The sequence below is a fragment of the uncultured Nocardioides sp. genome, from assembly GCF_947489365.1.
In the GTDB taxonomy this organism is placed as follows: Bacteria; Actinomycetota; Actinomycetes; order Propionibacteriales; family Nocardioidaceae; genus Nocardioides.
This window is the reverse complement of sequence record NZ_CANLDB010000002.1, coordinates 111473-167821: the sequence shown is the minus strand read 5'-3', so window position 1 is coordinate 167821 and position 56349 is coordinate 111473. Positions and strand designations below refer to the sequence as shown.

The 56349-nt window shown below is 73.9% G+C and carries 53 protein-coding genes and 2 riboswitches (2 of these 55 only partly in view); of the genes, 37 read left to right on the top strand and 16 right to left on the bottom strand.

Annotation, left to right across the window (positions count from 1 at the left end):
- Positions 1 to 337: the 3' portion of an ATP-binding cassette domain-containing protein gene (locus Q0858_RS06070; protein WP_299051963.1), read on the top strand. The gene continues 302 nt to the left of window position 1, outside the view; the window shows 337 of its 639 coding nt (coding positions 303-639); its start codon lies beyond the left edge, outside the window; its stop codon occupies positions 335 to 337.
- On the opposite strand, the gene Q0858_RS06065 is transcribed toward Q0858_RS06070, so the two are convergent.
- The 3 genes from Q0858_RS06065 to wrbA form a co-directional block, all read right to left on the bottom strand.
- Complete coding sequence (locus Q0858_RS06065; protein ID WP_299051962.1) at positions 325 to 1428, bottom strand: hypothetical protein; 1104 nt, start codon at positions 1426 to 1428, stop codon at positions 325 to 327. The two genes, Q0858_RS06070 and Q0858_RS06065, sit on opposite strands and share 13 nt — an antisense overlap.
- Complete coding sequence (locus Q0858_RS06060) at positions 1421 to 1945, bottom strand: SigE family RNA polymerase sigma factor (RefSeq protein ID WP_299051961.1); 525 nt, start codon at positions 1943 to 1945, stop codon at positions 1421 to 1423. Before Q0858_RS06060 ends, Q0858_RS06065 begins: the two co-directional genes overlap by 8 nt.
- Positions 1946 to 2080: 135 nt before the next feature.
- On the bottom strand, positions 2081 to 2671 hold the full coding sequence (wrbA, locus tag Q0858_RS06055; protein WP_299051960.1) for an NAD(P)H:quinone oxidoreductase: 591 nt from the start codon (positions 2669 to 2671) through the stop codon (positions 2081 to 2083).
- Between the two features lie 93 nt (positions 2672 to 2764).
- Here wrbA and gatC point away from each other — a divergent pair, with 93 nt between their 5' ends.
- The 15 genes from gatC to Q0858_RS05980 all read left to right on the top strand — a co-directional run bounded on the left by gatC (position 2765) and on the right by Q0858_RS05980 (position 18701).
- Entirely contained in the window at positions 2765 to 3064 is a 300-nt protein-coding gene (gatC, locus tag Q0858_RS06050) for an Asp-tRNA(Asn)/Glu-tRNA(Gln) amidotransferase subunit GatC (protein ID WP_299051959.1), read from the top strand.
- The gene (gatA, locus tag Q0858_RS06045) at positions 3061 to 4557 is read left to right on the top strand and encodes an Asp-tRNA(Asn)/Glu-tRNA(Gln) amidotransferase subunit GatA (protein ID WP_299051958.1); all 1497 of its coding nucleotides are present in this window, start codon (positions 3061 to 3063) and stop codon (positions 4555 to 4557) included. Before gatC ends, gatA begins: the two co-directional genes overlap by 4 nt.
- Positions 4558 to 4885: 328 nt before the next feature.
- Positions 4886 to 6379 carry an Asp-tRNA(Asn)/Glu-tRNA(Gln) amidotransferase subunit GatB gene (gatB, locus tag Q0858_RS06040; protein ID WP_299051957.1) on the top strand — a complete coding sequence of 498 codons (1494 nt, stop codon included), beginning with the start codon at positions 4886 to 4888 and terminating at the stop codon, positions 6377 to 6379.
- A 1-nt stretch (position 6380) separates the two neighbouring features.
- Positions 6381 to 7520 carry a hypothetical protein gene (locus Q0858_RS06035; protein WP_299051956.1) on the top strand — a complete coding sequence of 380 codons (1140 nt, stop codon included), beginning with the start codon at positions 6381 to 6383 and terminating at the stop codon, positions 7518 to 7520.
- A gap of 5 nt (positions 7521 to 7525) precedes the next feature.
- Positions 7526 to 8614 carry a hypothetical protein gene (locus tag Q0858_RS06030; RefSeq protein ID WP_299051955.1) on the top strand — a complete coding sequence of 363 codons (1089 nt, stop codon included), beginning with the start codon at positions 7526 to 7528 and terminating at the stop codon, positions 8612 to 8614.
- A gap of 140 nt (positions 8615 to 8754) precedes the next feature.
- Complete coding sequence (locus tag Q0858_RS06025; RefSeq protein ID WP_299051954.1) at positions 8755 to 10083, top strand: HNH endonuclease; 1329 nt, start codon at positions 8755 to 8757, stop codon at positions 10081 to 10083.
- Positions 10084 to 10156: 73 nt separating this feature from the next.
- A complete protein-coding gene (locus Q0858_RS06020) occupies positions 10157 to 10432 on the top strand; it encodes a hypothetical protein (RefSeq protein ID WP_299051953.1) in 276 nt (91 codons plus the stop codon).
- Between the two features lies 1 nt (position 10433).
- Complete coding sequence (locus Q0858_RS06015) at positions 10434 to 11435, top strand: FAD:protein FMN transferase (protein ID WP_299051952.1); 1002 nt, start codon at positions 10434 to 10436, stop codon at positions 11433 to 11435.
- A gap of 1 nt (position 11436) precedes the next feature.
- Positions 11437 to 12027: a ferric reductase-like transmembrane domain-containing protein gene (locus tag Q0858_RS06010; protein ID WP_299051951.1), complete on the top strand. Its 591-nt coding sequence runs from the start codon at positions 11437 to 11439 to the stop codon at positions 12025 to 12027.
- The gene (locus Q0858_RS06005) at positions 12024 to 13280 is read left to right on the top strand and encodes an NADH-ubiquinone oxidoreductase-F iron-sulfur binding region domain-containing protein (RefSeq protein WP_299051950.1); all 1257 of its coding nucleotides are present in this window, start codon (positions 12024 to 12026) and stop codon (positions 13278 to 13280) included. The genes Q0858_RS06010 and Q0858_RS06005 overlap by 4 nt, the downstream gene beginning before the upstream one ends.
- A complete protein-coding gene (locus Q0858_RS06000) occupies positions 13277 to 13549 on the top strand; it encodes a ferredoxin (RefSeq protein WP_299051949.1) in 273 nt (90 codons plus the stop codon). The genes Q0858_RS06005 and Q0858_RS06000 overlap by 4 nt, the downstream gene beginning before the upstream one ends.
- A 28-nt stretch (positions 13550 to 13577) precedes the next feature.
- Positions 13578 to 13783, top strand: a riboswitch (cobalamin riboswitch).
- 118 nt (positions 13784 to 13901) lie between these two features.
- Positions 13902 to 16460, top strand: coding sequence for a ribonucleoside-diphosphate reductase subunit alpha (locus Q0858_RS05995; protein ID WP_299051948.1), 2559 nt, complete (start codon positions 13902 to 13904; stop codon positions 16458 to 16460).
- 50 nt (positions 16461 to 16510) lie between these two features.
- Positions 16511 to 17527 carry a ribonucleotide-diphosphate reductase subunit beta gene (locus tag Q0858_RS05990; RefSeq protein WP_299051947.1) on the top strand — a complete coding sequence of 339 codons (1017 nt, stop codon included), beginning with the start codon at positions 16511 to 16513 and terminating at the stop codon, positions 17525 to 17527.
- A 5-nt stretch (positions 17528 to 17532) separates the two neighbouring features.
- On the top strand, positions 17533 to 17961 hold the full coding sequence (locus tag Q0858_RS05985; protein WP_299051946.1) for a hypothetical protein: 429 nt from the start codon (positions 17533 to 17535) through the stop codon (positions 17959 to 17961).
- Positions 17937 to 18701, top strand: coding sequence for a ZIP family metal transporter (locus tag Q0858_RS05980; protein ID WP_299051945.1), 765 nt, complete (start codon positions 17937 to 17939; stop codon positions 18699 to 18701). Before Q0858_RS05985 ends, Q0858_RS05980 begins: the two co-directional genes overlap by 25 nt.
- Before the next feature lie 34 nt (positions 18702 to 18735).
- On the opposite strand, the gene Q0858_RS05975 is transcribed toward Q0858_RS05980, so the two are convergent.
- The gene (locus Q0858_RS05975; RefSeq protein ID WP_299051944.1) at positions 18736 to 19743 is read right to left on the bottom strand and encodes a LysR family transcriptional regulator; all 1008 of its coding nucleotides are present in this window, start codon (positions 19741 to 19743) and stop codon (positions 18736 to 18738) included.
- Between the two features lie 71 nt (positions 19744 to 19814).
- Between Q0858_RS05975 and Q0858_RS05970 the strand changes: the two genes are divergently transcribed.
- The 3 genes from Q0858_RS05970 to Q0858_RS05960 are packed head-to-tail and all read left to right on the top strand — an operon-like array spanning position 19815 to position 23613.
- Entirely contained in the window at positions 19815 to 20915 is a 1101-nt protein-coding gene (locus Q0858_RS05970) for a maleylacetate reductase (protein WP_299051943.1), read from the top strand.
- Entirely contained in the window at positions 20915 to 21841 is a 927-nt protein-coding gene (locus Q0858_RS05965; RefSeq protein WP_299051942.1) for a dioxygenase, read from the top strand. The genes Q0858_RS05970 and Q0858_RS05965 overlap by 1 nt, the downstream gene beginning before the upstream one ends.
- Entirely contained in the window at positions 21838 to 23613 is a 1776-nt protein-coding gene (locus Q0858_RS05960; RefSeq protein ID WP_299051941.1) for an FAD-dependent monooxygenase, read from the top strand. Before Q0858_RS05965 ends, Q0858_RS05960 begins: the two co-directional genes overlap by 4 nt.
- A 27-nt stretch (positions 23614 to 23640) precedes the next feature.
- Here Q0858_RS05960 and Q0858_RS05955 read toward each other — a convergent pair whose 3' ends face one another.
- Entirely contained in the window at positions 23641 to 24783 is a 1143-nt protein-coding gene (locus tag Q0858_RS05955; RefSeq protein WP_299051940.1) for a DUF3500 domain-containing protein, read from the bottom strand.
- 102 nt (positions 24784 to 24885) lie between these two features.
- Here Q0858_RS05955 and Q0858_RS05950 point away from each other — a divergent pair, with 102 nt between their 5' ends.
- Both Q0858_RS05950 and Q0858_RS05945 read left to right on the top strand, forming a co-directional pair.
- Complete coding sequence (locus Q0858_RS05950) at positions 24886 to 25206, top strand: putative quinol monooxygenase (RefSeq protein ID WP_299051939.1); 321 nt, start codon at positions 24886 to 24888, stop codon at positions 25204 to 25206.
- 68 nt (positions 25207 to 25274) lie between these two features.
- Positions 25275 to 26288, top strand: coding sequence for an NADP-dependent oxidoreductase (locus Q0858_RS05945; RefSeq protein WP_299051938.1), 1014 nt, complete (start codon positions 25275 to 25277; stop codon positions 26286 to 26288).
- A gap of 52 nt (positions 26289 to 26340) precedes the next feature.
- On the opposite strand, the gene Q0858_RS05940 is transcribed toward Q0858_RS05945, so the two are convergent.
- The 4 genes from Q0858_RS05940 to Q0858_RS05925 form a co-directional block, all read right to left on the bottom strand.
- Positions 26341 to 27114 carry a hypothetical protein gene (locus Q0858_RS05940; RefSeq protein WP_299051937.1) on the bottom strand — a complete coding sequence of 258 codons (774 nt, stop codon included), beginning with the start codon at positions 27112 to 27114 and terminating at the stop codon, positions 26341 to 26343.
- 17 nt (positions 27115 to 27131) lie between these two features.
- Positions 27132 to 28094: a hypothetical protein gene (locus Q0858_RS05935; RefSeq protein ID WP_299051936.1), complete on the bottom strand. Its 963-nt coding sequence runs from the start codon at positions 28092 to 28094 to the stop codon at positions 27132 to 27134.
- A gap of 203 nt (positions 28095 to 28297) precedes the next feature.
- On the bottom strand, positions 28298 to 29806 hold the full coding sequence (locus tag Q0858_RS05930; protein WP_299051935.1) for an aldehyde dehydrogenase family protein: 1509 nt from the start codon (positions 29804 to 29806) through the stop codon (positions 28298 to 28300).
- A gap of 19 nt (positions 29807 to 29825) precedes the next feature.
- Positions 29826 to 30932, bottom strand: a complete 1107-nt coding sequence (locus Q0858_RS05925; RefSeq protein ID WP_299051934.1) for a saccharopine dehydrogenase C-terminal domain-containing protein — start codon at positions 30930 to 30932, stop codon at positions 29826 to 29828.
- 182 nt (positions 30933 to 31114) lie between these two features.
- Here Q0858_RS05925 and Q0858_RS05920 point away from each other — a divergent pair, with 182 nt between their 5' ends.
- From Q0858_RS05920 to Q0858_RS05895, 6 genes are all read left to right on the top strand, one after another.
- Positions 31115 to 31534, top strand: coding sequence for a BLUF domain-containing protein (locus Q0858_RS05920; protein ID WP_299051933.1), 420 nt, complete (start codon positions 31115 to 31117; stop codon positions 31532 to 31534).
- Between the two features lie 112 nt (positions 31535 to 31646).
- Positions 31647 to 31725, top strand: a riboswitch (cobalamin riboswitch).
- An 83-nt stretch (positions 31726 to 31808) separates the two neighbouring features.
- Positions 31809 to 33437: a hypothetical protein gene (locus Q0858_RS05915; protein ID WP_299051932.1), complete on the top strand. Its 1629-nt coding sequence runs from the start codon at positions 31809 to 31811 to the stop codon at positions 33435 to 33437.
- Entirely contained in the window at positions 33434 to 34435 is a 1002-nt protein-coding gene (locus Q0858_RS05910; protein WP_299051931.1) for a hypothetical protein, read from the top strand. The genes Q0858_RS05915 and Q0858_RS05910 overlap by 4 nt, the downstream gene beginning before the upstream one ends.
- Positions 34436 to 34451: 16 nt before the next feature.
- Positions 34452 to 35579, top strand: coding sequence for an energy-coupling factor transporter transmembrane component T (locus Q0858_RS05905; RefSeq protein ID WP_299051930.1), 1128 nt, complete (start codon positions 34452 to 34454; stop codon positions 35577 to 35579).
- The gene (locus Q0858_RS05900; protein WP_299051929.1) at positions 35576 to 37216 is read left to right on the top strand and encodes an ABC transporter ATP-binding protein; all 1641 of its coding nucleotides are present in this window, start codon (positions 35576 to 35578) and stop codon (positions 37214 to 37216) included. Before Q0858_RS05905 ends, Q0858_RS05900 begins: the two co-directional genes overlap by 4 nt.
- Positions 37217 to 37281: 65 nt before the next feature.
- The gene (locus Q0858_RS05895; RefSeq protein ID WP_299052953.1) at positions 37282 to 38031 is read left to right on the top strand and encodes an ECF transporter S component; all 750 of its coding nucleotides are present in this window, start codon (positions 37282 to 37284) and stop codon (positions 38029 to 38031) included.
- A gap of 320 nt (positions 38032 to 38351) precedes the next feature.
- Here the strand turns inward: Q0858_RS05895 and Q0858_RS05890 are convergent, their stop codons facing one another.
- From Q0858_RS05890 to Q0858_RS05880, 3 genes are read right to left on the bottom strand one after another with little or no spacing between them, the layout of a single operon-like run.
- Positions 38352 to 39539: a PQQ-dependent sugar dehydrogenase gene (locus Q0858_RS05890; protein ID WP_299051928.1), complete on the bottom strand. Its 1188-nt coding sequence runs from the start codon at positions 39537 to 39539 to the stop codon at positions 38352 to 38354.
- Entirely contained in the window at positions 39536 to 40477 is a 942-nt protein-coding gene (locus tag Q0858_RS05885) for an alpha/beta hydrolase (RefSeq protein ID WP_299051927.1), read from the bottom strand. The genes Q0858_RS05890 and Q0858_RS05885 overlap by 4 nt, the downstream gene beginning before the upstream one ends.
- 35 nt (positions 40478 to 40512) lie before the next feature.
- The gene (locus Q0858_RS05880; RefSeq protein ID WP_299051926.1) at positions 40513 to 40731 is read right to left on the bottom strand and encodes a hypothetical protein; all 219 of its coding nucleotides are present in this window, start codon (positions 40729 to 40731) and stop codon (positions 40513 to 40515) included.
- A gap of 124 nt (positions 40732 to 40855) precedes the next feature.
- Here Q0858_RS05880 and Q0858_RS05875 point away from each other — a divergent pair, with 124 nt between their 5' ends.
- A complete protein-coding gene (locus tag Q0858_RS05875; protein WP_299051925.1) occupies positions 40856 to 41704 on the top strand; it encodes an EamA family transporter in 849 nt (282 codons plus the stop codon).
- Between the two features lie 105 nt (positions 41705 to 41809).
- On the opposite strand, the gene Q0858_RS05870 is transcribed toward Q0858_RS05875, so the two are convergent.
- Positions 41810 to 44353: a glycosyl hydrolase family 65 protein gene (locus Q0858_RS05870; RefSeq protein WP_299052951.1), complete on the bottom strand. Its 2544-nt coding sequence runs from the start codon at positions 44351 to 44353 to the stop codon at positions 41810 to 41812.
- On the bottom strand, positions 44353 to 45129 hold the full coding sequence (locus Q0858_RS05865) for an HAD family phosphatase (protein WP_299051924.1): 777 nt from the start codon (positions 45127 to 45129) through the stop codon (positions 44353 to 44355). The genes Q0858_RS05870 and Q0858_RS05865 overlap by 1 nt, the downstream gene beginning before the upstream one ends.
- Positions 45130 to 45220: 91 nt before the next feature.
- Between Q0858_RS05865 and ilvD the strand changes: the two genes are divergently transcribed.
- Together ilvD and Q0858_RS05855 are read left to right on the top strand one after the other, a co-directional pair.
- Entirely contained in the window at positions 45221 to 46921 is a 1701-nt protein-coding gene (gene ilvD, locus Q0858_RS05860) for a dihydroxy-acid dehydratase (RefSeq protein ID WP_299051923.1), read from the top strand.
- Positions 46828 to 48198, top strand: a complete 1371-nt coding sequence (locus tag Q0858_RS05855; protein WP_299052949.1) for an MFS transporter — start codon at positions 46828 to 46830, stop codon at positions 48196 to 48198. The genes ilvD and Q0858_RS05855 overlap by 94 nt, the downstream gene beginning before the upstream one ends.
- Before the next feature lie 61 nt (positions 48199 to 48259).
- On the opposite strand, the gene Q0858_RS05850 is transcribed toward Q0858_RS05855, so the two are convergent.
- Both Q0858_RS05850 and Q0858_RS05845 read right to left on the bottom strand, forming a co-directional pair.
- Positions 48260 to 48934, bottom strand: a complete 675-nt coding sequence (locus Q0858_RS05850; RefSeq protein ID WP_299051922.1) for a hypothetical protein — start codon at positions 48932 to 48934, stop codon at positions 48260 to 48262.
- Positions 48935 to 49373: 439 nt separating this feature from the next.
- Entirely contained in the window at positions 49374 to 49937 is a 564-nt protein-coding gene (locus Q0858_RS05845; protein WP_299051921.1) for a nucleoside/nucleotide kinase family protein, read from the bottom strand.
- 85 nt (positions 49938 to 50022) lie between these two features.
- Between Q0858_RS05845 and Q0858_RS05840 the strand changes: the two genes are divergently transcribed.
- The 7 genes from Q0858_RS05840 to Q0858_RS05810 all read left to right on the top strand — a co-directional run.
- Positions 50023 to 51006 carry a hypothetical protein gene (locus Q0858_RS05840; protein ID WP_299051920.1) on the top strand — a complete coding sequence of 328 codons (984 nt, stop codon included), beginning with the start codon at positions 50023 to 50025 and terminating at the stop codon, positions 51004 to 51006.
- Between the two features lie 9 nt (positions 51007 to 51015).
- Positions 51016 to 52248 carry an aminotransferase class V-fold PLP-dependent enzyme gene (locus Q0858_RS05835; RefSeq protein ID WP_299051919.1) on the top strand — a complete coding sequence of 411 codons (1233 nt, stop codon included), beginning with the start codon at positions 51016 to 51018 and terminating at the stop codon, positions 52246 to 52248.
- Positions 52249 to 52271: 23 nt separating this feature from the next.
- Positions 52272 to 53498, top strand: coding sequence for an FAD-binding domain-containing protein (locus tag Q0858_RS05830; protein ID WP_299051918.1), 1227 nt, complete (start codon positions 52272 to 52274; stop codon positions 53496 to 53498).
- Positions 53499 to 53523: 25 nt separating this feature from the next.
- Positions 53524 to 54183 (top strand): GNAT family protein, encoded by a 660-nt coding sequence (locus Q0858_RS05825; protein ID WP_299051917.1) that lies wholly within the window; start codon positions 53524 to 53526, stop codon positions 54181 to 54183.
- Between the two features lie 282 nt (positions 54184 to 54465).
- Positions 54466 to 54897 (top strand): VOC family protein, encoded by a 432-nt coding sequence (locus tag Q0858_RS05820; protein WP_299051916.1) that lies wholly within the window; start codon positions 54466 to 54468, stop codon positions 54895 to 54897.
- Positions 54894 to 55559 (top strand): 4a-hydroxytetrahydrobiopterin dehydratase, encoded by a 666-nt coding sequence (locus Q0858_RS05815; RefSeq protein WP_299051915.1) that lies wholly within the window; start codon positions 54894 to 54896, stop codon positions 55557 to 55559. The genes Q0858_RS05820 and Q0858_RS05815 overlap by 4 nt, the downstream gene beginning before the upstream one ends.
- A 203-nt stretch (positions 55560 to 55762) precedes the next feature.
- Positions 55763 to 56349, top strand: the 5' portion of a protein-coding gene (locus Q0858_RS05810; RefSeq protein WP_299051914.1) for an acetolactate synthase large subunit. Its footprint extends 1240 nt past the window's final position; 587 of the gene's 1827 nt are visible here — the first part of the coding sequence; it begins with the start codon at positions 55763 to 55765; its stop codon lies beyond the right edge, outside the window.

Genomic DNA, 56349 nt, shown 5'->3' with positions numbered 1-56349 from the left:
TCCGCCCGGCAAGGCCGAGCCCGGCCTGGTCGAGGAGTCCTGGCTCGACCGCTTCCCCCACGAGATCAGCGGCGGCGAGCTCCAGCGGGTCAGTCTCGCGCGGGCACTGCTGGCCTCGCCGCGCTACCTCGTCGCCGACGAGATCTCCGCCAGCCTCGACCCGCTGACGCAGGCCGCGCTGTGGCGGGACCTGCTGGCGGTCACCGCCGAGCGGGGCGTCGGGATGCTGGTGGTGTCCCACGACGCCCCGCTGCTGGGCGAGGTCTGCGACCGGGTGCTGGAGGCGGAGCGGGTGGTCGCCGGCGCCTCGGTCGGGACCGTGGTTCAGGACTCGTAGGTCCGACCGCCGAGTTGCACCTGGGGCTGCCCGCGCCCCAGGTCGAGCTCCTCGGTCAGGCAGTCGCCCGAGGTGCCGTCGCAGACCGTCACCTCGTCCGCGCCGACGACGAACGGCTGCCCGCTCGTCGACCAGCCGACCTGGCTGCCCGGCATCCCGAACTCGGCGCCTGAGTCGAGGTCGACGACCGTGGCGTCCAGGTCCTCGAAGGCGCGTTCGTCGAACCCCGACTCGGCGACGAGTCGGCCGTCGGGCGAGAGCGTGAGGAAGGAGTCCCGGCTCGAGGCCGTGTGCAGGACCTCACCGCTCGCGAGGTCGACGACCGCGGGTCGCCCGTCGTACTCGATCGTCCGCTCCTTCCTGGGCTCGGGGAAGTACGCCGTCCGGTCGCTCTCGGCGACCTCGCCCGTGCGCCAGTCGACGGCGAGCAGGGCGGGGTCGTTGCCGGGCCGTCCGCCGACGTAGACGGTGTCGCCGTCCAGCGCCACCGGCGGCGGGGACCAGGTGAAGCGCCCCTGGACCGGGAGTCGGGCGACCTCGGTGTCGGTGTCGACGTCGTGGACGACGACCTCGACGCCGCTCTCGACGACCTCGGTCCAGGCCAGGTAGGGCTGGTCGGGGTCGACCCCGTGGGCGTTCTCCTCGGTCTCGACGGAGACCGGGCTGAGCGTGCCGTCGGGCCTGATGAGCGTGAAGCGCTGCGGGCCGCCGCCGTCCGAGGCCGTGTTGTTCCCGTGCCGGACCAGGACGCCGGCGGAGCTGTAGTAGAGCGACTTCACGGCACGGTCGTCGATCTCGACCACCTTCTCGCCGCCGTCGAGGTACACCTGGTTGCCCACGGCGAAGGTGACGCCGTCGAGGGTGGGACCGGAAGGAGCGACAGGGTCGACGGCCCTGTCGGTGTCGCCGCCGGGCAGGAGCATCGCTCCGGTCAGGACCGCCACGACCGCCACGGACACCCCGGCGGAGAGGACGGCCGTACGACGGCGCCGCAGGCCGCGACCCCGCTCGAGCACGGCCGTGGCGGGTGGGGGAGGCGCGTCGAGGTCCTCCCCGACGCGGTGGAGCAGGCGGGTGAGTGGCTCAGTCATGGGAGGCCCCCTGGTCGGACGGCTGGAGGAAGGAGTCGCCGAGCACCGCACGGAGCCGGTCGAGGGCGACGGAGGTCTGGGACTTGACCGTGCCCTCGGTGATCCCGAGGGCGCGGGCGGTCTCGGCGACCGACAGGTCGTCGTAGAAGCGGAGGACGACCACGGCCCGTTGGCGGGGCGCCAGGCGGGCCAGGGCGGCGAGCAGCACCGGGCGGTCGTCGTTCCCGACCTCGGGCGCAGGCCGCTCGGGCAGCGTCTCGGTGGGCAGCTCGTTGTGCCACGACCGCCGGCGGAACCACGAGGTGGCGGTGTTGACGAGCACGGTGCGGGCGTAGCCGCGGGCGGCGGCGGGCTCGCGGACCCGGCCCCAGGAGGCGTACGTCTTCGCGAGTGCGGTCTGGGTCAGGTCCTCGGCCTCGGCCGCGTCGCCGAGGAGCAGGTACGCCGTTCGGTACAGCGACGGCCAGGCGGCGTGGACGAGGTCGGCGAAGTCCTCGTCGCTCGGTGGTCGGGCCATGCGGGTCCCCCTCGGTGGTCGGTCACCCTGTCAGATGCCGCGGGGGTCGGATCCGGTTGTGGTGCCGCCGGAGATCGGGACGCGACGAGGCCCGCCTCCCCGGACGGGAAGACGGGCCTCGAGAGGTTCTGTGGCTCAGGCGCCGAGCTTCTGCGACACCGTGATCGCGCGGGTGATGAGGTGGTCGAGCGCGCGGTTGTCGACGTCGGTCGGGACGTTCTCGCCGGCGACGATGCCCACGCCGTACGGGTTGCCGTCCTCGAACTTCACCGGGTCGGTGTAGCCCGGCGGGACGATGATGCCGCCGAAGTGGGTGAAGGTGGTCATGAGCGCCAGGAGGGTCGTCTCCTGGCCACCGTGCAGGGTCGAGGTCGACGTGAAGCCGGCGTACACCTTGTCCGCGAGCTTGCCCTGGCCCCACAGCGGGCCGAGGGTGTCGATGAAGGACTGCAGCTGGCTGGTGACGCTGCCGTAGCGGGTGCCCGAGCCGAAGATGACCACGTCGGCCCACTCGAGGTCGTCCGGGCTGGCGGTGGGCTCGTCGGCGACGGCGTCGCGGTGGGCCTTCCATCCCTCCTGGCCGGCGATGATCTCGTCGGGGACGGTCTCGGCGACGTGACGGCGGCGCACCTCGGCGCCGAGTCCCTGGGCGGTCTGCTCGAGCCGCTCGGCCATGGCCTGGCCCGTGCCGTAGGAGGAGTAGTAGACGATCGCGACCTTGGTCATGCAGTGTCCTTTCGTGGACATCGGTTGTCGTGTCCCCCAACCGGTGCCCGGGCCGGGATCATCCCGAACCTCGCACACTCCTAGGCTGGGTGCATGGCCCAGATCAGCGCCGACGAGGTGCGACACCTCGCCGACCTCGCCCGGATCGACCTGTCCGACGCCGAGCTGGAGCACCTGGCGCCCCAGCTGTCGGTGATCCTCGACTCCGTCGCGTCCATCTCCGAGGTGGCCTCGGACGACGTCCCGCCCACGTCGCACCCGCTGCCGCTGACGAACGTGTTCCGCGAGGACGTGGTGACGCCGAGCCTGACGCCGGAGGAGGCGCTCTCCGGGGCGCCCGACGCGCAGGAGCAGCGCTTCGCCGTCCCGCGGATCCTGGGGGACGAGCAGTGAGCGACTGGACCCGCCGGACGGCCGCCGAGCTGGCCGACGCCCTCGCCGACGGCTCGACCACCAGCGTCGAGCTGACCCGGGCGCACCTGGACCGCATCAGTGCGGTCGACGGCCCGATCCACGCGTTCCTCCACGTCGACGCCGAGGGCGCGCTCGCGCAGGCCGAGGCGTCCGACGCCCGCCGCGCCGCCGGCACCCCGGCGTCCGCGCTCGACGGCGTCCCGATCGCGGTGAAGGACGTGCTGGCCACCAAGGGCCTGCCCACCACCTGCGGCTCGAGGATCCTCGAGGGCTGGGTGCCGCCGTACGACGCCACGGTGGTCGCCCGCCTGCGTGAGGCCGGCCTGCCGATCCTGGGCAAGACCAACATGGACGAGTTCGCGATGGGCTCCTCCACCGAGCACTCGGCGTACGGCCCGACGCGCAACCCGTGGGACCACGACCGCATCCCCGGCGGCTCCGGCGGCGGCTCGGCGGCGGCGGTCGCGTCGTTCGAGGCGCCCCTGGCCATCGGCACCGACACCGGCGGCTCGATCCGCCAGCCCGGCGCCGTCACCGGCACGGTCGGGGTCAAGCCGACGTACGGCGCCGTGTCGCGCTACGGCCTCGTCGCGCTGGCGAACTCGCTCGACCAGGCCGGCCCGGTCACCCGCACCGTGCTCGACGCGGCGCTCCTGCAGCAGGTCATCGGCGGTCACGACCCGCTCGACTCCACCAGCACCACCGAGGTCCTCGCCGACCCGGTCGAGGCCGCGCGCCTCGGCGCGACCGGCGACCTGACCGGGCTGCGGGTCGGCGTCGTCGCGGAGCTCGGCGGCGAGGGCTACCAGGCCGGCGTCCGCCAGCGGTTCGACGAGGGTGTCGAGCTGCTCCGCGGCGCCGGTGCCGAGGTCGTCGAGGTCTCGTGCCCGTCGTTCGTGCACGCGCTGGCGGCGTACTACCTGATCCTCCCGGCCGAGGCGTCGTCCAACCTGGCCCGCTTCGACGCGATGCGCTACGGCATCCGCGTGATGCCGGAGCAGGACTCGCCCAGCGCCGAGGACGTCATGCGCGCCACCCGCGACGCCGGCTTCGGCGACGAGGTGAAGCGCCGCATCATCCTCGGCACGTACGCCCTGTCGAGCGGCTACTACGACGCCTACTACGGCCAGGCGCAGAAGGTCCGCACGCTGATCTCGCGGGACTTCGCGGCGGCCTTCGAGCAGGTCGACGTCCTGGTGAGCCCCACCGCACCGACCACGGCGTTCCGGCTGGGGGAGAAGCTCGACGACCCGGTGGCGATGTACCTCAACGACCTCGCCACCATCCCCGCCAACCTCGCGGGCGTCCCCGGCATCTCGGTCCCCGCCGGCCTGGCCCCCGAGGACGGCCTCCCCGTCGGCTTCCAGGTCCTGGCGCCCGCGCTCGCCGACGACCGGTGCTACCGCGTCGGCGCCGCCCTGGAGGCCCTGCTGCAGCAGCAGTGGGGTGGCCCCCAGACCCCGCCGGAGTAACCGAGTCGGCCCGAACGCACGCTTCCTGGGCGCCGAGTCGGCCCGAACGTACGCTTTCTGGGCGCCGAGTCGGCCCGAACGTGCGTCTTGTGGGCGTCGAGTCGGCCCGAACGTATGACTTCGGGCCGACTCGGCGTCGTACGGCGGTGCGTTCGGGCCGACTCAGCGTCGTACGGCGGTGCGTTCGGGCCGACTCGGCGTCGTACGGCGGTGCCTTCGGGCCGACTCGGCGTCGTACGGCGGTGCGTTCGGGCCGACTCGGCGTCACCGGGGGCGCCGCATCGGCCCAGATGAGACCGGGCGGCCGGGTCTACCTACGATGGGCGCCATGACCGCTGAGCTCGTGGCGTACGACGACGTCCTCGCCGACTTCGACCCCGCGCTGGGCCTGGAGGTCCACGTCGAGCTGGGGACGGCGACCAAGATGTTCTGCGGCTGCCCCACCGGGTTCGGGGCCGAGCCGAACACCCAGGTGTGCCCGACCTGCCTGGGCCTGCCCGGCTCGATGCCCGCCGTCAACCGCGTCGCGGTGGAGTCCGCGATCCGCATCGGCCTGGCGCTGAACTGCCAGATCGCCGAGTGGTGCCGCTTCGCGCGGAAGAACTACTTCTACCCGGACATGCCGAAGAACTTCCAGACCTCCCAGTACGACGAGCCCATCTGCTTCGAGGGCTTCATGGACGTCACGCTCACCGACGGCGAGGTCGTCCGCGTCGAGATCGAGCGCGCCCACATGGAGGAGGACACCGGCAAGTCCACCCACGTCGGCACCTCCGGGCGCATCCACGGCGCCGACTACTCCCTGGTCGACTACAACCGCGCCGGGATCCCCCTCATCGAGATCGTCACCAAGCCGATCCGCGGAGCCGGCGCCCGCGCGCCCGAGGTCGCCCGCGCGTACGTCGCGCAGCTGCGCGAGCTCATCGTCGCCCTGGGTGTCTCCGAGGCCCGCATGGACCGCGGGAACCTGCGCGCGGACGTCAACCTCTCCCTCGCCCCGCGCGGCACCGATGCCCTCGGCACCCGCACCGAGACCAAGAACGTGAACTCCTACCGCTCCGTCGAGCGGGCCGTCCGCTACGAGATGCAGCGCCACGCCGCCGTCCTCGCCGCGGGCGGCTCCATCACGCAGGAGACCCGTCACTGGCACGAGGACACCGGCATCACGACGTCCGGTCGCGCCAAGTCGGACGCCGAGGACTACCGCTACTTCCCCGAGCCCGACCTCGTCCCCGTGGCGCCGCCGGCGGAGTGGGTGGACGAGCTCCGCGGGACCCTGCCGGAGAACCCGACCGCCAAGCGCTCGCGGCTGGCCGAGGAGTGGGGCTTCAGCGAGCCCGAGATGCGCGACGTGGTCAACGCCGGGGCACTGCTGCTCGTCGAGGAGACCGTCGCGGCCGGCGCCTCGCCGCAGGCCGCCCGCAAGTGGTGGGGCTCCGAGCTCGTACGACGCGCCAACGACGCCGGCGTCGAGCTCGCCGACCTCGACGTCACGCCCGCCCAGGTCGCCGAGGTCCAGGCCCTGGTCGACGCGGGCACCATCAACGACAAGCTCGCCCGCCAGGTCTTCGACGGCCTGCTCGCGGGCGAGGGCACCCCGGCCGAGGTCGTCGAGCGCCGCGGTCTCGCGGTCGTCTCGGACGACGGCGCGCTGGGCGCCGCGGTGGACTCCGCGATCGCCGCGAACCCCGACGTCGCCCAGAAGATCCGTGACGGCAAGGTCCAGGCCGCCGGCGCGCTCATCGGTGCGGTCATGAAGGAGATGCGCGGGCAGGCGGACGCCGCCCGGGTGCGCGAGCTCGTCCTCGAGCGCCTGACCTGACGTGAGCTCCGACGCCACCCCGCCCGACGCCGAGCCGTCGGCCGGCGACACCGACCAGAGCCCGCCCGCACCCGGGCGGCGGTGGGTCGTCCCCGCCGTGGTCCTCGGCGTCGTGCTGCTCCTGGTCGTCCTGTCGTTCTCCCTCGCGGGCGGGGCGCCCCAGCCGCGCACCCGGGTGGTCGTCGACCCGGAGCCCGCGGTGCGCTCCGACGCCGCCGCCGACTGGATGACCGGCCAGCTCGTCCGCGGTGCCCTGCGCGACGACGAGCGCGACGAGATCGACCTCGACGCCACCGTCGACCTGGGGCTCTCCCTGGTCGAGACCGGCGGCCACGACACCGAGGTCGAGGAGATCGCCACCGCGATCGAGGAGCAGCGGGTCGCGTACACGATCAGGAGCCGCGAGCGTCTCGTCGGTCCCAGCGCCAAGGCGCTGCTGCTGCTGCAGCTGGCCGGCGGTGACCCGGCCGGTCTCCAGGGAACCCTCGAGCAGGTCGCGTCCACCGACCCGGCCTTCCCCGGGCGGCTGCGCACCTCCACCCTCGACGAGATCGGGGACGTCGAGGGCCAGGTGTACGGCGCTCGTGCGCTGGTCGACGCGGGCAGCGACCGTGCCGAGGACGTCGTGGACTTCCTGCTCGACCAGCAGTGCGCGGAGGGCTACTTCCGGGTCGGCTTCTCCCAGCTGGACTCCCCGAACCAGACCTGCGACACCGACGGCGGCGCCCCGGACACCGACGTCACCGCCCTTGCGCTGCTGATGATCGGCCCGCTGGCCGGCGAGGTCGACGGCGTCGAGCAGGCGATGGGCGCGGCCGCGGACTGGCTCGTGACCCAGCAGGACGCCGACGGCCTGGTCGACGGCGGCTCGCTCGCCGGCGGCGAGGGCCAGGGACCGAACGCCGTGAGCACCGCCCTGGCGGCCCGGGCGCTCGGCGCCTGGGGCGACGTGGACGCCGCCTCACGGGCGGCGGAAGCGGTCGCCGGGCTCCAGCTGACCAGCGGTGTGGACCGCGGCGCCGTCGCGTACGACGCCGTCGACCTCGCCGACGGTGAGGCGTACGGGCTGGGGGTGCCTCCCCCCAGCGACTGGCGCCGTGCCACCGTGCAGGGGATCGCCGCCCTCACCTGGATGGAGTAGCCGACGTGTCGTCCCGCCCCCGTGTCCGTGCCGCCGCAGCCGCCCTCGCGGCCACGAGCCTGCTGCTCGCGGGGTGCGGCTCCTCCTCGGACGGCCCGTCGTCGTCCTCGTCCTCCTCGGCGTCGTCGTCCTCCGGCGTGCCCGCGGCCACCCCCCAGGCCACCGCCGCCGGGGACTGGCTCGCCGAGCAGCTGACCGACGGGGTGATCCGCAACGACCAGTTCGCCACCGACGACCTCGGCCTGAGCATCGACGTCGGGATGGCGCTCGACACCATCGGCGGGTACGACGAGCCCGTGGCGACCGTGACGGACGCGGTCCGCACCGACCAGGCGTCGTACACGACCCTGGGCGACGACGTGTACTCCGGCGCCACCGCCAAGGCGCTGTACTTCCTGCAGACCCAGGACGCCGACCCCGGCGTGCTGCTCCAGCAGCTCGAGGACCTCGTCGTCGACGAGGGTCCCTCGACCGGCCGGATCGTCGACGACGCCGACGAGGACTACTCCAACGTCATCGGCCAGGCGTACGGCGCCCGCGCCCTGCACGACGCCGGCAGCGAGGACGCCGCCCCCGTCGCGGAGTTCCTGCTCGAGCAGCAGTGCGACGACGGCTGGTTCCGCGCGGCCTTCGCGAGCCCGCGGGCCTCCGACGAGACGTGCGAGGGCGACGGCAACTCCTCGCCCGACAACGACACCACCGCGATCGTGCTGCTGACGCTCGGTCCGGTCGCGGACGAGCTCGACGGCGAGGTCGACGGCCTCTCCGACGCTCTCGACGACGCCGCGCAGTGGCTCGTCTCCCAGCAGGACGCCGACGGCGGCCTCGCGGGCGAGGAGGGCCCGCAGGCCAACGCCAACACCACCGGCCTCGCCGGCTGGGCGCTCGGGACCCACGGCGAGACCGACGCCGCCGCGGCCGCCGCCGGAGCCGTCGAGCAGCTCCAGGCGATCGACGGCCCCGAGGCCGGCGCGATCGCGTACGACGACGCGACCTCCGACGTCCTGGACGGCCGGGTGCCGACCAATCAGCAGGACCAGGTCCGCCGCGCCACCGCGCAGGCGGCGCCGGCGCTGCTCTGGCTGGCCGGCTGATGCGCTGACCCCCCGGGTGGGGTGGAGGCGAACGACAGCGCCTGGACCCCGATCCCTGTCGTGGAATTCTTTTCCACAGATTCCCGGGAAAGGCATTTCCGTGCCCACCGCTGTCGGTGGTCGCGAATACAATCGAACACATGAGCGAAACGTCGGTGATCGAGACGATGGTGCGGGAGGACCCCGTGGCTGCTGCGCGGGCCTTCGTCCGTGGTCTCGGCGCGCTCGATTCGCGGGGTGCCTGCGAGGTGGACCTGATCGACGTGATCGGTGCGCTGGAGACCCTGAAGTGTGTCGCGGAGTCGGCGCAGGCGACGGCGGCGCGGGGTGTGTACGCCGCCGCGGTCGCCCGGCAGGAAGCCGCGGGCGTGCGTGGGTCGCGGGTGGGGCGCGGGATCGGGCACCAGATCGCGCTGGCGCGCCGCGAGCCGCCGTCACGGGGGTCCGCGCACCTGGGGCTGGCCCGCGAGGTCGCGTCGCTGCCGCACCTGGCGGAGTTGTGGCGTGAAGGGCGTCTGACCGAGCGGCGGGTGTCGCTGATCCTGGGGCGGATCGTGTGGCTCGACCTGGACGACCGCCGCGCGGTGGACGCCCAGCTCGCCGGTGACCCTGAGCGGGCCGAGCGGTTGTGTGCGATGAACGACTGGCAGGCCCGCGGTGCCGCGGAGGCCCTGGCGTGTGCCGCGGACCCCGCGGGCGCGGTCCGGCGTCGCGCTGCTGCGGAGGCCGACCGGCACGTCTCCTCGCGGCCCGCGCCCGACACGATGCTGCGGCTCTCGGCGTTGCTGCCCGTCAAGGAGGGCGTCGCCCTCATCGCCGCGTTGACGCTCGCTGCGGACCAGGCCCGCGCTGCCGGTGACGAGCGGTCGCGGGGTCAGGTCATGGCCGACACCCTCGTCGGACGCGTCACCGGGCGTGACCCGGTGTCCGAGCCGGTCCCGGTGCACGTCGACGTGACCGTGCCACTGGACGCGCTGCTGCCCGAGGGGTCGCACGCCGCGCAGGTGCCGAATGCGTTCGGGTGGGTCGACGGGTACGGGGAGGTCCCCGCCGACCTCGCCCGCTCCCTCACCGCCGACGCCGTGGAGACCCTCGGCGTCTTCCGCAGGATCTTCACCGACCCCGCCACCGGCCAGCTCGTCGCGATGGAGTCCGCCGCCCGCTGCTTCCCGCTGCTCCTCGCGCTGTTCCTGCGTCGCCGGGACCGGTACTGCCGCAACCCCTGGTGCGGCGCCCCCATCCGCCACACCGACCACGCCACGCCGGTCGAGGAAGGCGGCCCCACGTCCGCCGACAACGGCCAGGGCCTGTGCGAGGCCTGCAACTACGCCAAGCAGGCCCCCGGATGGCGGTCCAAGACCCGACACGACCCCGACGGCACCCACGTCGTGGAGACCACCACCCCCACCGGCCACGTCCACGAGACCCGACCACCCCCCGCACACCCACCCAGGCCCCGCCGGGAGTGACCAGGACGTCGGTCACACCAGGCTCACAGAAACAACCAGGGAAGTGAACAGGCGTGCGGGCCACGCTGGTCCCATGACCACCTCACCTCCGTTCGACCGGGAGCTCGCGGGCCGTCGCGTGCGCCGGATCACCGCCTCGATCGCCGCGACCGCACTGGTGGGCACGGCAGGGATCGGGGTGCTGGTGGCGCAGCAGTCGGCCCAGGCGGCCACCCCCTCCACCGACGGGTCGGGGACCACGACCTCCGACGCCGGGTCTGCCTCGTCCCGTCAGGCCTCGCCCAGTACCTCCGGGGGCCGGGTCGTCGGCGGCTCCGGCGCCCCCGCCGCCTCGAGCGGTGGGAGCTGACGTGGACGTCCTCACCCGCGCCGAGCGCGACGAGGCCGGGGCTCTCGCCCAGGGTCTCGGCTCCTGCTCCTGGACGGCGCTCGGCTGCGGCGTCCAGCTGCTCACGACCGACCCCGACCACCTCGGGGCCGCCCGTGCGGCCGTCGTCCACGTCCTCGAGCAGGTCGACGCCGCCACGAGCAGCTTCCGCCCCGACTCCGAGCTCAGCGCGCTGCACCGCGCGGACGGTGCGGCCGTCCCGGTCTCCTCGCTGCTCGCCCTCGCGGTGGACGTCGCCCTCGACGCGGCGCGCCGTACCGACGGCCTCGTGGACCCCACCGTGGGGCGGGCCCTGATCGACCTCGGCTACGACCGCACCTTCGACGAGCTTCCCGTCGACGGGCCGATGCCGGTGACGGTCGCGAGCGTCCCGGGGTGGGACCGGGTCGAGGTCCGCACCGCGGACGACGGCACCTGGGTCCGGGTGCCCGCGGGCGTCGTCCTCGACCTCGGCGCCACGGCCAAGGGCCTCGCCGCCGACCTCGCCGCCGACGCCGCGCACGCCGCGACGGGCGGTGGGGTGCTCGTCGGCCTGGGCGGTGACGTCGCGACCGCGGGCCCCGCTCCCGCGGGCGGGTGGCAGGTCGCGGTGGGGGAGTCCTCCCACCTCGACCGGGCGCCCTCAGGACCGGAGCAGGTCGTCGGAGTCCTCGACGGGGCGCTCGCCACCTCCTGCACGCTCGCGCGTCGGTGGCGCCGGGGTGGTGTGCCCCTGCACCACCTCGTCGACCCCCGGTCGGGACGTCCGACGGACAGCGACGTGCTCACCGCCAGCGTGGTCGCCGGCACCTGCGTGGAGGCGGAGACGGGCTCGACCGTCGCGGTGCTGCTCGGTGGCGGGGGCGCCCGCGACTGGCTGGACGCCGCCGGCCTCGACGCCCGCCTCGTCCTGCGGGACGGCCGGGAGGTCCGGGTCGGCCGATGGCCCGTGCCGGAAGCCACGGTCGTCGGAGTGGGGGCCTGACGTGGACCAGCTCCTCTCCGCAGTGGGCCAGAACCCGCTGTGGACGCTCAGTCGAGCCAGCGGTGTCATGGCGTTCCTGCTGCTCACGGTCGTGACCGCGCTCGGCGTCGCCGCGACCCGGCGGGCCGTCGCCTCCCCGCGCTGGCCACGGTTCGCCACCCAGGACCTGCACCGCAACCTGTCGCTCCTCGCGCTCGGCTTCCTCGCCGTCCACCTGGCCGCCACCGTGCTGGACGGGTACGTCGACGTCGGCTGGTGGGCGGGGATCGTGCCCTTCGCCTCCACCTACGACCGCTTCTGGGTCGGGCTCGGCACGCTCACGATCGACGTGCTCCTGCTCCTGGTCGTGACCTCCCTGCTGCGCGACCGTCTCGGTCGACGGGTGTGGCGGGCGGTCCACTGGACGGCGTACGCCGCCTGGCCGCTCGCGGCGCTGCACTTCCTCGGTGCCGGCACCGACGCGTCGTCCTGGGGCCTGTGGGTCGTGGTCGTGTCGTTGCTCGTCGTCCTCGCTGCGCTCGTCGTCCGTCTGCTGCCGCAGGACGCCGACGAGGACCGCCCGGTCCGCAGCCTCGCGGGGGACTCCCGATGAGCGCGCCCGCCCTCGCCGCGCCGTCCGCGGGCCGCATGGCCGTCCCTGAGGTGCCCCGGTTGCTCGCGGGCGGCCCCGGCCGGGGACCCGGCGCCGACCTCCCCGCCCACCGGACGCACTGGGGGCCGCTGCCCGTGGTCGCCGCGGGCGCCCTGGTCCGCGCCCTCGAGGAGGTGGCGCTCACCGGCCGCGGCGGGGCGTCGTTCCCGCTGCACAGGAAGCTCGCCACGGTCGCCACCCGGTCGCGCGGCGACGCGGTCGTCGTCGCGAACGGGGCCGAAGGTGAGCCGGGGAGCAGGAAGGACGCCACCCTGCTGGCCCTCGCGCCCCACCTCGTCCTGGACGGAGTCCAGGTCGCCGCCGCCGCGACCGGCGCGGCGAGCGCCTGGCTGGTCGTCGAGCGGGGGGCGTCGGTCGATGCCCTCCACGCCGCCCTGGCCGCGCGGCACGACCCGGTTCCCGTGCGGGTCCACGCGCTGCCGCGTCGATACGTCGCCAGCGAGGAGACCGCGATGCTGCGCCACCTGGCCGGCGGGCCCGCACAGCCGACAGCGACCCGGGTACTTCCTGTCGTCTCCGGCCTCGGGGGCCGCCCGACGCTCACCTCGAACGTCGAGACGCTCGCGCAGCTCGCCGCACTGGCCCACCGGGGTCCCGCCTGGTTCGCGCAGGTCGGTGAGGCCTGCGAGCCCGGCACCCGGCTGGTCACGGTCAGCGACGTCCGCGGCAGCCTCGTCCTCGAGGTCGCGACGGACGCCGCCGTCGGGGGCGTGCTGCTCGCCGCGGACGTCCGTCCCGAGGCGGTCGGCGCCGTCCTGGTCGGGGGCGCCATGGGTCGTTGGCACCTGCCGGGGAGGGTCGCGCCGCAGCGGCTGAGGTCGTCGACGCTGGCGGTCCTGCCGCCGGAGCACTGCCCGGTCGCGGAGACCGCCTCGCTCGTCGCCCATCTGGCCCGCGGCAGTGCCGGTCAGTGCGGCCCCTGTCGCAACGGTCTCCCGGCCATCGCCGACGACCTGGCGCTGCTCACCGAGGGACGCCTCGACGCCGCCGGCGACGAGCGCCTGCAGGCCCGGCTCGGGCTGCTCCCCGGCCGGGGGGCCTGCCACCTCCCCGACGGGACGGTGGCCATGGTCCGCAGCCTGCTGGACGCCCTCGGGGACCACGTCGGCCTGCACCGCCTGGGCCGTCCCTGCGCAGGAGCCGCCGCCCGTCGCGTCCTCCCCGTCCCCGCCCCCGAGAGGAGCTGGCGATGAGCGGACCGGTGACTCTCCACGTCGACCCGGTCGCCTGCCGGGGCCACGGGCTCTGCGCCGAGCTGCTGCCCGAGCTCGTCACCGTCGACGAGTGGGGCTACCCCGTCGTCGCCGACGCCCGCGTCCCACCCGCCCTCCTCGCCCGGGCGCGCCGCGCCGTCCGCGCCTGCCCCGTCCTGGCGCTCCGGGCGCAAGCGGAGGTCTCGGGGACGCACGCTCGCCAGGGCTCGCGTGCTGCTCGACCACCGGAGACACGTCACAAGATGTAGGGGTTACATCGGTGTAGTTCCACCCCCTATAGTGATCGACGCAGCTGGTTCGACTCCTCAACCCAGGGGAGTGGCTAAGAGGGAACCCGGTGGAAGTCCGGGACTGCCCCGCAGCGGTGAGTGGGAACGACCTCCGTCATGAGCACTGGGTAGCCAGACCCGGGAAGCGACGGACAGTAGGCCTCGGCACGACGCCCACGAGTCCGAAGACCTGCCAGTGCTCCGCCGTCGGCGGAGGTTCCGCGACCCCGAGGGAGGGTCAGGGATCGAGGGCAGGACCCTGCCCAGACCCCGTGCACCCCTCTCGACCGCGGTCCGCGTCCTGATCACCGGACCCACGAGGGGTGGACCCATGAGCACCAGCACCGACCGCAGCGAGATCACCGTCGTCAAGCGCGACGGCACCCGCGCGCCGTACGACGGCTACGAGATCGCCCGCTCCATCACCGAGGCCGCCGAGGGCCTCGACCACGAGGTCGAGCGCGCGACGCAGCTGCGCAGCGAGCTCGAGATCACCCTGTTCGACGGCATCACCTCCGAGCAGCTCGACGAGGCCGTCGTCGGCATCGCGCTGCAGAACGTCAAGGACGACCCGGCGTACGACACCATCGCCAGCCGGCTGCTGGTGAAGAGCCTCTACAAGGCGATCTTCGGCGAGGGCGTCACCACCGACGAGGTCCGGGCGTTCCACGCCGAGGCGTTCGTCGCGTACGTCGTCCGCGGCGTCGAGCTGGGCCTGCTCGACCCCCGCCTGCGCACCGACTTCGACCTCGAGCGGCTCGCCTCCGCCCTGGACCCGGCCCGCGACGACCTGCTCCGGTACGTCGGGCTGCAGACCATGCGGACCCGCTACATGATCACCGCGCCCGACGGCCGCCCGATGGAGATGCCCCAGTTCTTCTGGATGCGCGTGGCCATGGGCCTGTCGCTCAACGAGGCCGACCCCACCGCCGCCGCGATCGGGTTCTACGACCCGATGTCGCGCCTGGAGTACCTCGCCGCCGGCTCCACGCTGGTCAACGCGGGGACGTCGTACGCCCAGCTCTCCAACTGCTTCGTGATGCAGATGGAGGACGAGATCGAGCACATCGCGAAGTCCGTCCGCGACGTCATGTGGCTCACGAAGGGCACCGGTGGCATCGGCCTGTCGGTGACCAAGCTGCGCGCCGAGGGCAGCCGCATCAAGTCCAACAACACCACCTCGACCGGGCCGATCCCGTTCATGCACACGATCGACTCGACGCTGCGCGCGGTGAGCCGCGGCGGCAAGAAGTTCGGCGCCCTGTGCTTCTACATGGAGAACTGGCACCTCGACTTCGGTGCGTTCCTCGACCTCCGCCAGAACTCCGGCGACCCCTACCGCCGCACCCGCACCGCGAACACCGCGGTGTGGATCTCCGACGAGTTCATGAAGCGGGTCGCCGCCGACGAGCCGTGGTACCTGTTCGACCCCGCCGACGTGCCCGACCTCGTCGAGCTCACCGGCTCCGCCTTCTCCCGCGCGTACGCCGGGTACGCCGCCCGCGCCGAGGCCGGCGACCTGCGCCACAAGAAGCTGGGGGCGCGCGAGCAGTTCCGCGCGATCCTCACCACCCTGCAGTCGACGTCCCACCCGTGGCTGACGTGGAAGGACACGATCAACACCCGGGCGCTGAACAACAACACGGGCACGATCCACCTCTCCAACCTCTGCACCGAGATCACGCTGCCGCAGGACCGCGACAACGTGGCCGTCTGCAACCTCGCGTCGGTCAACCTCGCCCGCCACGTCACCGGCCGCCGCGGGAGTGCCGGGCACGACGGGCCGCGGATCGACTGGGACCGCCTGGCCGCCTCCACCCGCCTCGCGGTCCGCCAGCTCGACAACCTCATCGACATCACGATCTCCTCGGTGCCGGAGTCGGAGGTCTCGAACGCGCTCAACCGTGCACTGGGCCTCGGGGTCATGGGCTTCACCGACGTCGTCGAGCGGTTCGGCTGGTCGTACGCCAGCGAGGCGTCGTACGCGCTGATCGACGAGCTCATGGAGTTCGTGTCCTGGCACGCCATCGACGCCTCCGCCGACCTCGCCCGCGAGCGGGGCGCCTACCCGAACTTCGCCGGCTCGCGCTGGAGCGAGGGGATGGTCCCGGTCGACTCCCTCGACCTGCTCGAGGCCGACCGCGGCGTGGCGGTCGAGGTCGACCGCACCACCCGCCTCGACTGGGACGCGCTGCGCGCGAAGGTCGCCGGCGGCATCCGGAACTCGACGCTGCTCGCGATCGCCCCGACCGCCTCGATCGGCCTCGTCGCCGGGACGACGCCCGGCCTGGACCCGCAGTTCAGCCAGATCTTCAGCCGGGCGACCAGCTCCGGGAAGTTCCTCGAGGTCAACCGCAACCTCGTCGAGGACCTCCGCACGCTGGGGCTGTGGGAGCGCGTCCGCGACGACCTGCTGCGCCACCAGGGCGACCTGGCCGCCGTCGCCGCCGAGCGGGACGACGTCCCGGCCGAGCTCGTCGAGATCTACCGGACGTCGTTCTCCCTGCCCGGCCGGGCGTACGTCGAGGTCGCGGCGCGGGCGCAGAAGTGGATCGACCAGGCGATCAGCCGCAACATCTACCTCGCCGACCGCGACGTCTCCTCCATGGTCGAGCTGTACGACGCCGCGTGGCGGATGGGCGTGAAGACGACCTACTACCTCCACATGAAGCCCCGCCACACCGCGGAGCAGTCGACCGTCGCGGTCAACAAGGCGGCCGCGCTCGCGCCCGCCGGCGGGGGCGCCCGTCGCGGCTTCGGCGCCGTCCGTCCGGCTCCCGCCGCCGCACCCCCGGTCGTCCCGGCCCCCGAGGCCACCGAGCTCCCGGTGCTCGAGGACGCCTGCCCCGTGGACCCCATGGAGCGCCTGCAGTGCGACTCCTGCCAGTGAGCCGCACGACCACCGCACCCACCAGCGACGACGTTCTCGAAGGACACCCCATGACGATCGACGAACAGACCCCCGAGACGAAGACCCGCGGCATCCTCGGCACCGGCATCGAGGAGGGCCTGCTGCTCAAGCCCGTGACCTACCCGTGGGCGATGGAGCTCTACGACCAGGCCGTGGCCAACACCTGGTTCCCCAACGAGGTGCAGCTCGGCGAGGACCTCGCCGACTTCGACCGCATGAGCGAGGAGGAGCGGCAGGCGCTGACGTTCCTCATGAGCTACTTCAACCCGAACGAGCTCCTCGTCAACAAGGCGCTGGCGTTCGGCGTCTACCCCTACGTCAACGCCGCCGAGTGCCACCTCTACCTGGCCAAGCAGATGTGGGAGGAGGCCAACCACTGCATGAGCTTCGAGTACGTCCTGGAGACGTTCCCGATCGACCGGCAGGCGGCGTACGACTCCCACGTCACGGTGCCGTCGATGGCGGCCAAGGAGGAGTTCGAGGTCCGCTACATCAGGCGGATGACCGAGCAGACCCTCGACATCACCACCGTCGAGGGCAAGCAGGACTTCGTCCGCAACCTCATCGCCTACAACGTGATCCTCGAGGGGATCTGGTTCTACTCCGGGTTCATGGTGGCGCTGAGCTTCAGGCAGCGGAACCTGCTGCGGAACTTCTCCTCGCTCATCGACTGGATCGTGCGTGACGAGTCGCTGCACCTGAAGTTCGGCATCAACCTCGTGCTGACCGTGCTCGACGAGAACCCGGAGATCGCGACCGAGGAGTTCGCCGCCGAGATCCAGCAGATGGTGATCGACGCGGTGGCGATGGAGGAGGCCTACAACCGCGACCTGCTGCCGACGGGCATCCTGGGGCTGAACGCCGACTACATCAACCAGTACGTGCGCTACCTGGCCGACCGGCGGCTGGAGGAGCTCGGATTCGGGGCGTACTTCGGCGCGCAGAACCCGGCGAAGTGGATGGCGACCGCGAACGACACCCTGCAGCTCGTCAACTTCTTCGAGTCGATCAACACCTCCTACGAGGTCAACGCGCGGCAGGGCTGAGCACCGTGTCCTGCGTCGGCTTCCTCAGTCCCGGGCAGCGGGCGGCGCTGGCGGCCTCCTCGGCCGCCGGACCGCCGCTCTCGGCGTTCGCCTCCCCGCCCGCGAGCCCGGGCAAGACCGCGCGGGTCGCCCGCCTGGCGGTCTCGCCCGACCCGCGGATCCGGGAGAGCGCGGCCCTGTCGCACCGGGCGTCGTACGACGTGCTGGCGGGGCTGGCCGGCGACCGCGAGGTCGGCGTCCGGTGCTGCGTGGCGCGCAACCCGCTGACGACGTCGGTGCTGCTCGCCGGGCTCGCCCTGGACGCCGCGCCGACCGTGCGGGCGTGGGCGGCCGCCCACCCGGCGGTCGCGCCGGAGGACCTGGCGCGGCTCGGGGCGGACCCGGACCCCACCGTCCGGACCGTCGTGGCGTGGGCGCGCGGGTGGTCGCGGTGACCCCGGCGCTGGTCGCGCTCGGGCTCACCGCGCTGGCGGGCGGGGCGACCGTGCTCGGTGGTCTCCTCGCCGTCCACCGGCGGGTGCGCGACGACCGCGGCCTCGCCGTCGCGCTGGGGTTCGCGGCCGGGGCGATGGTCCTGGTCAGCCTGGCGGCGATGGTGCCCGCCGGCGTCGCCGGCGTGGGGTGGGCGGCGACGCTCGTCCTGGTGCTCCTCGGCGCCGGGCTCACCGCTGCGCTCCAGCGGCTGCCGCACCACCACGGGTCGGGTCCGCAGGTGCGGCTGCGGCGCACCGGGCTGGTCGTCGCGGTCGCCGTCGGCCTCCACAACCTGCCGGAGGGGCTCGCGACGTACGTCGCGGCGCTCGAGGACCCCCACGCCGGGGCGGTGCTCGCCCTGGCGATCGCGATCCACAACGTCCCGGAGGGGATCGCGGTGGCGGCGCCGGTGCTCGGCGCGAGCGGTGACGCGCGGAGGGCGGTGGGCGCCGCCGCCCTCTCGGGACTGGCCGAGCCCGTCGGCGCCGTCCTCGGCTACCTCGTGCTGGCCGCGGTGCTGCCGCCGGCGGCGTACGCCGCGGTCTTCGGGCTGGTCGCCGGCGTGATGCTCCGGGTCGGGGTCGCCGAGCTCCTCCCCACCGCCCGCCGGCTCGCCACCCTCGGCACCGCCGCGATGGCCGGCTCCACCGGCGCGATCGTCATGGCCGCGGGCCTCGCCCTGCTGGGTGTCGCGGGCTGACCTCCGCCGAGGTGCTCGAGCTCGTCGAGGACCGTCACGGGGTCTCGTGGCTCGTCGCCGGGGCTCCTCGCACCTCGACCTCCGGGGACGGGCGTGGGCGCGCGTGCTCGGGGGCGAGGCGGTCGGGCTCGGGGGTGGCGAGGGCGGCGCGGAGGAAGCGGGTGAGCACGGGGGAGGGGCGCTCGCCGCGACGCCAGACCGCGACGGCCTCGACCGGGGCGAGGGGCGCGGCGAGCGGCACGCTCCGCACCGACGCGGACCCGGCGAAGCCCCGCGCCGCCGACGAGGGGACGACGGCGAACCCGGCCCCCGCGGCCACCAGCCGCAGCGCCGACTCGACCGACGACAGGTGCCGGCGGGTGGCGGGGGCGCCGCCGGCGGCGTCCCAGGCCTCCTGCAGCCGCGACGCGAGACCGGGGAAGCCGTCGTGCGCCAGCGGCGCCAGCCACCGGAGACCGGCGACGGGCACGAGGTCGGGCAGCGACACCGTCTCCCCGAGCTCCGCGGCGGCGGGCACGACGGCGACGAGGGGCTCGCGACGGATCATCGCGACCTCCAGCTCGCGGGCGTGCAGCCGCTCGAGGTCGGCGGCCCGCGCGCAGTACAGGACGGCGACACCGCACCCGCCCGTCCGCACCCGGTCCAGCGCATCGGGCTCGGCCAGGTCGTGGAGCTCGACGTCCACCTCGGGCGCCGCGACGTCGTACGCCTCGAGCAGTGCGGGCAGCAGGTCGACCCCCACGCCCGGTCCGACGGCGACGGCCAACCGGCCCTGCAGGCCCGAGCCCACGGCGCGGACGCTCGCCGCGGCGTCGTCGAGGTCACGCAGCAGCACGGCGGCGCGGGCGACGAGGTGCTCCCCGGCCGCGGTCGGCTCGACGCCCCGCCCGTGCCGCTCGAGCAGCGCGACCCCGAGCTCGGCCTCGAGCTGCGCGATCGCGGCCGAGAGCGGCGGCTGCGTCATGTGCAGACGGGCGGCCGCGCGGGTCACGCTGCGCTCGTGCACCACCGCGGTGAGGTAGCGGAGCTGCCGCAGATCCATACGCGGAAACTATCAGCGGTCACCCTGATACATATTGGACCTATGACTGCCGAGGAGGCAGGCTGTGTGACGTGGGCAACAGCGACGACGGCCGGCTCGGGTTCGAGCGCGAGACCCTCGCGCAACGGGTGGTGTTCGCGCCCGGCGGTGCGGCGGAGCGCGTCGGCGAGGAAGTACGCCGCCTCGGCTCACGGGTGCTGCTCGTCGCCGCGCCCTCCGAGGCCGACCTCGCGGCCCGGCTGACCGCGGACCTCGGGCCGGGCGCCGAGGTCGTCGCCACCTTCGACGGCGTCCGGCCCCACGTCCCCGTGCCCGTGGCCGAGGAGGTCCGCGCCCTCGCGACCGAGGCCGGCGCCGACGTCGTCCTCTCGGTGGGCGGCGGCTCCACGACCGGCACCGCCAAGGCCGTCGCGCTGACCGCGCACCTGCCGGTCCTCGCCGTCCCCACGACGTACGCCGGCTCGGAGGTCACCCCGGTCTGGGGCCTCACCGAGCACGGCCGCAAGACCACCGGCGTCGACCCCGTCGTGCTGCCCCGCACCGTCGTGTACGACGCCGACCTCACCGCCACCCTGCCCGTCCCGCTCTCGGTGAGCAGCGGCCTCAACGCCCTGGCCCACGCCGTCGACGCGTTCTGGGGTCCCCGGGTCGACCCCGTCGACGCCGCGCTGGCCACCGAGGCGATCCGTGCCCTGGCGGCGGGCCTGTGCGCCGTGGTCGCCGACCCGGACGACCGCGCCGCCCGCGACCGGTGCCTGTACGGCGCCTACCTGTCGGCGGTCGCGTTCGCCTCGGCGGGCTCCGGGCTCCACCACAAGATCTGCCACGTGCTCGGCGGCGCCCACGACCTGCCGCACGCCGACACGCACGCGGTCGTGCTCCCGCACGTGCTCGCCTTCAACGCCCCGGCGGCCCCCGAGGCCGCCCGCCGGATCGCGGAGGCTCTCGACGCCCCCGAGGCGGTCGCCGGCCTCGTCGACCTCCGCCTCGAGCTCGGCGCCCCGACCGCGCTGCGCGCCCTCGGCATGGCGGAGGCCGACATCCCCGCCGACGCCGAGGCCGTCGTCGAGGCCACCCCACCCTCCAACCCCCGGCCGGTGCACCTCGCCGACGCCGTCCGCCTGCTGACCGACGCCTGGTCCGGCACCGACCCCCGAGGAGAGATCGGCTGATGCCCCCCGCACACGACGAGGCGCACGAGGCAGCGCAGGACGAGGCCCGTCAGGTCAGGGACGCCCGCGAGCAGGCGGTCACGGACAAGGTCCTGGCCTCCTTCGCGGGGACCCCCGATCCGCGCCACCGCGAGCTGCTCGAGGCGCTCGTGCGCCACGCCCACGCCTTCGTCCGCGAGACCCGCCTGACCGAGCCCGAGTGGGAGGCGGCCGTCGGCTTCCTCACCCGCTGCGGCCACATCACCGACGACCGGCGGCAGGAGTTCATCCTGCTCTCCGACGTCCTCGGCCTGTCGATGCAGACCATCACCGTCAACGAGCCCGACGACACCCGCGCCACCGAGCAGACCGTCTTCGGGCCCTTCTTCGCCGAGGGCGCCCCCGAGATCGAGGTCGGCGGCGACGCCGCCCAGGGCGCCGCCGGACAGCCCTGCTGGGTCTCCGGCACCGTCCGCGACGTCGACGGCACCCCGGTCGCGGGCGCCGTCCTCGACGTCTGGGAGGCCGACGACGACGGCATGTACGACGTCCAGCACGGCGATGGCCGGGTCTCCGGACGCGCCCGGCTGCGCAGCGGCGACGACGGCGGCTACAGCTTCTGGTGCGTGACGCCGACGCCGTACCCGATCCCGCACGACGGGCCGGTCGGCGACCTGCTGACCGCCGCCGGGCGCAGCCCGATGCGCGCCTCCCACCTGCACTTCATGGTCACCGCGCCGGGCCTGCACCGGCTCGTCACCCACATCTTCGTCCGCGGTGACGCCCACCAGGACTCCGACGCCGTCTTCGGGGTCAAGGAGTCCCTGGTCGTCGACTTCACCGAGCACCCCGCGGGCGAGCCCGCGCCCGACGGCACCACCCCCGACGTGGCCTGGTCCCAGGCCGACTTCGACATCGTCCTGGCCCCCGAGGAGCGCGCATCATGACCACCCAGACCGACCCGACGGCGGAGCAGGCCGTCCTCACCACCGACGTCCTCGTCATCGGCAGCGGCCCGGCCGGCGCGTCCGCCGCGCTGTTCCTCGCGACGTACGGCGTCGACCACCTGGTCATCACGAAGTACCGCTGGACCGCCAACACCCCGCGGGCCCACATCACCAACCAGCGGACCGTCGAGATCATGCGCGACATGGGCATCGAGGACGAGGTCCTCGCCGAGGCCACCCCGCACGACCTCATGGGTGACACCGTCTTCTGCAGCAGCCTGGCGGGGGAGGAGATCGGCCGCATCCGCACGTGGGGCACCCACCCCGAGCGGGAGGCCGACTACCGGCTCGCCTCGCCGTCCATGAACTGCGACCTGCCGCAGACCATCCTCGAGCCGATCCTGGTCGGCCACGCCGCCTCGCGCGGCGGTCGCGTGCGCTTCGACACCGAGTACGTCTCGCTCGTCCAGGACGACGACGGCGTCACCGTGCAGGTCCGCGACCGGCTCTCGGGCCACGAGTACGCGATCCGCGCGAAGTACGTCGTTGCCGCCGACGGCGGGCGCAGCAAGGTCGTCGCCGACCTCGGCCTGCCGATGGCCGGCGAGATGGACGTCGCCGGGTCGATGAACATCGTCTTCCACGCCGACCTCTCGGCGTACGTCGCGCACCGGCCGAGCGTCCTCTACTGGGTGCTCCAGCCCGGCGCGACGATCGGCGGCATCGGGCTCGGGCTGATCCGGATGGTCCGGCCGTGGAACGAGTGGCTGATCACCTGGGGCTACGACATCGACTCCCCGCCGCCGGACCTCACCGACGAGATGGCGACCGAGATCGTCCACAACCTCGTCGGCGACGACAGCGTCCCCGTGACGATCCGCTCGCTGTCGCTGTGGGGCAACAACAAGATGTACGCCGAGCGCTACCGCGAGGGCCGCGTCTTCGCCGTCGGCGACGCCGTCCACCGCCACCCGCCGTCCAACGGGCTCGGCTCGAACACCTCGATCGGCGACTCCTACAACCTCGCCTGGAAGCTCGCCCACGTGCTGCACGGCCAGGCCGGCCCCGGCCTGCTCGACAGCTTCGACGCCGAGCGGGCCCCGGTGGGGGAGCAGATCGTCCTGCGCGCCAACAAGTCGATCGAGGAGTTCGGTGCCCTGCTGGAGGCGCTGGAGGTCACCGGAACGGACGACGTCGAGGCCATGCAGGCCGGGATCGCCGGTCGCGCCGACGACAGCCTCGAGGGCGCCGAGAAGCGGCGCGCCATCCGGAAGGCGCTGGAGCTGAAGGACTACGAGTTCAACGCCCACGGCGTCGAGCTCGGCCAGCGCTACCGCTCGGGCGCCGTCGTGCCCGACGGCACCGAGGAGCCGGCGTACACGCGTGACCCGGAGCTGTACTACCACCCGACCACCTGGCCCGGCGCCCGTCTCCCGCACTGCTGGCTGGGCCGGGACGGGCAGCGCGTCAGCACCCACGACGTCGCCGGGCACGGCCGCTTCACCCTGCTCACCGGCATCACCGGGCGGGCCTGGGCGGACGCCGCGACCCGGGTCGCCGACTCCCTCGGCCTCGACCTGCGCGGTGTCGTGATCGGTCCCGGCGCCGACGTCACCGACCTCTACGAGGACTGGTCGCGCCTGCGGGAGGTCGAGGAGGACGGCTGCGTGCTCGTGCGTCCCGACAACCACGTGGCGTGGCGGTCACGCTCGCTGACCGACGACCCGGCCGCTGAGCTGGAGCGGGTGCTGCGGGAGCTGCTCGACCGCTGACCCCGTCGCGCGAGACCCGGTGACGGGTCAGTGCTGGTGGCGGGCGTGGTGCTCGGCGAGGACGTCGGCGCCGAAGTCGGCGTCGGGGTCCCGCCAGACCGAGTGGGCGTGGTTGGCGCCGCGCTGGGTGTTGTCCCACTCGATCAGCAGCCCCGGGCCCTGGAGCCGGTAGTAGTGCGGCGCGCCCGCCTCCAGCGAGCCCGCCCAGGCGACGTGGACGGCGTCCAGCCGGGCGTCGTCGTCGTACGTCGACATCGGGGAGACCGCCTCGGGCACGCGGTCGAAGTAGGTCGACAGCAGCCGGCGCAGGAGGTGGCGCTGCGGCGGGTCGAGCTCTCGGCCGGCGACACCACGCGGCTCGTGGGAGTAGGCGACCAGCTCGTGGTCCTCGTCGGTGTAGTCGGCGGCGGTGTCGATCGCGTCGCTGAGCTTCTGCAGCTTCTCCTGCTCGACGTCGTCGGGGAACCTCTCGTCGCGCCAGATGCCGGCCAGCGGGATCACGCGGTCGCCCTCCGAGACCACGCTGCGGTTGGCGGTGACGAAGTCGGACGGTGCCTTCGCGAGCAGGATCGCCCGCTCCTGCTGCTCGGCGGTCAGGGAGGCCACGAGCTCGCGGGCCAGGTCCTCGACCCGGGCCAGCGGACGGTTGACGCCCCCGCCGAGCAGCGGCGAGCTCGCGGGGTCGGCGCCCATGAAGCACGGCGTGGTGGAGACGAGCTCCCCGTCGACCACGAGGTTGTTGAGCGACACGTGGTGGCCCCCGAAGCGCCAGCCCCACGCCCCGCTCGGGCCGGGGTCGCCGAAGACGCGGAGGTAGTAGAGACCGGGGTCCCGTCCGCGCTCACGGTCGAACCTCGTGACGAACCCCTCGACGTGGTCGAGGACGTTCTCGAGGCCCATGGTGGTCGCGACGGTGACGTAGCCCGCCTGCGACAGCCCGGTGCCGACCAGCCGCATGACGGCCCGCTGCTGGGTCGGGCTCTGGCGGTGCAGGTCGAGGCCGCCGTGGTCGGTCGGGGTGTAGAACCAGCGGCGCCGCTCGCCGTCGGCCTCGCCGTCCTCGGGGACGGCGCCGGTGGCGTCGGGGCGCTGGGTGTCGTCGAGCGAGTCGAGCCAGGCGGTCGCGGCGTCGGCCATGGCGGCGGCGATCTCGGCGCGGGTGGTGGTCACGTGTCGCAAAGTAATACAGCGCGCAACCACCGCCGCCGTCGTCCGTGTGGTGGCATGACCACGCTCACTGCCGAGCACCCACGAGAACCCAGGAGGCGCCCCGTGCCCACCCCCACCGACGACAACCGCGACCTGCTCACCGTGATCGCCTACATGAGGGCGGCCCCCGGCAAGACCGACGAGCTGCGCGAGGGGCTGAAGGCGCTGATCGAGCCGACCAGCCAGGAGGACGGCTACGTCAACTACGACCTCCACGAGAGCGTCGAGGAGCCGGGCGTCTTCTTCTTCTACGAGAACTGGGAGAGCGCGGCGCACCTCGACGCCCACCTCCAGACGCCGCACCTGGTGAACCTGGCCAACCAGATCCCGGAGCTGCTCGACGAGAACGGCCTGACCATCACCCGCCTGCGCCGCATCGCCTGAGTCACACTCCCCGCCTCACCCGCCGGGGTGGGCCGCGCCCCGTGGGGGGCGCGGCCTACCGTCGGTGGATGACCACCTCCCGCATCGTCCTGGCCGCCCGACCCCACGGTGAGCCCACCGACGACGACTTCCGACTCGAGAGCGTCGAGACCCCCGAGCCCGCCGAGGGCCAGCTGCTCGTCCGGACGCTCTACCTCTCCCTGGACCCCTACATGCGGGGCCGGATGAGCGACGCCGAGTCGTACGCCGACCCGACCCCGATCGACGGCGTCATGCCCGCCGGCACCGTCGGCGAGGTCGTCACCTCGCGCGCCGACGGCTTCTCGCCCGGCGACGTCGTCCTCGCCTACGGCGGCTGGCAGACCCACGCCGTCGTCGGTGCGGAGCACGTGCGGAAGGTCGACCCCGACGTCGCCCCGGTCTCGACCGCGCTGGGCGTGCTCGGCATGCCCGGCTTCACGGCGTACGCCGGTCTCGCCGCCATCGGCCGCCCGCAGGCGGGGGAGACCGTGGTCGTCGCCGCGGCCGCCGGCCCGGTCGGGTCCGCCGTCGGCCAGATCGCGCAGCAGCGCGGCGCCCGGGCCGTCGGCATCGCCGGCGGGCCGCAGAAGCTCGACATGCTGCGGGAGCTCGGCTTCGACGCGGTCGTCGACCACCGCAGCGACACGTTCGCCGAGGACCTCGCCGCCGCCGTGCCGGACGGCGTCGACGTCTACTTCGAGAACGTCGGCGGTCGCGTCACCCGGGAGGTGTGGCGCCACCTCAACCTGTACGCCCGGATCCCCGTCTGCGGCCTGGTGTCGGGCTACAACGCCACGTCCCTGCCGGAGGGCCCGGACCGGACGCCGGCCCTGATGTCGTCGGTCCTCACCAAGTCGCTGACGCTGCGCGGCTTCATCCAGACCGAGTTCGTGCCCACCCACCACGACGACTTCCTGCGCGAGATGGGCGCCTGGGTCGCGGACGGCACGGTGGGCTACCACGAGGACGTCGTCGAGGGCCTCGAGAACGCCCCCCGGGCGTTCGTCGGGATGCTCCGCGGTGAGAACCGCGGCAAGCTCGTGGTGAAGGTCGCCGACTGAGCGACCGGGTCACCGGCCGTCGTCGTCCGTGCCGTGTCGGCGACTCCTCAGGTCAGCGACCGAGGCCCGTCTTGTCGATCCGACGGTGGTAACGCATGCCCGCCAGGCCGCCCACGAGGGCGCCGACGAGGCTGGCGACCGCCACGGCGGCGAGGGCCAGGAGGCCCGCGAGGCCGACGTCACCCTGGCCGAACGGCAGCCGGGGGAAGCTGTTGAGCTGCGACAGGACGTCGTACTGCGCGCCGGCGACGGCGCCCACGACCGCCACGACGACCGCCACGACGACCGCCCAGACCCAGACCATCAGGCCCTGCTTGATGCCGTTGAAGCGCGCCATCCGGCCGGCGACGTAGCCGCCGCAGTAGTAGGCGACGAAGATGACGACGAGCAGGACGATCCCGCCGACGATCCCGATCGTGCTGAGGTCGCTCAGGTTCGCGGACTCGGCCGTGTCGGCGGCGTCACCGGGCTGCGCGGCGCCGACGGCGACGCCCGCCGCGGCGGCGAGGGCGGTCAGGATGACCGCCATGCCGGTCGCGGTGAGCCAGCCGAAGAAGGCGCTGCCGACCTTGATGCCGCCGTGCTCCTCGCGCTCGCGCGCCACGACCTCACGGCGGGAGAGTCCCGCCTGGTCGTCGTGCCGGGGGTCGTCGTGCCGGGGCCCGTCGTGCCGGGGCCCGTCGTGCCGGGGCCCGTCGTGCTGGGGGCCGTCGTGCCGGGGACCGGCGTGGCCGCCCTGCCGGGTGTCAGGGGTGGGTCCGACCGCACCGGTAGGGCCGGTGCGTCCGGGCTCGCCCGGGGGTCGTGCTCCGTAGGTGTCGCTCATGTCGTCTCCTCGTCCGCTCAGCGGCCGGTGTCGGGGGCGTCGTACCCGCCGGCGGGGTGCTGACCGCCCGGGTACTGCTGGCCCGGGTAGGCCTCGCCCTGCTGGTAGCCCTGACCCGGGAACTGCTGGGTCTGGTAGGCGTCGCCCTGCTGGTAGCCCGGAGCCTGGTACTGCTCCTGGCCGCCGTACTGCTGGGCCTGGTACTGCTCCTGGCCGCCGTACTGCTGGGCCTGGTACTGGTCCTGCTGGCCGTACTGCTGCTGGGCCTGGTCACGGGCCTGACGGGCCTGCTCGGAGACGCTCGGGGCGTTGGCCGCCTCGGTGCGGATGTTCGGCACCTCGGCCGCGGCCTTGGTGAGCGCGTCCTCCCAGCGGTGCTGCATCGGCTTGATGAGCCCGCCGCCGACGCCGACGACGAGGATGCCGCCGATCGTGGCGAGGATGGTGACGAGGATCGGCGTGGTGACGGTGGTCGCCACCCCGACCTGGTTGAGCGCCGCGACGACGCCGAGGAACAGGATGAAGGCGGAGGCGCCGTTGGCCAGGACCCGGCCGTACGACAGTCCGCCGAGGGTGTTCTGGATCAGGCCCTTCACGGCGGCGGCGATGGCCGCGGCCACGACCACGATGACGATCGCGACGATCAGGCTGGGCAGGAACGAGATGACCTGCGAGAGCAGGTCGCTGATCGGGTTGGCGCCGAAGACACCGAACGCGAGCTGCAGGACGAACAGCAGCAGCGTGTAGTAGATCAGCTTGCCGACGACGTCGCTGGCGTCGAGGTTGGAGTTGGCGAGGGCGCGCTTGACGCCGCCCCGCTCGACCGCGTGGTCGAAGCCGACGCGGGTCAGCAGCGCGCTGAGCGCCCTGCCGATCGCCTTGGCCACGAAGAGGCCGACGACGAGGATCAGCAGGAAGATCAGCAGCTTGGGGACGAAGTCGGCGATGGTCGCCAGACCGGACGCGAGGGCGTCTCTCATGTGGAGCCTTTCGGTGTACGACGGGCCCGCCGGTGGTGCTGACGGGTTCTGGAGGAGTACCCAGACGAAGGCGGGTGACTCGGCGGGAACTTACAGCGTAAATCCTTGGGGCCCGGGACCCCGGCCCGCGTGGGGCGCAGGGACGAGGACGGCCCGCCACCCGGAGCGGGTGGCGGGCCGGTCCTCGGACGGCGCGCGGGGCGTCAGACGAACTCGACGCCCTGGGCGAGCGGGAGCTCGGTGGAGTAGTTGACGGTGTTCGTCGCCCGGCGCATGTAGGCGCGCCACGCGTCGGAGCCGGACTCCCGACCGCCGCCGGTGTCCTTCTCGCCGCCGAACGCCCCGCCGATCTCGGCGCCCGAGGGCCCGATGTTGACGTTGGCGATGCCGCAGTCGGAGCCGACGGCCGACAGGAAGGTCTCGGCCTCCCGCACGTCGAGGGTGAAGATCGACGACGACAGACCCTGGGTCACGCCGTTGTGCAGCGCGATCGCCTCGTCGAGGCTCTCGTAGCCCAGCACGTAGAGCAGCGGCGCGAAGGTCTCCTCGCGCACGACCTCCGTCTGCGAGGGCATGTCGACGATGGCGGGGCGGACGTACTGCCCACCGGCCACGCCCTCGGCCTGCTCCCCGCCGGTGACGAGGGTGCCGCCGTCGTCGGTGGCCCGGCGCACGGCGGCCTCGAAGGACTCCCGCGCCGGTGCGTCGATGAGCGGGCCGACGAGGGTCGAGGACTCCAGCGGCGAGCCGATCGGGAGGGTCTCGTAGGCCTGGGCGAGCCGGCGCACGAGCTCCTCACGGATCGAGTGGTGCGCGATCACGCGGCGCAGCGAGGTGCAGCGCTGACCGGCGGTGCCGACGGCGGAGAACACGATGCCGCGCACGGCCAGGTCGAGGTCGGCGGACGGCCCGACGATGGCCGCGTTGTTGCCGCCCAGCTCGAGCAGGGTCCGTCCGAGACGGGCGGCGACGCGCGGGGCGACCTCGCGACCCATGCGGGTGGAGCCGGTCGCGGAGACCAGCGGGATGCGCGGGTCGTCGGCCAGGGCCTCGCCGACCTCCCGCTCGCCGACGACGACCTGGGAGATGTCGGCGGGGGCGCCGACGCGGCGGGCCGCCTCGGCGAGCAGCGCCTGGCAGGCCAGGGCGGTGAGCACGGTCTTCTCCGACGGCTTCCAGACCACGGCGTCGCCGCAGACCAGCGCGAGGGCGGTGTTCCACGACCAGACCGCGACGGGGAAGTTGAACGCGGAGATCACCGCGACGACCCCGAGGGGGTGCCACTGCTCCATCATCCGGTGGCCGGGGCGCTCGGTGGCGATGGTGAGGCCGGTGAGCTGACGCGACAGGCCGACCGCGAGGTCGCAGATGTCGATCATCTCCTGGACCTCGCCGAGGCCCTCGCTGACGATCTTCCCGGCCTCGATGCTCACGAGCCGACCGAGGTCGTCCTTGTGCTCGCGCAGCAGCTCGCCGAGCTCGCGGACCAGCTGGCCGCGCACCGGGCCGGGCACGCTGCGCCACTGCTCGTACGCCGCCTGCGCGCGGCCGACGGTCTCGCCGACCTGCTCGGGCGTGTGGGCCGCGACGCGACCGAGCACGGAGCCGTCGATGGGGGAGCGTGCCTCCACGACGGGGCCGGCCGTGCCCTCGGTGACGAACGGGTCCTCGGCGCCCATGCGGGCCAGGACCTCGCGGGCGAGTCCTGCCACATCGGTCGATCCAGCGACGTCAGACAACCTTCTCCTCCTCCTCGACGAACAGCCGACCGGACGTGGTGGCGTACAGGTCGGCCAGTGAGATGTCCTCCTGGCGCACGAAGCCGGTGGCCGGGAGCGTGCCCTGGGCGAGCAGCTCGACCGCCGCGACCGCGGAGGCGGCGGTGGTCCAGCTGATCGCGCGCCACACGCGGCCGTCGATCTCGAGCGGCAGCCAGCGTCGCACGTGGTTCTCGCGGTGCGGCAGGCCGTCCATCACGCCCTCGACGGAGGCGTGCAGGTAGACGAGGTCGTCGTTCACCGGGGGCTTGGCGTCGACGAGCATCGCGCCGACCTCGGCGCGCCGGTCGCGGAGGCCGAGCTCGTCGAACAGGAAGCGCATCTGGGCGAAGTGGCCGGGGTAGCGCAGCGTCTTGTAGTCGAGGCGGCGGACCCTGCCCTCGTAGGTCTGGCACATGGTGCCGAGGCCGCCGGAGGTGAGGTCGGCCTCGAGCTCGGTGCCGTCCAGGACGACGCGCTCGGGCTCGCTCATCGCCGGCACCATGCGGCGGACGCCGGAGCGGATGACCTCGCAGTCGTTGAGGTACTCGTTGACGACGCCCTCGGCGGACCAGTTGAAGGCGTACCCGAGCAGGCCCGTGGGGTTCTGCGGCAGGGCGCCGACCTTGAGCTCGATCGAGCGGATCTCGGAGAACCGGGCGGCCAGCGAGGAGCCGACGATGCCGATCAGGCCGGGTGCCAGGCCGCACTGCGGCACGAAGGCCGCGGCACCGGCGTCGCTCGGCAGCGTCGCGAGCTCCATCACCCGGGCGGTGGTCGGGACGTCCTCGGTGAGGTCGAAGTAGTGCGTGCCGGTCGCGTGGGCGGCCTCGGCGACGACGATGTTGAGGTCGTAGGGCAGGCAGGCCACCACGGCGTCGACCTCGCCGTGCGCACCGGAGAGCGCGGCGCGGAGCGCCTCGGCGTCGGTGACCTCTAGGGCATGGGCCTCGAAGGCCAGGTCGGAGCGGGTGCGGGCGTCGTACCCGACCACGGTGAAGCCGGCGCGGCCCAGCAGCACGGCGACGAGCTCGCCGACCTTGCCGAGCCCGACGACGGCGACACGGCGGACGTCAGTCATGGGGATCCTTTCGTCATCCTCCCGCGGACGCAGAGATCGTCCGACGAAGAGCGTGATCCACCGTAAGGCATCCGGTGGCCGGTCGGCCTCATCCAGGACTGTCGGGACCTCCTGCCGGGAACCGGTCCAGTGGCGGGCGGATCTGCGACAGGATGCGGTGACCCGGCCAGGAGAGGCGTGCGATGTTGTCGATCACCTATCTGAGTGCGGCGTCAGCGGCCCTCACCCCGCAGGAGCTGGCGCACCTCGTGGAGCAGTCGCGCTGCCGCAACGCGGCGAAGGACATCACGGGTGTCCTGGTCTACTCGGCCGGGACCTTCGTGCAGACCCTCGAGGGCCCGACCGCCGCGGTCACCGAGCTGTACGACGACATCGTCGGCGACGTCCGGCACACCGAGGTGATCGAGGTGTGGCGGGAGACGATCATGCGCAGGACGTTCTCGACCTGGTCGATGGCGTTCCGGGAGCTCACCGAGGCCGAGGCGGCCGCCGTGCCCGAGCTGAACGGCGTCCTCGCGCCGTCCCCGCCGGCCGACGCCGACCTCAGCCTCTCGCCGGCCGTCCTCCTGCGCCTCGTGGACGACGGCGCCGGCTCCCACTGACCGCACCCGCGGGCGTGGCGACGGCCACACGCCCGGGCACCGCGACGGGGCCGCCGCCGGTGTTACGCTCCGCTCGCTCCCACCCGGGAGCACACCATCTACGCCCGTCGCGGGGGAAGCCGGTCCGAGTCCGGCGCTGACCCGCAACCGTAGGTCCCCGTGCAGCACGGCGGGGACGAGCCGGAATGCCCACGGCGGGGCGTCTTACCCGTCGCTGTCGCGGAAAGCAGCTGGGGAACTGAGGTCCTCCGCTGTCGCAGCGTGGAGGAATCTCATGACCCCTCGTCCCGGGCGCCGTACGGCTGCCCTCGTCACCGGGCTCGGCCTCGCCGCCGGCTCCCTGCTCGTCGCCCCGGTCGCCCCCGCGTCCGCGGCGGCACCGAACGACTCCGCCGCCGCCGTCGCCGGCGGCGACTGGCTCGCCGACCAGCTCACCGACGGCGTGATCTACAACGACCAGTTCGCCTTCGACGACTACGGCCTGACGGTCGACACCGGGCTGGCGCTCGACGACTTCTCCTCGAACCGGTACGCCGGCGCCCTTCGGTCGCTGACCGCGGCCGTGACCAGCGACGAGGGCGTCGAGTCCTACACCACCGGGAACGCCTTCGGCGACGAGAACTCCCGGTACGCCGGGGCCACCGCCAAGCTCGCCTCCTACGTCCAGCAGCGCGGCGGGGACCCCCGCGACGTGTCCGGGACGAACCTGATCAACCAGCTCAGCGGCCTGGTCGCCACCGAGGACCCGATCGCGGGCCGCATCGAGGACCGGACGAGCTTCGGCGACACGGCCAACGCGATCGGCCAGGGCTTCGCTGCCCGCGCCCTCGTGGTCGCCGACAGTCCTCGCGGTGCTTCCGCGATGGACTTCTTCCTCGACCAGCAGTGCAGCGACGGCTTCTTCCGCGCCTTCCTCGACGACAAGGCTGACACCGACCAGACCTGCGACGGCGCCACCTCCGAGGAGGACAGCGCCCCGAACACCGACACCACCGGCATCGCGGTCCTGAACCTCCTCGCCACCGACCCGGCCCCCGGCTCGCCCGTGCAGGACGCCATCGACTCGGCCGTGGACTGGATGCTGTCCGAGCAGGCCCCCGACGGCTCCTACGCCGGGGCGCCGCCGACCGACGTCCCCAACACCAACAGCACGGGTGTCGTCGCCTGGGCCCTCGGGCAGGCGGGTGAGAACGGTGCCGCCGCCCGCGCGGCCGCGTACATCGCCCGTCAGCAGGCCACGGCGTGCGACGGAGCGTTGCGCACCGAGGTCGGGACCGTCGCCTACGACCGGGCGGCGCTCGAGGCCGGCCGCGAGTCGGGCATCGACGCCACCAACCGGGACCAGTTCCGTCGTGCCTCCGCGCAGGCGGTGCCGGCGCTCCGTTCCCTCGGCGCGGTGAAGGGCTCGCTGGCGCAGGCCCGCGCGACGCGCTTCGTCAAGGCCGGGCAGCCCCTGACCCTCGAGGTCTCCGGCCTGACCCGCGGGACCCGCAGCTGCCTCACCGGGCCCGCCACCCGGTTCGACGTCCCCAACGCGGCCGACCGTGAGGTCACCGTGGACGTCCCGTCCGGCACGGCGAACCGCACCTACCGCCTGTCGACGTTCGCGCAGAAGGTCGACAGCGTGACCGTTCGCGCGCTGGACAAGACGACGCTGGCCGCGAACGTCGCGAAGTCCCGCGTCGCCCGCAAGGCCCAGCAGACGGTCACCGTCAAGCGCCTCGCCGCCCAGGAGCGCGTGACCGTCAAGGTCGACGGCACCCGGGTGGCCCGCGGCACCGCCAACGGCAACGGGGTCTTCCGCGCCACCTACCGGGTCACCGGGCCGAAGGGCGACGCGGCGATGAAGGTCGTGGGCCAGTTCGGCAACCGCACCGGCGCCACCTCCTACGTCGTCCGATGAGGCTCCCGCGCATCCTCGGGGCGCTGGGTCTCGCGCTGGCCACCGCGCTCGTCGTCCCGGCGCTCCCCGTCACCCCGGCGCCCACGGCGTCGGCGGCGGGGTGCACCGGGGCCGGGGGCGTCACGGTGGTCGTCGACTACAACCAGCTCGGAGGGGACATCCTCCAGGGCTGCGTCGCCGACGGCGGCGGCAAGGTCGCGCGCGGGGTGTTCTCCTCGGCCGGCGTCAGCCAGTCCGACGTCGCCCGCACCCCGGGCTTCGTCTGCCGGGTGAACGGCAAGCCGACCCAGTCCCAGGACCCGTGCGTGAACACGCCCCCCGCGACGGCGTACTGGAGCCTGTGGTGGACCGACGGCAACGGCGGTCCGTGGGTGTACTCCAGCCTCGGTGTGAACTCACTGAAGGTGCCCGACGGCGGCTACCTCGCGTGGTCCTGGCAGGGCCAGTCCGCCAAGTCCCCGCCGGACGTCGCACCCGTCGCCCGGGAGGACGAGGCACCCGCCGGGGGTGACGGCAACGGTGGCGGATCGAACGGCTCCGGTGGCGGCAGCTCGAACGGCGGCTCCGGTGGCGGCGGGTCGTCGTCCGACATGCCGTCGACCTCGCCCGAGGACACCCCCAGCGCCTCCGAGGACCCCACCGAGGACCCGACCGCCGACGGCGGCGCCGGGGCCCGGAGCGGCAAGGACGGCAAGGGTGGCGCGCAGGGCAGGAACAAGGCCGACAAGGCCGGCAAGGGCGCCCGGAAGGACAAGGACAAGCGCAAGGGCGCCACGAAGGACCGGAAGAGGGACGGCACGGCCGACGAGGAGGGCGCCGGCGAGTCCGTCGACTCCCCGCTGACCGACGCCGACGGGGACACCGAGCAGGTGTCCTCGGCGACCGAGGAGGACCCCGCCGGCCTGCCGGTCTGGGTGCCGCTCGCGGTGCTCCTGGTCCTCGCCGCCGGTGGCGTCGGGGCCGTCGTGTGGCGGCGCCGCACGGGCGGCACCCCCTAGCCCGCAGGATGGACGGATGAGCGCAGCGCGACTGCCGCGGGACCTGCACCCCGTGGCCTGGTGGCTGTGGGCCCTCGGGCTCGCGGCAGTCGGCTCGCTCACCCTCAACCCGCTGCTCCTGATGACGGTCATCGGCGTCGCCGTCGTCACGGTGACGCTGCGGCGCGGCGACCACCCGTGGTCGCGCGCCTTCCGGATCTACGTCTGGCTCGCCGTGGTGATCGTGGTGCTCCGGGTGCTGTTCCGGGTCCTGCTCGGCGGCGGGTACGGCGGCACGGTGATCCTCCGGCTGCCCGAGATCCCGCTGCCGGACGTGGTGCTGGGCATCCAGCTGCTCGGCGACGTGACGGCGGAGAACGTGCTCGGCGGCTTCTACGACGGACTGCGCCTCGCGACGCTCGTGCTCTGCGTCGGCGCCGCGAACGCCCTGGCGAACCCCAAGCGGCTGCTGAAGTCGGTGCCCCCCGCGCTGTACGAGATCGGCACCGTCCTGGTCGTCGCGGTCACCGTCGTCCCGCAGCTCGCCGACTCGGCGCGTCGCGTGCGGGCGGCGCAACGGCTGCGCCCCGGCCCGACCGGGCGGGTCCGCTCCCTGCGCCGGTTCCTGGTGCCCATCCTCGAGGACGCCCTCGAGCGTTCCCTGAGCCTCGCGGCGGGGATGGACGTCCGGGGCTACGGCCGGTCCGGCGACGTCCCCGCCCGGCAGCGGCTGCGCACCGGCGCCCTGATGGTGCTGGGCCTGATGGGGGTCGCGGTCGGCACGTACGCCGTCCTCGACACCACCGCGCCCCGCTGGCTCGCGCTGCCGATGCTGCTCGGTGGCCTCGGCGTCGCCGTCCTCGGCATGCTCAGCGCGGGGCGCGCCGTCGTCCGCACCCGCTACCGGCCCGACCGCTGGCGCGCCGCGGAGATCGCAGTCGTCGCCTCCGGCCTCGGCGCGGCCGTCCTGGGCTGGTGGGTCTCGACGTACCAGCCGGTCGTCGCCTACCCCGAGCTCCTGTCCGTGCCGCAGCTGTCGCTGACCGGGCTGGCCGCGGGCCTGCTCGGGCTCGTCGCGGCGTTCGCCGCGCCGCCGCCGGTGCTCGCCACCGGGGGACCGCCCGCGGCGTTCCTCGTCCGCGAGCGCGAGGGGGCGGCCGCGTGATCGAGCTGCGGAACATCTCCCTGACGTACGCCGGACCCGACGACAGGCCCCGCCGTGTGCTGGACGCCGTCGACCTCACGCTCGAGGAGGGCGACCTCGTGCTCGTCGCGGGCCGGACCGGCGTCGGCAAGTCCACGCTGCTCGGCGTCCTGTCCGGGCTGGTGCCGCGCTTCACCGGCGGCGCCCTCACCGGTCGGGTGCTCGCCGACGGCGCCGACATCACGCAGACCCCGCCGCGCGAGCGGACCGGCCTGGTCGGGTACGTCGGCCAGGACCCGGCCGCCGGGTTCGTCACCGACACCGTCGAGGAGGAGCTCGCGTACGGCATGGAGCAGCTCGGCCTCGAGCCCGCGACCATGCGCCGTCGCGTGGAGGAGACCCTCGACCTGCTCGGGGTCGCCGACCTCCGCGACCGCGACCTGCGGACGCTGTCCGGCGGGCAGCAGCAGCGCGTCGCGATCGGCTCGGTGCTGGCGATGCACCCCCGCTACCTCGTGCTGGACGAGCCGACCTCGGCGCTCGACCCCACCGCGGCCGAGGAGGTGCTGGCCACGCTGACCCGGCTGGTCCACGACGTCGGGCTCGGCGTCGTCCTCGCCGAGCACCGCCTCGAGCGGGTCGTGCCGTTCGCCGACCGGATGGTCCTGCTCGCCGGCGGCGGCGCCGTCCGCGAGGGCCACCCGGCCGACGTCCTCCGCGACGCGGAGCCCGACCAGCCCGCCCCGCCGATCGTCGAGCTCGGCCGCCTGGCCGGGTGGGACCCGCTGCCGCTGACCGTCCGGGAGGCCCGACGCCGGGCGCGCGACCTGTCCGTCACACCGCCGGAGCCGGCCGCGCCCGCACCGTCGACCGGCCGGGCGGTCGCCGCCGAGGTCCGCGGCCTCACGCTCGCGCGTGGCCCCCGGGTCGTGCTGCGTGACGTGGACCTGACCCTCCCGGCGGGCCGCGTCACCGCCCTCATGGGCCGCAACGGCGCGGGGAAGTCGACGCTGCTGTGGGCGCTGCAGGGCGCGTCCCCGGGCACGCGGCACGGCGGCTCGCTGCGGGTCGTCGGCGTCGACGGTCCGGTCGACCCGACCGACCTGCCGCGTGACGACCGGTGGCGCCGCGTCGGCCTCGTGCCGCAGACGGCCGCCGACCTGCTCTACCTCGAGACGGTCGCCGAGGAGTGCGAGGCCGCCGACGGTGGCGCCGGCGCGCCCGCCGGGACCTGCGCCGGCCTGCTCGACGCGATGGTGACCGGCATCGAGGCCGACCAGCACCCCCGCGACCTGTCCGAGGGCCAACGGCTCGCGCTCGTGCTCGCGATCGTCCTCACCGCCGGACCGGACCTGCTCCTGCTGGACGAGCCCACCCGCGGCCTCGACTACGCGGCCAAGCGGGTGCTCGCCGGGATCATCGGCGACCAGACGGCCGCCGGCCGCGCCGTCCTGGTCGCGACCCACGACGTCGAGTTCGTCGCCGGGGTCGCCGACGCGGTCGTCGTCCTCGCCGAGGGCGAGGTCGTCTCCGACGGCCCGGTACGACGGGTGCTCGCGGAGTCGCCGTCGTTCGCGCCGCAGGTCACCAAGGTCCTCGGGCCGGGCTGGCTGCACGTCGACGAGGTGGCCAGGGCGCTGGCGGGGGCCGGCCGGTGAGCGCGGCCGAGAAGGCGGTGCCGCGGCAGACCGCCGTCCGCGTCACGGGCCGGTCGGCGCTCGTGATGGGCCTGGCCTCCCTCGCCGGGCTCGCGATGCTGACGTGGCCGCTGCTGCTCGTGCCGGAGGCCGGCGCGGAGCGGGTCGACCCGCCGTTCCTCTTCCTCGCGCTGCTGCCGGTGATCCTCGCCGTCGTCCTCGCGGAGCTGTCGGAGGGCGGCATGGACTCGCGGGTGCTCGCCGTCCTCGGGGTGCTCACCGCGGTCAACGCGGTGCTGCGGGGGATGGGCGCCGGGACGGCCGGGGTGGAGCTCGTCTTCTTCCTGCTGATCCTCGGCGGGCGGGTGTTCGGGCCGGGCTTCGGGTTCGTCCTGGGGTGCACCTCGCTGTTCGCCTCGGCGCTGCTGACGGCCGGCGTGGGGCCGTGGCTGCCGTACCAGATGCTCTGCGCCGCCTGGGTCGGCCTCGGCGCCGGGCTGCTGCCGCGACGCGCGTCCGGCAAGGCGGAGATCGCGATGCTCGTCGCGTACGCCGTCGTCGCGGCGTACCTCTACGGGCTCTTCATGAACCTCACCGGTTGGCCGTTCCTGCTCGGCATCGGCCTGCCCGGGATCTCCGAGAGCCTGGCCTTCGTGCCGGGCGACCCGGTGCTGGAGAACCTGCAGCGCTTCGGGGTCTACACCCTGCTCACGTCGACCACGAGCTTCGACACCGGCCGCGCCATCACGACGTCCCTCTGCGTGGTCCTCCTCGGCCCGGCGATCCTCACCACCCTGCGCCGCGCCGCCCGCCGCGCCACCGTCGTGCCGGACTGAAGCCGCGGTCACGGATCGTGCGGGATCGGTGTCACCTGAGAACACCGATCCCGCGCGATCCCGGGTCAAGGTGCCCGAGCCGCGGCCCACTTCTTGATCCGCTCGTTGCGAGCACGGACGAACGCCACGCTAAACGCTTGGCCCGCAACACCTGGTGGTGGCGGCGAAGGGTCAGACCGAAGCGATCAGGATGCCGGGTGCCCGCTTCGTTACGAGCGTCGAAGGCGACGTCGATGTCCATCCCGATGAACCTCGCATCGCAGACCGCGGCCACCGGGCGGCGCAAGCCCGGACCCGGCCGGACGACGAGCCGAGTCGGCCTACTCCACGCCGGTCGAGACCCGCAGGATGCGGTCGTCGCCGGCGCGGGGCTCGCCGCGGGTGTCGGTGTTGTTGGTGATCACCCAGAGGTCGCCGTCGGGGGCGGGCTTGATCTCGCGGATGCGGCCGTAGGTGTCGGTGAAGAAGTCCTGGGGCTCGCCGGCGCGGTCGCCGTCCAGGGGCACCCGCCAGACCCGCTCGCCGCCGAGGGCGGCGACGAAGAGCATGCCGTCGGCGTACGCCAGGCCGGAGGGGGAGGCGTCGTCGGTGCTCCAGACGACCTGCGGGTTGATGAGGTCGCCACCCTGGACGTCGCCCTGGCCCTCGTTGATGGGCCAGGCGAAGTTGCCGCCCGGCTCGAGCCGGTTGAGCTCGTCGTACGTCTGGTCGCCGAACTCCGAGGCCCACAGGGTGTCGTCGTCGTCGAAGGCGAGGCCCTGCACGTTGCGGTGGCCGAGGGTGTAGACCAGCGAGCCCCGGGTCGGGTTGTCGCGCGGGACCTCGCCGTCCGCGGTCATCCGCAGCACCTTGCCGGCGAGCGAGTCCGGGTCCTGGGCGAGGTCGGGGTTCCCGGCGTCGCCGGTGGACACGTAGAGCATGCCGTCCGGGCCGAAGGCGAGGCGGCCGCCGTCGTGGTAGCTGTTCAGCGGGATGCCGTCAAGGATCGTCTCGGGCTCACCCAGGGTGTCGCCGTCCAGGGTCGCGCGGGCGACGCGGTTGTCCTCGCCGGTCGTGTAGTAGAGGAAGAGCGTGCGGTCGCGGCGGAAGTCGGGGGAGACCGCGACGCCGAGCAGGCCGGCCTCGCCGTTCGGAGCGGCCGCGGCGACGACGCCGAGCTCGGTCTGCTCACCGGTGTCGGGGTCGATCCGCAGCACCCGGCGGGTGTCCCGCTCGGTGAGGACGGCGTCGCCGTCGGGCAGGAAGTCCAGGCCCCACGGCGCCTCGAGGTCCTCGGTGACCGTGCCGGTGACCTCCATCGGGCCGAGCCTCCCCGACAGGGTCTCCGAGGAGGACGGGGCCGACGGCTGCTCCTCGGGCTCGTCCTGCGACGACGAGGCGGTCACGGTCGGCTCGGTGCCCGTGTCGACGTCGTCCGAGCCGCAGGCGACCAGGGAGCCGGTCCCGAGCACCCCCAGCACGACGGCCGTGGACAGGGGACGGAGTCGACGGGTCCTCGGGGGCCTCATCCCTCCACTGTGGCAAGGAAGTCCAACAGCAGGGCGTGCACCTCGTCGGGACGCTCCATCTGGACGAAGTGGGTCGCCGGCAGCTCGACGTACGTCGCCCCGGGGATGCGGGCGGCGGCCGTGGCCATGTCGCGGGCACCGGCGAGGACGTCCCAGCGGCCGGCCACGAAGGCGGTCGGCACCCGGATCGTCCCGAGCGGCACGCGGCGGTGCTTGGCGGTGGCGAGGGCGACGTGGCCGTACCAGTCGACCGGCGTCGTGAGGAAGTCGCGGACGGCGCGGCCGGTGCCCTCGGCGTCGGGCGTGGGGAACATGAAGCCGGAGTGGGTCAGCAGCCCCACCCCGAGGCGGCCCATCCTCAACCGCTGGGCGAGGGGGGTGATGGCCGGGCCGGCGTACTTGAGGACGCGGGCGGCGTTCACCGTCAGCGCCTGCGCGACGCCGCGCGGCAACCGGGCCGGGGCCAGCATGCTCGCGAACGTCGACCCCGGCACCCCCGCGACCGCGAACAGCCCGGAGACCTTCTCGGGGTGGCGGACGGCGAGCTCGAACGCCGTGTTGACGCCCATCGACCAGCCCATCAGGGGCACGCGGTCGAGGCCGGCGTCCGCCATGACGGCGAGGGCGTCGGCGACGAAGTCGTCGATGGTGACGTCACGCCGGTGCCGCGGGCGCTCGGAGCCGCCGGTCCCGCGGTGGTACCAGGACACGACGCGGACGCCGCACCCCGGCCGGAGCAGTGCGGGCCAGGTGTACGGGTTGGTCCCGAGCCCGTTGCAGAGCAGCACGGTGGGTGCGCCGGGGCCGGCGATCCGCTCGTTGCTCCACGCCCGCAGCCGGGTGCCGTCCGTGCTGGTGACGTCGCTGAACGTCAGTCCGGAGGGCTCAGGTGCCCCGCCGGGGTCACTTCCGGTCTCCGGCACGGGGGTCCCCACCATGGCGGGGATTGTGCCCCAGCCGTGGCGGGGTCGGCTCAGAGGGCGCCGCGGACCTCGCGGGAGCCGTCGTACGACGGGACCTCGGCGGCGCCACGCTCGGCGAGGAAGTCGTCGACGTCGGCCCGCTCCTTGCGCCGGGCGGCGAGCGCCGTGGACGCGACCATCGCGTTGCGACGGGCACCCTGCTGCGACTCGGTCGCCCAGCGGGACACGGCGTCCCCGACGGCGCTCCGCAGGGAGAGGACGTGAGGCATGAGGTGCTCCGGGGGGTGTGCGTGGGGCTGTCCCGCCACCTTAGCCCCGTCCGGGCGTCGGGCCCGTCAACGCTTCGTGACACCCGTGTGAACCCGTGCCTTCCACGCCTCGTAGCGTGCCGCCGTGAACCGCGCCGTCGTCCTCGTCCTGGTCGGTGTGGTGTCGGTCCAGGTGGGTGCGGCGTTCGCCAAGGACCTGTTCGACGAGGTGTCCCCGACGGGCATGGTGTGGCTCCGGCTGGCCACCAGCACCCTGGTGCTCCTGCTCGTCGCGCGGCCCTCGCTGCGCGGCAGGACCCGGGACGACTGGCTGACCATGGTCGCCTTCGGGCTCACGCTGGGGCTGATGAACTGGGCGATCTACCAGTCGTTCGCCCGCATCCCGCTGGGCATCGCGGTGACCATCGAGTTCGTGGGCCCGCTGGGTGTCGCGCTGGTCGGCTCGCGCCGCGTCCGCGACCTGCTGTGGGTGGGGTTGGCCGGGCTCGGCGTGGTCCTGCTCGGGCTGGAGCGCGCGGACCTCGACCCGGTGGGGGTCGCGTTCGCGCTGCTGGCCGGCGCCGCGTGGGCGACGTACATCCTGCTGTCGCAGCGCACGGGCGCCCGCTGGGCGGGGCTCGACGGCCTGGCGCTGGCGAGCCTGGTGGGGATGCTGCTGCTGACGCCGTTCGTGCTGGCCTCGGGGGAGGGCTCGCTGCTCGACCCGCGCATCCTGCTCATCGGGCTCGTGGTGGGACTGATGAGCTCGGTGCTGCCGTACTCCTGCGAGCTGGTCGCGCTGCGGACCCTGCCGTCGTCGACCTTCGGGATCCTCATGAGCCTGGAGCCGGCCGTCGCCGCGCTGGCCGCGATCGTCGTCCTCGGCGAGCTGCTGGCGCCCACGCAGTGGGCCGCCGTCGCCTGCGTCATCGTCGCGGTCGCCGGCGCGACGGCCAGCTCCGCGCGGGCGATCCCGCCGGCACCGGCGCAGTAGACCTGCACAAAAGGGCACAGTTCGGCGGTCCTGCGACCTCGCCTCCGCGGCAGGACGGGGAGGCGGGGGCCGCCCGGCGCCGAACTGTGTGGCTTCGTGTCCGACTCAGACCAGGTGGTCGGCGCTCTCGGCCTCGTCCGCGGGGTACGACGGCGACGGGACGCCGGCGGTGATGCGCGAGCCGTCCGCGCGGCGGCCGCCGATGAGCGGGCGGTCGCCGAGCATCCCGTCGATGCGCTGGCCCTGGTGCTCCAGCGGCACCTCGACCGTGGCCCCCGGCGCCACCTCGTACGACGCGCCACGGACGTCGACCGTCACCGCGCCGTCGCCGGACTCGTGGACGAAGGTGATGGCCTCCTGGGCGACCCGGACCCGCACGCGGTTGCCGTGCCACTGCAGCGGGAACGACAGCCCCGGCCAGTCGACCGGCAGCCGCGGGTCGAACCGCAGCTCCCCGCCGTGGTCGCGCATGCCGCCAAACCCGGAGACCAGCGCGCTCCACACCCCGCCGGCCGATGCGACGTGCATGCCGTCGACGACGTTGTGGTGCAGGTCGAGCAGGTCGACGTACAGCGCCTTGCGGAAGTAGGCCAGCGCCTGCTGGTGGTAGCCGACCTCGGCGGCCATCACGGACTGCACGACCGCCGACAGGGTCGAGTCGCCCGTGGTGATCGGGTCGTAGTACTCGAAGTCCGCGCGCTTCTCCGCGGCGGTGAACCGGTCGCCCTGCAGGAAGAGCGCGAGGACGACGTCCGCCTGCTTCAGCACCTGGAACCGGTAGATCACCAGCGGGTGGTAGTGCAGGAGCAGGGGCCGCAGCTCGGCCGGGGTGCGGGACAGGTCCCAGACCTCCCGGTCGAGGAAGTGCTCGTCCTGCGGGTGGATCCCCAGGTTGTCGTCGTAGGGGATGCACATGGCCTCGGCGGCCTCGCGCCACTCCTGGACCTCCTCGCACCGCAGGCCCAGCCGCTTGACCATCCGCTCGTGCTCGACCGGGTCCGCGTCGCGGACCTCGTCGACGGCTCGCACCGCCCGCTCCAGGTTGAACCGGGCCATGACGTTGGTGAAGAGGTTGTTGTTGACGACCGTCGTGTACTCGTCCGGCCCGGTGACGCCGTGGATGTGGAATGTCGGGTGGTCGCCGTACTTCGACGCGTCGCCGTTGGCGGGGTGCCGCCAGAAGCCGAGGTCGGCGTACAGCCTGGCGGTCTCGACGAGGATGTCGACGCCGTCGCGCACGAGGAAGCCGGTGTCGCCGGTCGCGTCGACGTACTTCGACAGGGCGTAGGCCACGTCGGCGTCGATGTGCACCTGGGCGGTGCCGGCCGCGTAGTACGCCGACGCCTCCTCGCCGTTGATCGTGCGCCAGGGGTAGAGCGCGCCGACCTGCGCCAGCTCGTGGGCGCGGTCGCGCGCGGCGGGCAGCATGCGGGAGCGGAAGTGCAGGCAGTTCCGCGCGATCTCCGGCATCGTGTAGACGAGGAACGGGACGACGTAGACCTCGGTGTCCCAGAAGTAGTGGCCCTCGTAGCCGTTGCCCGTCACCCCCTTCGCCGGGACGCCCTGCTGGTCGGAGCGCGCCGCGGCCTGGGCGAGGTGGAACAGGTTGAAGCGGATCGCCTGCTGCAGCGCCGGGTGCCCCTCGACCACGACGTCCGAGCGCCGCCAGAAGTCGTCGAACCAGCCGCGCTGGTCCGCGCGGTACGCCGCCGCGCCGTGCCGCACCGCGCGGTCGAGCGTGCGGTCGCAGCGGTCGGACAGCTCACGGACCGGCACGCCGCGCGAGGTGTGGTAGGTGACGAGCTTGGTCAGCCTCGTCGTCACGCCCTCGTGGGCGTCGATGCGGAAGGCGATCTTGCCGAGGTCGTCCTCGCTGCGGACGACGCGCTCGACGTCGTCGGTGGTGTCGAGCTCGTGGTGGGCGCAGACCGCGAGGGTCATCGCGGAGTTGCGGCAGCGGTAGCCGAGGAAGATCCGGTTGTCGGTGGCCCAGTGCTCCTGGGGGACCAGCACCCGGTCGGCGAAGTGACCCGCCTTGCGGGGGTCGCGGCTCTCGCCCATCGCGGCGTCGGCGACGTGGTACTCGTCCTCGCCGTCCTGCCGGTTGAGCACCTGCGAGGAGATGACGACGGGGGCGTCGCCCTCGAGCATGGTGACCTCGAGCTCCAGGACGGCGAGGTGGCGCTCGGTCATGGAGACCATGCGGGTGGAGTCGATCCGTACCCGCTTGCCCGACGGCGTCCGCCAGACGAGGCTGCGGCGCAGCAGGCCGGCGGCGAGGTCGAGGGTGCGCTCGTACGACTCGAGGTCGGCGGTGCCGAGGATGAGCGGCTCGTCGTCGACGTAGATCTTCATGACCTTCGCGTCGGGGATGTTGACGAGCGTCTGGCCCGTCCGCGCGAAGCCGAACGCCGACTCGGCGTGGTGGATCTCCCACGTCTCGTGGAAGCCGTTGACGAAGGTGCCGTGCTGGACGGCGTCGCGGCCCTCCTCGGGGTTGCCGCGCATGCCGAGGTAGCCGTTGCCGACCGCGAACAGGGTCTCGGTGGTGCCGAGGTCGGAGGAGCGGTGCGCGGTCTCGCGCAGGGCCCACTCGTCGACGGGGAAGCGGGAGCGGTCCAGCGAGTCCTCGCTGATGTCGGGGAGGATCACCGTCCTGCCCCCTGCACGGGCCCCTCGACCAGCTCGGCGAGGTCGGAGACGACGACGTCGGCGCCCGCCTCGCGCAGCGCGTCCGCGCCGGCGCCGCGGTCGACGCCGATGACGAGCCCGAAGTCGCCGGCCCGTCCGGCGCGCACGCCGGAGGTGGCGTCCTCGAGGACGACGGCCTTCGCGTCGGGCACCTCGAGCACCTGCGCGGCGTGGTGGAACGTGTCCGGCGCGGGCTTGCCCGGCAGCCCGAGCTCCTTCGCGACGCGTCCGTCGACGACGGTCGCGAACCGGTCCAGCAGGCCCGCGGCGCGCAGGACGGCCGGCGCGTTGGCCGAGCTCGACACCACCGCGAGCGGCATGCCGGCGTCGCGGAGGTGGTCCAGCAGCGCCACCGACCCGTCGTACGCCGTGACGCCGTCGCGTTCGACGACGGCGTTGAACGCGTCGTTCTTGCGGTTGCCGAGACCCTTCACGCTGACCTCGTCGGCTCCGGCGTCGTCCTCGCCCTCGGGCAGCTCGATGCCGCGCGAGGACAGGAAGTCGCGGACCCCGTCGAAGCGGGGCTTGCCGTCGACGTGGTCGAAGTAGTCGGCGTCGGTGTAGGCGCTGGTGTCGCCCGCGCCGTCCCAGGAGGCCAGGAAGTCCGAGAACATCTCGGCCCAGGCCCGCATGTGCACCTCGGCGGTCGGCGTGACCACGCCGTCGAGGTCGAAGAGAGCAGCGTCGTACGGCGTCCAGTCCACGGGCAACGAGAGTACGGCTGTGACCGGCATCCCGCCGAGTCGGCCCGAGGCGCCGCCGGAGGGGGCTCACAGCCCGGGCAGGCGTACGCCGGGCCGCGGGCGCGGGGATATCGTGCGAGGCATGGCTGAGCAGACCGACGGCACCCCGGGGATCGACATCAAGCCGCGTTCGCGCGACGTCACGGACGGCCTCGAGCGGGCCGCCGCCCGGGGCATGCTCCGGGCGGTGGGGATGGGCGACGACGACTGGGAGAAGCCCCAGATCGGCGTCGCCTCGTCGTGGAACGAGATCACCCCCTGCAACCTGTCCCTGCAGCGTCTCGCGCAGGCCGTGAAGAGCGGGGTGCACGCCGCGGGCGGGTTCCCGATGGAGTTCGGGACCATCTCGGTCTCCGACGGCATCTCGATGGGCCACGAGGGGATGCACTTCTCGCTGGTCAGCCGGGAGGTCATCGCGGACTCCGTCGAGACCGTGATGATGGCCGAGCGCCTCGACGGCTCCGTGCTGCTCGCCGGCTGCGACAAGTCGCTGCCCGGCATGCTCATGGCCGCCGCGCGCCTCGACCTCGCGAGCGTCTTCCTGTACGCCGGGACCATCCTGCCCGGCAAGGTCGACGGCGAGGACGTCACGATCATCGACGCCTTCGAGGCCGTCGGCGCCTGCCTGGCCGGCAAGATCAGCCGCGAGCAGGTCGACAAGGTCGAGCGCGCCATCTGCCCGGGCGAGGGTGCCTGCGGCGGCGCGTACACCGCCAACACGATGGCCGCGGTCGCCGAGGCGCTCGGCATGGCGCTGCCCGGCTCCGCGTCGCCCCCGGCCGTGGACCGCCGCCGCGACAAGATCGCCCACCGCTCCGGCGAGGCCGTGGTCAACCTGCTGCGCCACGGCATCACCGCGCGGCAGATCATCACCAAGAAGTCGCTGGAGAACGCCGTCGCGGTCGCCATGGCGATCGGCGGCTCGACGAACGCCGTCCTCCACCTGCTCGCCATCGCCCGCGAGGCCGAGGTCGACCTGACCCTGGACGACTTCACCCGCATCGGCGACAAGGTCCCGCACCTCGCCGACATGAAGCCGTTCGGCAAGTACGTTTGGACCGACTTCGACCGCGTCGGCGGAATCCCCGTGCTGATGAAGGCGCTGCTGGACGCCGGGCTGATGCACGGCGACGCGCTCACCGTGACCGGGAAGACGCTCGCCGAGAACCTCGCCGACATCGAGCTCCCCGCCCTCGACGGGACCATCGTCCGCGGCATGGACACCCCGATCCACGCCACCGGCGGCCTGACGATCCTCCAGGGCACCCTCGCCCCCGAGGGCGCCGTCGTGAAGTCCGCGGGCTTCGACGAGTCCGTCTTCACCGGCACCGCCCGGGTCTTCGACGGGGAGCGCGCCGCGATGGACGCCCTCACCGAGGGTGCGATTGTCGCCGGCGACGTCGTCGTCATCCGCTACGAGGGCCCCAAGGGTGGGCCCGGCATGCGCGAGATGCTCGCCATCACCGGCGCGATCAAGGGCGCGGGGCTCGGCAAGGACGTCCTGCTCATGACCGACGGCCGCTTCTCCGGCGGGACGACGGGCCTCTGCGTCGGCCACGTCGCCCCGGAGGCCGTGGACGCCGGGCCCATCGCCTTCCTCCGCGACGGCGACCGGATCACCCTGGACGTCGCCAACAGGCGCCTCGACGTCGACGTGTCCGCCGAGGAGCTCGAGGCCCGCGCCGAGGGCTGGGCGCCGAAGCCGCCGAAGTACACCCGCGGCGTCCTCGGCAAGTACGCCCAGGTCGTGCAGTCGGCGGCGCACGGCGCCGTGACGAGCTGAAGCGGCGCGAGCCCGGGGCGCCCGGGACGACGAAGGCCAAGGCGGCCAAGGAGCCGAAGCTCCCGATCCCGGCCGAGATCAAGGTCCTGGTCGCGTCGGCCTTCGTCATCGCGATCGGCTTCGGCCTGGTCTCGCCTGTGCTGCCGGCGTACGCCCGCAGCTTCGACGTCGGCGTCGCCGCGGCCTCGACGGTGGTCTCGGCGTTCGCGTTCTTCCGGCTGCTGTTCGCACCCGCCGGCGGGGCGCTGGTCTCGCGGCTGGGGGAGCGGCCGGTCTACCTGACCGGCCTGCTCGTCGTGGCCGCGTCGTCGCTGGCGACCGCCTTCGCGCAGTCGTACACCCAGCTGCTGGTGCTGCGCGGGCTCGGCGGCATCGGCTCGACCATGTTCACCGTCTCCGCGATGGCGCTGCTGGTGCGGCTCGCCCCGCCGACGATCCGCGGCCGGGTGTCCTCGGCGTACGCCAGCTCGTTCCTCCTCGGCGGCATGCTCGGGCCGGTCATCGGCGGGGCGCTGGCGGGCTTCGGGCTCCGCGTCCCGTTCGTCGTGTACGCCGTCGCGCTGGTCGCCGCGGCCGCCGTCGTCGGCCTGCGCCTCTCGAGCGCCCGGCTGCGTCCCGTGACCGATCCCGACGTCCCGCCGGCGCCGCCGATGCGGGTGCGCGAGGCGCTCGGCGACGCGGCGTACCGGGCGGCGCTGGCCTCGGCGTTCGCCAACGGCTGGTGCAACTTCGGTGTCCGGGTGGCGGTGCTCCCGCAGTTCGCGGTCGTCGTCCACGACGCGACCTGGGTCGCCGGGGTGTCGCTCGCGCTCGCCGCCGCCGGGACCGCCGCCGCCCTGCAGGTCGCGGGTCGGGTGGCCGACCGCGTCGGCCGCAAGCCGCTGGTGCTCACCGGACTGGTGGTCACGGCCGCCGGTCTCGGTCTCATCGGGCTCAGCGGCGACCTGCTGGTCCTGCTCGTGCTCTCCGCGCTCTCGGGGCTCGGTGCCGGGCTGCTCAACCCCGGCCAGCAGGCCACCGTCGCCGACGTGATCGGGGCGGGGCGCAGCGGCGGGACGGTGCTGAGCACCTTCCAGATGGCCCAGGACGCCGGCGCGATCGTCGGCCCGATCCTGGTCGGGGTCGTCGCCGACCGCCTCGGCTTCGGCTGGGCCTTCGGGGTGACCGCGATGGTCAGCCTGCTCGCGGTGCTGCCGTGGCTCCTCGCCCCCGAGACGGTGCACCGGGCCCGCGCCGAGGCGACCGGGTCCGCGGGGGTCAGGGGCAGCTCGGCGTAGGCGACGGCCAACGGTCCCGGACGCACCAGGGCGTCCGGGACCGGCGCCGGTCCTCAGGTCCTCAGAGGCGCAGGCCGCCCAGCAGGTCGTTGAGGGCGTCGACGAGTCGCTGCAGCACCGGGCCGAGGCTGAGGCCGTCGAGCAGGCCGGTCACCGCGCACAGCAGGTTGCCGAGCAGATTGCCGGCGCCGCTGCGGGCGACGATGTCCAGCACGACCCGGTTCAGGCTGACCTCCAGGCCGAGCAGGTCGAGGTCCAGGGGGCCGAGCACCAGGTTCAGCACGTCGCAGGCGGGGCCGTCCTGCGCCGCCCGCGTGGCGTCGCGGGCGACGTCGGCCCGGGAGCCGGTGGGCAGGTCCGTCAGGTCGGTGCCGTTGATCTCCTGCACCGGCATCCGCACGGTCTCGGTGAAGGTCCGCTGGCCGCGCTTGCCGACGAGCTTGCCGGTGATCTCGCCGACGACCTCGACCCCGTCGGAGCCGGCGACGAAGCGCTCGGGGGTGAACCGGCCGACGACCTTGCGGCCGTCCTCGGCGACGCCGCGCACCTTCGCGGTGACCTTGGCCTGGTCGGTGCTGCTGACGACGGGCGAGGCGGGCGAGCGCTGGGACTCCGCGGCGGCGGCGGGGCTGAGACCCGCCCCCGCGGCGAGCAGGGAACCGGACAGGGCGAGGGCGGCGAGACCCGTCGTCACGCGGCGGGCTCGGGTGGGGGTCTGGACGGTCGTGGTGCTCATGGGTGTCTCCTCTACGTCGTTCGGACGCGCGGCACCGACCCGTCGGGTCACGATGGGGCGGTGGACCCGCGACGGCACGCCGCACGCAAGGCGTGCGACGCGACCGGACGGGCTCTCGGTGGTCCCGCACGGTGGGCGGGACCGCGGTCCGAGGCGGTGGCCGCCGGGAAGGCGGCAGATCGACGATGGCAGAACCGGGGTGGCGGCCGCGACCACCCGGCCCCGTTGTTACCGGCCGGTTTGGCAACTCTCGCTGTAACGAACGGCCCCGGTGGTGATGTCTCGCCAGGGCCGGATCAGGGCCTTCCGGACGTCGTCCCAGGTCAGGGCGTCGACGGGGTCCGAGGGCTCGTGGACGGCGTACCGCGCCGTGGCCGTCCTGGGAGAACGGGTGTTCCGCGCCCGGTGCCCCTCAGGGCCGGTTTGTTGGCAGGTGGATCTACGTCGTCCCGGCGCGGACGACGCGGTCCGCGCGGGGCCTCGACGCGACGACCAGTGCCGCGTTCGGCTCGTCGACCGCCTCGACCCAGGCCTCGGCGTCCGCGGGGGTCTTGCCGAACGCCACGTGGCGGGCGACGAGCCGCTCGTGGCGTACGGCGTCGTCGACGTCGAGGTAGGCGCACTCGTCGAGCGCGTCGCGCACCGCCCGCCACGACGGGGTGTCCAGCAGCAGGTAGTTGCCCTCGGTGACCACGACGTCGGCCTCGGGGCCGATCCCGATCGCCCCGGCCAGCGGCTGCTCGAGGTCCCGCTCGAACGCCGGCGCCCACACCGTGTCGGCCGGACCCTCGCGCAGGCGCCGCAGCAGGGCGGCGTACCCGGCGGCGTCGAAGGTCTCCGGCGCGCCCTTGCGGTCCCGCAGCCCGAGGGCGTCGAGGGCGACGTCGGCGAGGTGGAAGCCGTCCATGGGCAGGTACGCCGCGCCGATCTCCCGAGCCCACGCGACGGCGTACGTCGTCTTGCCGGCGCCCGGCGGGCCGGCCAGGCCGAGGATGCGTCGCACGGCGGCACGCTATCCGCAGGACGTGCGTCCGTCGTTCACGACGAGGTCACCCGCTGATCGCACCGGCTTCCTAGCGTCGCGGGACGTGACGTCTCGGGTTCACACCGTCCTGTCCTGCCTGCTCCTCGCCGTGGTCGCGCTCCTCCCGCTCTGCGGACCCCCGACCCCGGCGGAGGCCGCCCCGGTGGTCGGTCCGGGGCCGGAGCCGCCGCCGGTCGGGGCGCTGCGGCTGCGGCACGTGCACGCCAGCTCGCTGTGGACGGCGTCGGCGGACGCGGTGGCGGCGGACCTGCGCCGCTGGCGTCGCGACGCGGACCTGGTGACCATGACCGAGTCCGCCGGGGACCCCGCCCGGCAGGCCGTCCTCACCGCGCCGGGTTGGTCGGCGGCGTGGTTCCCCGGCACGGGCCCGCGCCCCGCCCGACGCGCGGACGCGAGCGTGGCGTGGCGCGACGCCGCCTGGACGGAGCGCGCGCGGGCGACGCTGCCGGTCTCGGAGCGGACCTTCCCGTCCGAGGAGGGCGCCGCCCGCAGCATCCCCTCCAACGCGACCGCGGTCGTGCTGGAGCACCGCGACACCGGGGTCGTCCTGCTGGTCACGGTGGCCCACCTGCCGTCGCTGGTGGAGCGCCCCGACGGCACCGGCTTCGACCCCGCCCCGGTGCTGGCCAGCCGGCTGGCGGCGTACGACGACGCGCTCGCGGGCTACCGCGCCCAGGTCGACCGGCTGACGCGGCGCCACGACCCGGACGTGCGCCTCGTCGTCGCGGACTGGAACGTCGACGTGAAGCAGCCGTGGGCCCGGGAGCACCTGCGAGCGGCCTGGGCGGGCTCGGGGCTGGTGCCCGCCTGGCCCGCGTCGTACGACGGGCCGGGGACGTTCGAGGACGTCCGCGACGGCTACGTCCGCTCGCGCGTCATCGACGGCAGCCTCGTGGACGCGGGGACGTCGTACGTCGCCCGGCCGCGGGTGCTGGCCCCGGTCGCCTCGTCGGACCACCGGCCGTACGCCACCACGATCCGGCTGCCCCGCGCGCCGGGGGAGGACGGTGGCGGCACCGTCCGGTAGGACTGGCGCATGAACTCGACGGGGACCCCCACCGGCGCGGCCTCCGGGCGCGCCGCCGCCCTCGACCACGACGACCGCCTCGCGGCCTACCGCGACCGGTTCGTGGGGGCAGGCTCGCCGCTGACCTACTTCGACGGCAACTCGCTCGGCCGGCCGCTGGCGACCACGGTCGAGCGGATGGGTGTCTTCGTCGAGCACGAGTGGGGCGGGCGGCTGATCCGCGGCTGGGACGAGCAGTGGATGGAGCTGCCGCTCGTCGTCGGTGACGAGCTGGGGCTGGTCTGCCTCGGCGCCGCCCCCGGCCAGGTGGTGGTCGCCGACTCGACCACCGTCGTCCTCTACAAGCTGCTCCGGGCCGCCGTGGCCGCGCGTCCGGACCGGACCGAGATCGTCGTCGACACCGACAACTTCCCGACCGACCGCTACGTCGCCGAGGCGGTCGCCCGGGAGTGCGGGCTGCGGCTGCGCTGGGTCGAGACCGACCCGGCCGCCGGCCTGACCCTCGACCAGGCGGCGTCGGTGGTCGGGCCGGAGACCGCGGTGGTCCTGGCCAGCCACGTGGCCTACCGGTCGGCGTACGTCGCGGACGTGCCGGGCATCACCGCCCTCGCGCACGAGGCGGGCGCGCTGACCCTGTGGGACCTCTCGCACTCCGTCGGCTCCGTGCCGGTCGAGCTGGACGCCTGGGACGTCGACCTGGCCGTGGGGTGCACGTACAAGTACGTCAACGGCGGACCCGGTTCCCCGGCGTTCGGGTACGTCGCCGCGCGCCACCTGCCCGAGCTCGACCAGCCGGTGAGCGGGTGGATGGGCCACGCGGACCCGTTCGCGATGGGCCCCGGTCACACCCCGGACCCCGGCGTACGACGGCTCCTGTCCGGCACCCCGCCGGTGCTGGCCATGCAGCCGATGCGGGACATGCTCGCGCTGCTCGCCGCGGTGGGGATGCCCGCGGTGCGGGAGAAGTCGGTCGGCCTGACGTCGTACGCGATCGAGCTGGCCGACGAGCTGCTCGCTCCGCTGGGCGTCGAGCTGGCCTCGCCCCGCGAAGCCGGGCGCCGCGGAGGCCACCTCACGCTGACCCACCCGCGCATGCGGGAGGTCGTGGCGGCGCTGTGGAAGCGGGACGTGATCCCCGACTACCGCGACCCCGGCGGCCTGCGCATCGGGCTCTCGCCGCTGTCGACGTCGTACGACGAGGTGCGGCGGGGCATCGAGGAGGTCGCCGCCCTGCTGCGCTGAGGCGTCTCGGGGCACCTGGGGGCATGTCCGTCCTGCCGAGCCCCCCGTCCGTCGCCGACGGTGCCGAGGTCGCCGACGTCGAGGCGTGGGTCGCCGAGCACCTCGGCGACCTGACCCGGGAGGGTCCCGACGGGGTCCGCTCGGGGGCGTTCCGGGGTGGCCAGTCCGCCGCCGACGCCGCCCTGGCGACGCTCGACGTCACGAGCTACGCCCGCACGCGCTCGACGGTGCTGCCGGTCGAACGGCGTGGTGCGAGCCGCATGTCGCCGTACATCCGGCACGGGCTGCTCACCCTCACCGAGGTCTGGGACGCCGTCGCCGACGCTCAGGGCCGGGACCGCACGAAGTACCGCGACGAGCTGATGTGGCAGGAGTACGCCCGCCACCTCTACGCCCGCGTCGGCGATGACCTGGGCCGCAGCCTGCGCCGCGAGCAGCCACGCCCGCCGGCGTGGGACGAGCCGTGGCCCCGCGAGATGGCCTGCATGGACGCCGTCGTCGGCGAGCTCCACGACGACGGCTGGGTCGTGAACCAGACCCGCATGTGGCTGGCCTCGCAGTGGGCCGTCCGCGCCGGGGCGACCTGGCGGGACGGGGAGGACGAGATGTTCGCCCACCTCGTCGACGGCTCCCGGGCCGCGAACCGCCTCGGGTGGCAGTGGACGATCGGCACGGGCTCGGGCAAGCCGTACGGCTTCAGCCGGTGGCAGGTCGAGAAGCGGGCGCCGCAGCTGTGCAACCGGTGCGCCCTGAAGAAGGACTGCCCGGTGCAGGGGTGGCCCGAGGCCGACACCGGGCCGTCGGTGGACGGTCCCGACCTGCGCAAGGGCGAGATCCCTCCGGGCCCGGCCGAGGTCGAGGGAGCCGGGGGAGCGGAGCGGGTGTGGCTGACCGCGGAGTCGCTCTCCGAGCGTGACCCCGCCCTGGCCGCGGACGCCGACCGCCCGGCCGTCTTCGTCTTCGACGAGCCCCTGCTGCGCCGGCTGCGGCTGTCGGGCAAGCGGCTGGTCTTCCTGTCCGAGACCCTCGGGGAGCTGGCCGCGACGCGCGAGGTCGAGGTACGCCGCGGGGACGTCGTCGCCGAGCTGTCCGGGACGCCCCTCGCCGCGACGTACGCACCGGTGCCGGGGTGGGCCCGCCGCGCCGCCGGCCTCGACGTCGTCGAGACCCACCCCTGGCCCTGGCTCATCCGGCCCCGCCCGGCGCCGGTGCAGTCCTTCACCGGGTGGCGGAAGTCGTTGGGCCGCTGACGTCGTCCGGCCCTAGGGTCGGCCCGTGCTCGACTGGACGCCGCCCGCCCCGCTGACCGCGACCCGCCTCGAGGGCGCGCACGTCGTCCTCGAGCCCCTGTCCGTCGAGCACGCCGAGGCGCTCCGCACGGCGGTCGCCGGCCCGGACACGTCGTGGCGCTTCCTGCCCGTGGAGCCGCCGGCCGACGACACCGCCATGCGCGCTCTCGTCGGGGCGCAGCTCGCCGACCCGGGGATGGAGACGTTCGTCATCCGGCCCGGCGGGGGAGCGGTGGCGGGACGCATCAGCTGGATCCGCCAGGCCCCGGCCGACGGCTGCACCGAGGTCGCCTGGGTGGTCTTCGGCTCGTCCATGCAGCGCACCGCGGCGTCCACCGAGGCCGTCAGCCTGCTGCTGCGGCAGGCCTTCGACGCGGGCTACCGCCGCGTCGAGTGGAAGTGCGACGACCTCAACGAGCCCTCCCAGCGCGCCGCCGTCCGCCTGGGGTTCACGCCCGAGGGCGTCTTCCGCCAGCACAAGGTCGTCAAGGGCCTCAACCGCGACACCGCCTGGTTCGCGATGCTCGACCGCGACTGGCCCGCCGTACGCGCCGTCCACGAGGCCTGGCTCGACCCCGCGAACTTCGACGACCATGGCCACCAGCGCACCCCCTTGAGGGTCGAGTCGGCACGTCTGCGCAGCTGAGGGGGCTCGAGTCGGCACGTCTGCGCAGCTGAGGAGGCTCGAGTCGGCACGTCTGCGCAGCCAGAGGGCTCGAGGCGGCGCTTGTGCACGTGGGAAGCGCCGAATCGGTCGCGGCGCGGGCCTAGGTCGGCACTGCCGCCGCACCGCCCACCTGTCGCCTGCGCAGACGTGCCGACTCGACCCTCCTCACGTGCGCAGACGTGCCGACTCGACCCCCTTGACGTGCGCAGACGTGCCGACTCGGCCTTCACGACGTCGGCGGGCGGTGGTTGGGTGGCAGGCATGGAGCAGCGAGTGAGCCTGGTGACCCTGGCGGTGGCCGACCGGGCGCGGTCGCGAGCGTTCTACGTCGACGGGCTGGGGTGGGAGGCGACGGTCGACGAGCAGGACGTGCTGATGTTCACCGTGGCCGACCGGGTGCTGCTGTCGCTGTGGGAGGAGACGTCGTTCGAGGCCGAGGTCGGTCCCGTACGACGGGGGGCCGGGCTCGCGCCGATCACCCTGGCCCACAACTGCCGCGACCGGGCGACGGTCGACGGCGTCCTGGACGACGCCCGCGCCGCCGGGGCCGACCCCGTCGAGGCCGCGAGCGACCGCGAGTGGGGTGGCTACTCCGGCTACTTCGCCGACCCCGACGGCTACCGCTGGGAGGTCGCCTGGGCCCCGGGCGACTTCGCGAGACTGATGGTCCCCGACTCGAAGGAGCACGGATGAGCGAGCAGACCGACCCGAAGCAGACCCTCACCGCCGACGAGGTCGCCGCGGCCACCCCGCCCGGGTGGGCGCACGTGCCGGGGAGGATCCGCGCGGTGTTCGCCACCGGCGACTTCGCGACCGGCCTCGCTCTGGTCGACCGCATCGGGGCCGCCGCCGAGGAGGCCGACCACCACCCCGACGTCGTCCTCACCTACCCCACGGTGACGGGCCTGTCCAGCCACGACGTCGGCGGCATCACCAGTCGCGACATCGACCTCGCCCGCCGGATCACCGGGTACGCCGACGAGGCCGGCGCCACCGCCGACCCCGGAGCGGTGACGCAGGTCGAGCTCGGCCTCGACACCTGGGCCGGCGAGGAGGTGCAGCCGTTCCTCGCCGCCCTCCTGGGCGGCAGCGCCGGGGACGGCGAGGTCTCCGACCCGGCCGGGCTCTACCCCACGGTCTGGTTCCAGGACGCCGAGGAGCACGAGGCCCCGCGGCAGCGCTGGCACCTCGACGTCTGGGTGCACCGCGACGAGGCGCGGGCCCGCGTGGACGCCGTCCTCGCGGCCGGCGGCACCCTCGTCGACGACGCCGAGGCGCCGTCGTTCTGGGTGCTCGCCGACGCGCAGGGCAACCGCGCCTGCGTCTGCTCCACCGAGGGCCGCCGCGGGGCATGAGCGGGGCCTGACCAAAATGCGAGACAGCCGTCCCGACATCCGAGACGGCTGTCACACTCCATTGACGGCACGCGAGGCCGGGAGGGACCGTAGCGCCATGCGACGGAACCTCCTCGTACCCTCAGACGCGTGAGCCGAGCCCCAGGCTCCCCACGCGTCCACCCCTCGCCGCCGTCATGGCCGAGGGGTTTTTTGTTGGGCAGATGCTGGACCCGACGCACCACCCGGGCACGAACCGAACGAAGGAAGAGCAGATGAGCCAGGCCGAGCCGATCACCGGCGCCCAGAGCCTGATCCGGTCGCTGGAGCACGCCGGCGTCGACACGATCTTCGGCATCCCCGGCGGCGCCATCCTCCCGGCGTACGACCCGCTGATGGACTCCTCCGCCATCCGCCACATCCTCGTGCGCCACGAGCAGGGCGCGGGCCACGCCGCCCAGGGGTACGCCGCGGCGACCGGCCGCGTCGGCGTCTGCATGGCGACGTCCGGCCCGGGGGCGACGAACCTGGTCACCCCGCTTGCCGACGCGCACATGGACTCCGTGCCGATGGTGGCCGTCACCGGCCAGGTCGGCGCCGCGATGATCGGCACGGACGCCTTCCAGGAGGCCGACATCCGCGGCATCACGATGCCGATCACCAAGCACAACTTCCTCGTCACCGACCCGGCCGAGATCCCGCAGAAGATCGCGGAGGCGTTCCACATCGCCAGCACCGGGCGCCCCGGTCCGGTGCTCGTGGACGTCGCGAAGTCGGCGCTCACCGCGCAAACGGGCTTCCGCTGGCCGAC

Coding starts and splice junctions, on each gene's coding strand:
- Q0858_RS06065 (WP_299051962.1), bottom strand. CDS start 1,428: ATGACTGAGCCACTCACCCGCCTGCTCCACCGCGTCGGGGAGGACCTC.
- Q0858_RS06060 (WP_299051961.1), bottom strand. CDS start 1,945: ATGGCCCGACCACCGAGCGACGAGGACTTCGCCGACCTCGTCCACGCC.
- wrbA (WP_299051960.1), bottom strand. CDS start 2,671: ATGACCAAGGTCGCGATCGTCTACTACTCCTCCTACGGCACGGGCCAG.
- gatC (WP_299051959.1), top strand. CDS start 2,765: ATGGCCCAGATCAGCGCCGACGAGGTGCGACACCTCGCCGACCTCGCC.
- gatB (WP_299051957.1), top strand. CDS start 4,886: ATGACCGCTGAGCTCGTGGCGTACGACGACGTCCTCGCCGACTTCGAC.
- Q0858_RS06025 (WP_299051954.1), top strand. CDS start 8,755: ATGAGCGAAACGTCGGTGATCGAGACGATGGTGCGGGAGGACCCCGTG.
- Q0858_RS06020 (WP_299051953.1), top strand. CDS start 10,157: ATGACCACCTCACCTCCGTTCGACCGGGAGCTCGCGGGCCGTCGCGTG.
- Q0858_RS06005 (WP_299051950.1), top strand. CDS start 12,024: ATGAGCGCGCCCGCCCTCGCCGCGCCGTCCGCGGGCCGCATGGCCGTC.
- Q0858_RS06000 (WP_299051949.1), top strand. CDS start 13,277: ATGAGCGGACCGGTGACTCTCCACGTCGACCCGGTCGCCTGCCGGGGC.
- Q0858_RS05995 (WP_299051948.1), top strand. CDS start 13,902: ATGAGCACCAGCACCGACCGCAGCGAGATCACCGTCGTCAAGCGCGAC.
- Q0858_RS05990 (WP_299051947.1), top strand. CDS start 16,511: ATGACGATCGACGAACAGACCCCCGAGACGAAGACCCGCGGCATCCTC.
- Q0858_RS05975 (WP_299051944.1), bottom strand. CDS start 19,743: ATGGATCTGCGGCAGCTCCGCTACCTCACCGCGGTGGTGCACGAGCGC.
- Q0858_RS05965 (WP_299051942.1), top strand. CDS start 20,915: ATGCCCCCCGCACACGACGAGGCGCACGAGGCAGCGCAGGACGAGGCC.
- Q0858_RS05960 (WP_299051941.1), top strand. CDS start 21,838: ATGACCACCCAGACCGACCCGACGGCGGAGCAGGCCGTCCTCACCACC.
- Q0858_RS05945 (WP_299051938.1), top strand. CDS start 25,275: ATGACCACCTCCCGCATCGTCCTGGCCGCCCGACCCCACGGTGAGCCC.
- Q0858_RS05940 (WP_299051937.1), bottom strand. CDS start 27,114: ATGAGCGACACCTACGGAGCACGACCCCCGGGCGAGCCCGGACGCACC.
- Q0858_RS05935 (WP_299051936.1), bottom strand. CDS start 28,094: ATGAGAGACGCCCTCGCGTCCGGTCTGGCGACCATCGCCGACTTCGTC.
- Q0858_RS05925 (WP_299051934.1), bottom strand. CDS start 30,932: ATGACTGACGTCCGCCGTGTCGCCGTCGTCGGGCTCGGCAAGGTCGGC.
- Q0858_RS05920 (WP_299051933.1), top strand. CDS start 31,115: ATGTTGTCGATCACCTATCTGAGTGCGGCGTCAGCGGCCCTCACCCCG.
- Q0858_RS05915 (WP_299051932.1), top strand. CDS start 31,809: ATGACCCCTCGTCCCGGGCGCCGTACGGCTGCCCTCGTCACCGGGCTC.
- Q0858_RS05910 (WP_299051931.1), top strand. CDS start 33,434: ATGAGGCTCCCGCGCATCCTCGGGGCGCTGGGTCTCGCGCTGGCCACC.
- Q0858_RS05905 (WP_299051930.1), top strand. CDS start 34,452: ATGAGCGCAGCGCGACTGCCGCGGGACCTGCACCCCGTGGCCTGGTGG.
- Q0858_RS05895 (WP_299052953.1), top strand. CDS start 37,282: ATGGGCCTGGCCTCCCTCGCCGGGCTCGCGATGCTGACGTGGCCGCTG.
- Q0858_RS05890 (WP_299051928.1), bottom strand. CDS start 39,539: ATGAGGCCCCCGAGGACCCGTCGACTCCGTCCCCTGTCCACGGCCGTC.
- Q0858_RS05885 (WP_299051927.1), bottom strand. CDS start 40,477: ATGGTGGGGACCCCCGTGCCGGAGACCGGAAGTGACCCCGGCGGGGCA.
- Q0858_RS05880 (WP_299051926.1), bottom strand. CDS start 40,731: ATGCCTCACGTCCTCTCCCTGCGGAGCGCCGTCGGGGACGCCGTGTCC.
- Q0858_RS05865 (WP_299051924.1), bottom strand. CDS start 45,129: ATGCCGGTCACAGCCGTACTCTCGTTGCCCGTGGACTGGACGCCGTAC.
- ilvD (WP_299051923.1), top strand. CDS start 45,221: ATGGCTGAGCAGACCGACGGCACCCCGGGGATCGACATCAAGCCGCGT.
- Q0858_RS05850 (WP_299051922.1), bottom strand. CDS start 48,934: ATGAGCACCACGACCGTCCAGACCCCCACCCGAGCCCGCCGCGTGACG.
- Q0858_RS05835 (WP_299051919.1), top strand. CDS start 51,016: ATGAACTCGACGGGGACCCCCACCGGCGCGGCCTCCGGGCGCGCCGCC.
- Q0858_RS05830 (WP_299051918.1), top strand. CDS start 52,272: ATGTCCGTCCTGCCGAGCCCCCCGTCCGTCGCCGACGGTGCCGAGGTC.
- Q0858_RS05820 (WP_299051916.1), top strand. CDS start 54,466: ATGGAGCAGCGAGTGAGCCTGGTGACCCTGGCGGTGGCCGACCGGGCG.
- Q0858_RS05815 (WP_299051915.1), top strand. CDS start 54,894: ATGAGCGAGCAGACCGACCCGAAGCAGACCCTCACCGCCGACGAGGTC.